This is a genomic window from Enterobacter sp. C3_dUdeg, assembly GCF_057536195.1.
Genome location: NZ_BAAKFX010000003.1, coordinates 285,192 through 342,862, shown reverse-complemented (window position 1 = coordinate 342,862; position 57,671 = coordinate 285,192). Strand labels below are relative to the sequence as shown.

The window sequence follows — 57,671 nt, the reverse complement described above, 5'->3', positions numbered from 1 at the left end:
GATCGTGATGAAGGGGCAGGAGGGGATGACCTTCAGCACCCTGCCGCACGGCACGCCGGACACCGACTGGCTGGCGGAGAAAGACATCGCGTTCCTGCCGGAAGGCGAGCAGGAGAAAACCGTGGTGCTGAGCGAAGGGGATTTTGTGGTGTTCTGGCCGGGCGAAGTGCACAAGCCGCTGTGCGCGGTGGGGACGCCTGCGAAGGTGCGCAAGGTTGTTGTGAAGATGCTGATTAGCTAATCGGGTTTACTCCCTCTCCCTGTGGGAGAGGGCCGGGGTGAGGGCATCAGACCGCAGAAGAGTCCATCACTCCCCAAGCGTCGCCACCATCACCGCCTTAATCGTATGCATCCGGTTTTCCGCCTGGTCGAACACGATGCTCGCCGCCGACTCAAACACCTCGTCCGTCACCTCCATCCCGCCGTGCAGGTCGAACTCTTTCGCCATCTGCTTGCCGAGCGTGGTCTGGTCGTCATGGAACGCCGGCAGACAGTGCAGGAACTTCACGTTCGGGTTGCCGGTCAGCGCCATCATCTGCGCGTTCACCTGATACCCGCGCAGCAGTGCAATCCGCTCCGCCCACTTCTCTTTGGCTTCGCCCATCGACACCCACACGTCGGTATAGATAAAGTCCGCGCCCTTCACGCCCGCCGCCACGTCTTCCGTCAGGGTGATTTTCCCGCCGTGCTTCTCCGCCAGCGCGCTGCATTCCGCCACCAGGCTCTCTTCCGGCCAGCAGGCCTTCGGGGCCACCAGGCGCAGATCCAGCCCGGTCAGCGCCGCCGCTTCCAGCATCGAGTTGCCCATGTTGTTGCGCGCGTCGCCCGCGTAGACCAGCGTCATCTCGTTAAACGCCTTGCCCGGCAGGTGCTCCTGCATGGTCAGCAGGTCCGCCAGCAGCTGGGTCGGGTGGAACTCGTTGGTCAGCCCGTTCCACACCGGCACGCCCGCGTACTGCGCCAGCGTTTCGACCACTTCCTGGCCGTGGCCGCGATACTGAATGCCGTCGTACATCCGCCCGAGAACCCGCGCGGTGTCCTTAATTGACTCTTTATGCCCAATCTGGCTGCCGCTCGGCCCTAAATACGTGACGCGCGCGCCCTGGTCAAATGCGGCAACTTCGAAAGAGCAACGTGTACGGGTCGAGTCTTTTTCGAAGATGAGCGCGATGTTTTTACCGGTAAGCTTTTGTACTTCCTTGCCATTTTTTTTATCGGCTTTGAGCTGTGCGGCAAGGGTCAGCAGAGAAGTGAACTGTGCAGGGGTAAAGTCGAGCAATTTCAGAAAGTGTTTCTTGTATAAATCGGACATTTTATCCTCGCATGGCGAACGCCACTTATTGAATTAAAATTCACTTTATATGTGTAATTATTCATTTGCAACCCCGTTTCACAAATCTTTCTTACAAAGGTGGAGGCAAACCCGTCCGTGTGTGAAAATAGAAGTATCTGCCGCACTTTAAAGAGGATTGAGCCATGGCAAACCCGGAACACCTGGAAGAGCAACGCGAAGAGACGCGTCTGATTATTGAAGAACTGCTGGAAGACGGTAGCGATCCGGACGCGCTGTACACCATCGAGCACCATTTCTCTGCGGATGATTTCGACGCGCTGGAAAAACTGGCCGTGGAAGCCTTCAAGCTGGGTTACGAAGTGACCGAGCCGGAAGAGCTGGAAGTGGAAGAGGGTGATACCGTCATCTGCTGCGACATCCTGAGCGAAGGCGCGCTGAAGGCGGAGCTGATCGACGCGCAGGTAGAACAGCTGATGAACCTGGCCGAGAAGTTTGAAGTGGAATACGACGGCTGGGGAACCTACTTCGAAGATCCGAACGGTGAAGACGGCGAAGAAGGCGACGACGAAGATTACGTCGACGAAGACGACGACGGCGTACGTCACTAAGCGTTTCAGGCGGTGGCGCGCGCCACCGCTTTTTCAAGGCAGAACCATGGATTACCCGCAGATACTCGCCCCCGTACTCAACTTCCTCCAGTGCCCGACCCCGCAAGCATGGATTGATAAAGCCCGCGACCCGGCGAACCTGCCGCTGCTGCTCACCGACCACATGGTGTGCGAGCTCAAGGCCGCCCAGACCGCGCTGCTGCTGGTGCGCAAATACGTCGCCGACGAAAGCGGTGCCGACGCGCTGCTCGACTGGCTCAAACCCTACGAACAGTTCACCTTCCGCGACGGCCCGGAGCCGGACTTCATCGCCCTGCATAAGCAGATTGGCAAAAGCGTGATGCCCAAAACCGACGACCCGTGGGGCCAGGCGCTCATCGACAGCATGGTGCTGCTGATTAAAGAGGAGCTGCACCACTTCTGGCAGGTGCGCGAGGCGATGCTGGCCCGCGACATTCCGTACGTCAAAATCACCGCCAGCCGCTACGCCAGAGGGATGCTGAAGGAAGTGCGCACCCACGAACCGCTGACGCTGATCGACAAGCTCATCTGCGGCGCCTACATCGAAGCCCGCTCCTGCGAACGCTTCGCCGCGCTGGCCCCGTTCCTCGACGACGACCTGCAGAAGTTCTATCTCTCGTTGCTGCGCTCCGAAGCGCGCCACTATCAAGACTACCTGACGCTTGCCCGGCAGGTGAGCGACGACGATATCTCACCGCGCATACAGCTTTTTGGCGAAATTGAAGCCACACTTATCTCGACACCGGACAACGAGTTTCGCTTCCACAGCGGCGTGCCGGTGTAAACCGGCACAACTCAAGGATAAGGATGCGAGATGAATAAAACGTGGACCCGTACCGTGATGGTTGTTGTGGTGGCCGCCGCCGTGGCGTTCTGGGTGTTCTTCGACAGGCAGCGCGCTCCGGAACGGCAGATGGATTCCGCCCTTAACGCGATGCCCGCCTGGCAGGTGATTAAGGAGCAGGAGCCCGCGCTGCATCAGCGCATCCTCGACCAGATGGCCGCCCTGCAAAAAGCGGGCGAGCCGGAGCAGCAGATTATCGACACCATCCAGCCGCAGATCCTGCATCTGCAGATGTCGCGCCTGCAAAACGCCCCGGACGCCAACGTGGTGAACTATATGACCATCAACATGGAGCAGACCGCCGCCATCCAGAAGGTGAGCGACGACGCCTGCTTCCGCTTCCTCTACCCGACGGTGAAGGGCGGCGTGAACCCGATGCGCATGCTGGATAAAGACCTGATGGCGCGGCGCATGCAGGCCGACGCCGACATGATGCGCGCGGCCTACGGCAAAAACCGCCACACCGTGACGCAGGCAGAACGCGAGGCGGCTGTCGAGGACGTGCGGCCGATTATGAAGCAACTTGCCGATAAGTACGGCGAGGACATCCAGCTGCTGCAGATGCCGGAGAAGGCGGCGGGTAAAGAGAAGCTCTCCTGCGATATGGTGCAGGAGATGTGGGCTAAGGTGCTGTCGCTGCCGGAGCAGAAGGCGGCGGGGGTGATTCGTCTGGCGGTGTCCGAGCTGGAGTGACGAAGGACGCTGGTTTTTTGGGCACTTAGCGCGGGTTTAGCGCGTCGTCGCTTGCATGGCGGCGCGCGACAGGTATAATCCACAACGTTTCCGCATCCCCTTCAGTGCCGAAGTGGCGAAATCGGTAGACGCAGTTGATTCAAAATCAACCGTAGAAATACGTGCCGGTTCGAGTCCGGCCTTCGGCACCATCGGAACATCAATAGACGTCAACGGACGTCTTTTTTTGTGCCTGAAATCCAGTATCCGCAAGGCTTTCCTCGCTTTTTCACTCAACCTAAGTCAACCTGATTCAATCTATATCAACTTACTGATGTGGGTACATCTGCGGGTATATCCCGGTTCGATAATGTTTGTACCCGCACAGAACCCTTGAAAGGATACTCATCATGGCTCTGAGTGATGTGAAGGTTCGTTCGGCTAAGCCTGAAGCAAAAGCCTATAAACTTACTGACGGCGACGGTATGGTTTTGCTGGTTCATCCTAACGGCTCCAAATACTGGCGGCTACGTTATCGCTTCGGTGGTAAAGAGAAGATGCTGGCGCTTGGGAAATACCCTGAGGTTTCGCTGGCGGATGCCAGGGCGCGCCGGGACGAAGCCCGTAAGCTGTTAGCTAATGGCGTCGATCCCAGTGAAAACAAGAAAGCCGTTAAAGTAGAGCAGGAGCAAGAGGCGATAACGTTTGAAGTGGTTGCCAGAGACTGGCATGCCAGCAATCAGAAATGGTCTTCAGCGCATAGCGCTCGTGTATTGAAAAGTCTCGAAGATAATCTCTTTGCTGCTATCGGTAAGCGGAATATTGCTGAATTGAAGACGCGGGATCTGCTTGTCCCTATCAAAGCGGTGGAGTCATCCGGGCGTCTTGAAGTCGCCGCCCGTTTACAGCAGCGCACTACAGCAATTATGCGTTTTGCTGTGCAGAGCGGCTTAATCGATTACAACCCAGCACAAGAGATTGCCGGTGCAGTTGCTACGGCAAAAAGACAGCACCGTGCTGCTCTGGAACTTAACCGTATTCCGGAATTACTTCATCGCATTGATCACTATTCTGGTAGACCGTTAACCCGACTGGCGGTTGAACTCACTTTGTTGGTTTTCATCCGTTCAAGCGAGCTGCGTTTTGCCCGCTGGTCAGAAGTCGATTTTGAAACGGCCATGTGGACGATTCCAGGTGAGCGCGAACTGCTGGAAGGAGTTAAACATTCTCAGCGTGGTTCAAAGATGCGGACTCCTCATCTTGTTCCTTTGTCGCGGCAAGCCTTAACTATTCTGGAAAAGATTAAAAGCAGGAATGGAAATCGAGAGCTGATTTTCGTAGGCGATCACGATCCCCGTAAACCCATGAGTGAGAACACGGTGAACAAGGCTTTGCGAGTTATGGGCTATGACACCAAAACGGAAGTCTGTGGGCATGGTTTCAGAACGATGGCGTGTAGTTCGTTGATTGAGTCGGGGCTGTGGTCGAGAGATGCGGTAGAGCGGCAGATGAGTCACCAGGAGCGTAACTCAGTACGTGCAGCTTATATCCATAAGGCCGAGCACTTGGATGAACGCAGACTGATGTTGCAGTGGTGGGCGGATTATCTGGATGCTAATCGGGTGAAGGGGATAAGTCCGTTTGATTTTTCGAAAAAATAATTGAAATGTGCTGAGATACTTTGATGAAAAATCGCAGTGCATTTTCGTATAAGTGTATGATTATTAATCACTATAACATATTTTCTTTCATTTGAAGATGGTCTGCTTATGTAAATGTGATGAAGATTACAGATGTTTACTATCTACTTCTTTAGTCTTAGAGCTATGAATAAAAGCGAATATATCCAAACTTGGGTTTTTTAGGAATAAAGAATTAAATGGAAATAATGAGTTTTGAGGAAGTAATTACTTATTTACATAAGAAATCTCGGCCATACTCTCTACTTATGGGGAATGGTTTCAGTATGGCCTATGATAACGAAATATTCTCATATAACGCCCTTTATAATTTTTTAACGTCGAGAGATGATCAATTAATCAATAAACTTTTTGATGTGATAAAAACTAAAAATTTTGAATTAGTAATGCAGCAATTAGATACAACATTGGCCTTGTTAAAGGCTTTTGGCTCGGATGATAAGTTGCAGAGTGATATTATTTTAGCAAGCAAAAAGTTGAAAGACGGTTTGCTAAGTTCGATACATCAACTTCATCCTGAGCATGTATATAAAATTCCAGAGAAAAAGATAATTGCTTGTGCTGAATTCTTAAATTTGTTTATTAAAAGCGGCGGGCATGTTTTTTCTACGAATTATGACATGTTATTATATTGGACCCTTATGCGCAAGCATGTTGAAAATGCTATCGATGGCTTTGGTCGAGAGATAGAAAATCTTGATGAAGTGCTCCGTGGAGAGACGGCTGAATATTCGGATCTTGTGTGGGGGCCAAATATAGAGAACCAAAATATTCATTATTTACATGGTGCTTTACATATTTTTGACTCAGGGGTTGATATTGAAAAGGAACAATATGATCAAAGTAATTTTTTATTAGAAAAGATTAAAAAAAGACTCGATAGAGGAAGTTATCCAATATTTGTAACAGCTGGAAACGGAGATGAAAAACTTAGCCACATTAGGCATAATAGATATCTATCTCATTGTTTTGATAAATTATCATCAGTCGATGGCTCTTTGATTACTTTTGGTTTTAATTTTGGTGAGTATGATGAGCATATCATTGAAGCGATCAACAAAGCGACGCATGCTCAAAATAAAACCCCTCCAAAACTATGGAGTGTTTATATTGGGGTTTATTCTGATAATGATGCGGAACATATTCGTTCAATACAATCAAAATTCCACGCCAAAGTAAAAATTTTTGATGCAAAAACAGTTAATGTTTGGGGTGTTTAATTTAAATGCTGTAACGATTTTCTTATGGCATGAATTAAGTTGAGGTTTATTAACCTCAACTCTTCTTCAATTCTAATGTTTTCGCTGATCTTAGCAACCAATACAGCATTATCTCTGGGGAAGCTCCAATTTACTCACCGATCATTCGTTGCATGCTTTGTGTCCAGGATGCTTTGAATGCTGAGTCTCCTGCAAACAGCTTATAAAGCTCCAGCTCATCCTTACGTCGTTGCAACATAATCTCTTTGAGCATCTTTTCAAAAGCCAAGTTTCTGTTATGTGGATCAGGATTATTTCTATACTTAGTCTCAAAATCAGGGTGATTACGAATGCTCTCAGCAATGTTTATAAACTTCACTTTCTGCTCTTCAGGCGTAGCACTCCACCCCTGGAACCACCTCTCATTGAAGGTGCGGATTATTTCGTCTAATGGATCTTTTTCCTTTTCACTGCTATGTGCTCCACGTGGGTTTGGGTTTTGTGGATCAAGCTCCGCTTCCTCATCGCTCAACTTGATTGTGTGATTGAGCTTCACACGCTGCAGCCCATAGGAACTCAAATCAACAGAATCTAAAAGCTCATCAATGGCATCTGCATCAGGGTCTTCAACTTTCAGCTTAGGTATGAGGAATTTCAAGAACCAGAACAGTTTCTCCCAAGTCACCATCTCATAAGGCATGATAGAGGCCATTTGCCCATAGATTTTCACGAATTGTTTGGCTTTAATTTTGAAATCAACTTTAGCTTCAGGTTCGAGTTCTAACTCATAGTCAAAACGAGCTGCTGCAACATCGATTATCGGGCTAAGAGTCTGGGCATCCTCATTATTAAAGTAACGAATTACAAACTCTTCAACTTCATGCCACTCATAAACTCCCACATCATCCATTTCATCTTTTAACTCATGCAGCACGTTGATATCAGTGGCTTGCGACAAAGATGTGGCTGTATAAAACGGATCAAATGCTAACTGAATGTCTTCAACAGAATTGAAGAAATCCAGTACAAACAAATCTTCTGTTTTCTTTCCCAACTTGGGTGCACTACGATTGAGTCGCGACAATGCTTGCACACACAAGACGCTCGCTAGCTTTTTATCCACATACATAGCACAAAGCTTTGGCTGGTCAAATCCGGTAAGGTATTTGTTGGCGACAACTAAAAGTCGATATTCATCAGTGTCAAACATGTCTTTAGTATCGGTTTCGGCAAAGCCATTGATATCGGCTTCAGTGTACTCAATGCCATCAACCTCTTTCGTACCAGAGAATGCAATCAGGATTTTAAATGGGTTGCTTTGTTCTTCAAGTATACGTTTGATGGCTTTGTAGTAACGAATGGCAGTCTCAATGTTTTGAGTTACTACCATCCCTTTTCCTTTGCCTTTGAGCTTTTTCGCATTTACCACGTGAGGCACAAAATGCTCCAGCATGATCTCTGCCTTCGTATCAATAGTCTGCTGACTACGTTCAACATAGGCTCTAAGTTTTTTCTGGGCTTTTTTAGTATCGAACTCTGGGTTGTCAGCTATCGATTTTTCAATCTCATAATAGCTTTTGTAAGTCGTATAATTGGCAAGCACGTCCAGAATAAAACCTTCTTCTATCGCTTGTTTCATCGAGTAAAGATGGAAGGGTTTAAACGCACCATCTTCTTGGCGTTCTCCAAATTTTTCTAACGTGCTGTTTTTCGGCGTTGCTGTAAACGCCAGATACGATGCATTACCTCGCATTTTACGCGATTTCATTGCCTGAAGAATTTTATCCTGAGCATCTTCGGCCTCTTCAACTTCAGCCTTTCCCATTGCTCGGTTCATATTGTCATGTGCTGAACCAGACTGAGAGCTGTGAGCCTCATCGATGATCACGGCAAAACGTTTATCACTCAGATCGGCAATACCATCAATGATAAACGGGAATTTTTGAATCGTCGTAATAATGATTTTCTTGCCGTTTTCAAGTGCTTGCTTAAGCTCAGATGATTTGTGCGCAGGGGCAATAATATTTTTTACCTCTGAGAACTCTTTAATATTATCCCGCAATTGCTTATCCAACAGGCGTCTGTCCGTCACAACAATCACAGAGTCGAATAAAGGCTGCTCCAGGCTCTTTCCATCTGCCACGGCTTCGGTAGAAGGGTAGGTCTCAATAAGCTGGTAAGCAGCCCAGGTAATTGAATTCGACTTACCAGAACCAGCTGAATGTTGAATTAAATATGTCTGACCAACGCCATGAGTGGCCGCATGATCTACCAATTTTCTTACAACATCTAACTGGTGGTATCGAGGGAAAAACAAGGTTCGCTTCTGTAATGGCTCTTTGCTTGTGCCATCAAGACGGACAAAATGTTGAATGATGTTGGCTAGGCTTTCTTTGGTGAATATCTCTTGCCATAGATATGCCGTTTTGTGGCCAGCTGGGTTAGGGGGATTACCTTGGCCAAGATTGTGCCCTTTATTGAACGGCAAGAAAAATGTATTTTTTCCCACCAACTTCGTGGTCATATAGACCTCGTCCGTATCCACTGCCATATGCACCAGGCAACGACCGAACGTCAGTAATGGCTGAGTAGCATCGCGATCGTCACGATATTGCTTTTGCCCATGGTAGCGAGCTGTTTGTCCCGTCCAAGCATTTTTTAATTCTAGGGTGATCAATGGCATACCGTTGATGAACAACACCATGTCTATTTCTTGTAAAGGATTCGCTATCGAGTAATGTACCTGTCTGGTGCAGCTAAAAACGTTACCAGCAAAGTTTTGTTTTACCTTCTCGCTACTGCTCGCCAGTGGTGCCGGATAGAGCAAAATAAAATGAGCATCATCTACATTCAATCCTCTCTTAAGTAAGTGCAAAATACCGTGCTTTTTGATGAGCCGATCAAATCTTTCCAATAATTTGCGCTGCCAATCTGCTGGATTATTTTTTTGCAATTTAGTCAGTTCAGCTTGCTGTGTCTTTTCAAGAAATTGCCAGAAAAAACGCTCATCAATAGCATATTGCATATTAAAGTCACTAGAAGCACCAATGACATACCCTGCACCGGAGAACTGGGGGGGGAAGCCCTCTTTTAGCTCTTCAGTACTGATACCTATCAAACATTTTTCAATGGTTGACTCTAATGCTTGTTCATTGGTTTGACTAACCATAGTTGTAATATCTCTCCTTTTAAACAATTTTATCAAGCGACAGAGAACCCAAACGTTCACAGGTACCATCAACACCATAAAATTTATTTTGCAAATCAACAACTCTTACCTTGTGTACCCGGTTATGTACCAACCAATCTTGAAGATGTGTACCTGGTTCGCTGAGCATTTCGGTTTTAACCACATGATATTTTTGTTGGTTTGATGATTGACTATGAAAATTATTGCTGTTTCCTATTGCTAGACCATCTCATCTGTGATTTTTATTTTACCTATAACAGAGTCGTGGATTAGAGTAGATTTATATTCCTTCATCTTTCCTATCTGGGAAAGGAGTATATCAATGGCTTCATCAATTTTTTTCCACTCAAATTTGACATTTCGAACAATAGATAGTTGTTCATCTTTTGGGGGGATTGGAATATAGAAATTATTAAAGTTATCACTTGGAAATCTCCAACGTCCTAAAAGTGATACCCCTTGCCCATATTGGTAGAATATTTTTTGTTGGTATCCGAGTTGAAATATAGCTAGCAAAAATTCATCATCTAGGTCATCATAAGTATTAATAAATACTCGATAATCAGGACTAATTACTCCCTCAAATTTAGAAATATCTACATATCCAGTTAGCAAGTCCATATGGTTCATAGCGAAATCACCAATCTTAACTATCTGATATTTAGAATAGTCCATTGCTAACTGTCCTTCACCGCTTTCAATATCCTTGATTTTTATACCGTTCTGCGTAATTGAGAGCACGTTAGGACCCTCATATCCGATTATACGCTTAACTATTTTTGTCACATACTTAAGACGCTTCAGCTGCCAGTGTCTAGGAACGTTACCAATCCAATCAACACCGGAATCTTTCAGCGACACGTTTGGATCAAGTCCTTGCGTGACTGCCTTTTGAATGATGATTTGTTTACGCTCTTTTAAGAGACTAATTGCCATCTCTTTTTTTGCAATCGCGTCGTCAATTTGTGCTGTTTTTCTGTCGAGAAAATTAGCGATTTGGATTTGTTCCTTTGCAGACGGTATAAGAAAAGGAATTTCTTTCATTCTTTCTTTTGAAAGATCCCACTGTCCAATACGTACCCCATCTGAAGCACTACCGAAAAAAGAAACATACAAGTTGCTCCTAATTGCCCAGTTAAAAAATTCAGGATTTATTGCTTTGATAAAGTTAAAAACAAAGTAAGCAGGGCTCACTATGCCCGTATACTTTGAAACACCGTAAGAACCTTGCCATGCTTTCATTTTATTCATTCCAAACTGGCCTTTTTCTAGCTTTTTATAGCCACTTAGATCGTCTGGTATGAAGTTATGATTAGAGTCCTGATCTTCAACATCCCTTACAATAACTCCTAATTCACGTGTTATTGACAGTAATGGAAGATGAGGGTGGTTTTTTATTGACACGGGTGAAAGACAGGAACCTAATTTGGTAAGTTCCCAATGACTAGGTATTTCGCCAATCCATTCATAACCCGAGTTTATGCACTCTTCATATTTTGGTATTGAAGTAAAAATCATCATCAAACATCCTTCTTCACTTTCGCCACAGTTAGACCCAAAACTTGTGCAATAAGACCTTCTGTTTTTTTCTCCAGATTAATAATATCTTTTGCCACTTCTTCTAGGCTTCGCAGTGGTTTATGTCGATAGAAATATTTGTTAAAACTTATTTCATAGCCAATTTTTACGGAATCTAAGTTAATCCAGGCTTCATCGACATGCGGTTTTACTTCATCAAGAAAATATTGATAAATGCTTTTTTTCAACGGAACAGACTCAGAGTCACGAAGATCGGTATTTGTCTCGTAAGTAATGTATTCACCTTTCTTCCCGCTTGAGTAGTAGCCGAAATCAGGCAAGTCATCCAATTCACATTCATAGCGGTCAAGAAGATCATCTAATTTATCACTGCTCAGCTTAACAATCTTTTTAACTACTTTCTTAGCTGATTTGTCATACCAACTTACGGCATTCAAGATGGCGTTCTTCTCAGATGCAGATAATTTCACATCATTATCTTTGAGTGATTTATCAACAAGTTTTATAAACTGATTAAAGTCATTAAATTCGTCACTACCAATGTCAGACATCAGTTTCTGAGCGGTTTCCATAACACCTTTGAGTGCCAACCAATGCTTGGTATCAAGCAGTTTGGCCCTGGCTTTTGCATTTAAGCTGATTTCGTTCTCTTCACACCAGTCGAAAATTTCTTGCTCAATGGACTTCAGGAAACTCTTTTTCTGATCGCTGCCGAAACCTGTACTTTTATAGACATCATCACCATATTCAGCATACAAATGTGCCATAATATCGCTAAATTGTTTATCAAAGCGCAGTGGTGCAATACCTTCCTGAGTAAAGCGTGCTTTACGCCGGTCTGGGCGTTCAATAATGACTTTATAGTAACCAAAGTCATCATTGCTAAATACCTTGCTGGCAATACCGACAGGGTCATTGTTTGTATCTAATTGTCTTTCAACATCCACGCAGGCAAGGTAAGTATCAGTGATCTCTGCAATATGCTCAGGTGCAAATTCGCAGTTTTTATTGCCTAAGTTTTTACGTAGTTTACGATAGAGTAAACTCGCATCAATCAGTTGTACCTTGCCCTTACGTGAGGAAGGTTTATTATTATTGAGAACCCAAATGTAAGTAGTAATACCTGTATTATAGAACAGGTTATTAGGTAATTGAACGATTGCATCCAGCAAGTCGTTTTCGATAATAAACCGGCGAATATTACTCTCACCACCGCCCGCATCCCCTGTAAACAAGGATGAGCCATTGTGAACAGATGCGATCCGGCTGCCGAGCGGGCTGACGCAGGGATCTTTCATCTTGCTGACCATCTCCATTAAGAACAGTAGCTGGCCATCACTTGAGCGCGGTGTGGCATCGAGTGCCTCAACGCTACCCCAATAGTCTTTCAGGCTTACTTTAAAGCGAGGGTCAATCACATCACTTCCGTCTTTGATGTGCTTTTGCTCCGATGCCCAACTTTTTCCGTAAGGTGGGTTGGACAACATAAAGTCAAACCGCGAGGATGCAAACTCGTCTGTAGATAGTGTAGAGCCTACTTTGATGTTTTCAGGATTATTACCTTTAATCATCATGTCTGATTTACAGATAGCGTAGGTTTCGTCGTTAATTTCTTTGCCGTATAGATAGATATCCCTGCTGTCATTAGGATACTTCTCTTCAATGAAATTCTGAGATTCAGTCAGCATACCGCCGCTTCCACAAGCCGGGTCGTAAACAGTCATAGTAAGTGGAAGTTGGTCCTTGACAGGGTCAAAAACCAAGTGAGTCATCAGCTCGATTACTTCCCTGGGCGTAAAGTGCTCACCAGCTTCTTCGTTGTTTTCTTCATTAAACTTGCGGATTAGCTCTTCGAACACATAGCCCATACCTAAGTTGGTGAGGGCTGGCATCTTGTTGCCATCGGGATCTTCCACGATTTCTGGCGTTAAATTGATGTAAGGAGAGACAAATTTTTCAACCACATCTAGCAGAACTTGCTTCGAAGCCATGTGGCGAATTTGTGATTTTAGGTTAAAGCATTCAATGATTTCTTTAACGTTGTCGCTAAAACCAAGCAAGTACTCTTCAAAGTTCGCCAGGAGTATTTGCTGGTTGTTAGTTGCAGTATTAAACAGTGACTTCAATGTCCATTTTGACGTGTTATAAAACACATATCCACTGACTGACTTTAAGGGTTCATCATCCAGCTCTGTAGCTTGCATCTCTTCTTTTTGGAACTTAACTTCCGCCAACACTGCTTCCTTGGTTGGCTCTAACAAAGTATCCAAACGTCGCAAAACCACCATAGGTAAAATCACATCGCGGTACTTACCTCGAACGTACACATCGCGTAAGCAATCGTCGGCAATGTTCCAAATAAAAGAGATAAGCTTGTTGTGTACACTATGATCCATTTCTTTTCCTAATCACTGCTCATTTTTACATCTGAATGAAGAACTAAACTTGGTCTGCATGACTGTTGGTATGTTCACACAAAGGTACAAGCAGCCAAAGATAGTTTCGAATCGTCCCAGTTTAACCAAGTACGCTCCTTAGTCCAGCCCTAAGCTAGTATGGAAATATGGTCTGACCAACATGACCTGCTCCCCGTTGATTAACACCACTATGTTAGTAATGTCTTCATCAGTAACGTCAGGGCAACACAGCGAAACCTTCAACTGCGACGCGGCCGCCAACCTGCTGTCCCACGGGCAGATGACCGACTAAATAAACACAATTAGGTACCGATATTTGAAGACAAATGCTACCGCTACGACCGTTGCCGAACCTACAGCGATTTGGGTATGACGCCGAGCAGAGGTTGATACAAGTTATTCAAACGCAACTCTACGGACGTCTGCACATCGAGGACCATTACGGCCCACTGGGAGGACCGCATCGAGGGCGTGCAACTGTACAAAAGGACGGATTTTCAGTGGCAGGGCCAGCCCCTGTTGCGGGAGGTTCAGAATGGTACGCCATGCCTTTCAGGACTGCTACTGTCTTAACCGAGGGCCTAATTTCCACACTACTGCTGCAATTGGCGTGTCCATAATCGGCCAATTCCAGCCGCCCATAATCCGTAAATATTGATCATAAATACATCGTGGCAATTATGTTTGCATGTAAATATAATTCATTAATACTTTAATGGTGTTACGGCAGCATTAAGAATTAGTAAATCGTTATGGGGTTTGAGCCGCACTTTCATAAGGAATGAAGGATGACACCAATTTTTCGCCCGCAGTGCCCGGACTTTTTGTTGCCCTTCTACGACCTCATTGGGAACGAGTTCCCTACTGATTCGCTAGATTCAAAACGATCAGTATTCAGACCAGTAGAGCGCCATTTCAAGAGACTCAGGAATATTCTTGTCGATACATTTGAAGCTCGCTGCTGCTACTGCGAAATCTATGCAGACCAATCTTCTTCTGGCGTCATCGAAAGGTTTAGACCTAGAGGCTCCCCCCCAGCAAACGAAACGAAAAGACCTCAAGGCTCCTCGTACTGGCATCTTCAGTTTGATTGGAGAAATCTCTATTGGGCCTGCGCTACTTGCAATCGCTATAAAGCCGACCGGTTTCCTCTTTTCGGTGAACCAGCGCCCCCTGGATTACGGTACGATCAGATCCTCGAACATGAGGAGCCCATCCTTCTTGATCCTTGCCATGACAACCCTGATGAACATCTACGCTTCTTGGAGAATGGATTTGTCGAAGGGCTAACTACCCGTGGCATGGAAACAATCCAACTTCTGGATCTTAATCGGCGACAGCTAATTATTTCTCGAGAAGAGCAAGTAAAACTTTTCGCAATCGCTAGCTCACGAGAAAGAGCAGACAAATCCACAGGACATACAGCTCATTGTGCCGTTTGGCGACAAATGCTCCATCATGGAGTTGCTGTTCGGGGAGAAACCATTCACCCTGCTATGCCAGTGAAGATTGAACAGAAAATTGATACTGAAGCAGGCACGGGCTTCGAAGCTTATCGCTCAAAATCTCAGTACATCAGCCGCATTAAGATAAAGAACTTCGGCCCGATCCATATTCTCGATCTTGACTTGAGCCTATCCGAGTCACCTCAGGCACCATGCTTTGCGCTCTTAGGGGAGAACGGCGTAGGAAAGAGCACCGTTTTACGCGCTCTGGCGCTGGCGTTATCAGGGAAAGCATATTCTAAAAGATTGGGGTTAAGCAGCGCCAAGCTTCTCTCTGATGGTGCTTCGGATGGAGAGGTTAGAGTGTCCATCGTCGGCGGCGAAGATGACATCATCATGAAGCTTCGACGCAACCGTGCTATCGAGTTCAACACCGATACTTCAAGGTCTTTAGTCTTGGCTTACGGCGCAACAAGGTTACTGCCAAAAGGAAGGCACAAAGCCAAAGCAGGTGAAGCTCATGCGAAAATTGATAATTTGTTTGACCCCTTCCTGCCTCTGAGCAACCCCGCTGAGTGGCTTTCCACGTTAGAGGAAGGGCGCTTAGCAGAAGTAAATAATGTGCTCGCTAGTCTGATGCCTCAAGACCATCAAGTTACGGTTATTCTGACTCCTGAAACTGGTGCAGTCTCTTTGCAAGTAGGTAACGTGCCAGGTCGCAAATTTGACCATCTCAGTGATGGTTATCAGTCAATGCTTGGCATGGCGGTAGACATCATGAAGGTACTTTATCGCTCTGGATCAACGATGGAGTCCGCCGAAGGCGTAGTGATCATTGACGAACTGGGCAATCACTTCCATCCGGCATGGCGACTTCAGTGCCTATCTGCCCTGCGCGCAGCCTTTCCGCGCGCGCAATTTATTTATAGCACCCATGACCCACTATGCTTAAGAGGGCTACACGCAGGTGAAGTGACTGTATTGAAGCGAGACAGGCTTGGGCATATTTATGCTCTAGAGGATCTTCCCTCTGTATCTAGGCTCAGAGTCGAACAACTTTTATCTTCCGAACATTTTGGCTTACGGAGTACAGCCGATCCTCAGATGGAAGAGGATATTCATGAGTACGAAGTGCTGCTCGGATCGCCTGACCGTACAGAAGATGAAGATGCAAGACTTGCAGAATTGGTGCAACGTTTGACCGATGACCGTTATCTGGGCGCAACTCGCCGTGAACGTCTTGCACTACAGCTTCTGGATACTTCAGGCTTGGAAGATGTGCCGGTACAGCCAAGCATCAGCGCTCGCGAACTATCCGAAAAAACTGTATCTCGGTTGCGTTTTATCATGAATCAAGTATCACCTCGTACTGATACTCAAGGAAATCAGTAAGATGATTAAAGTTGAACGCCCTATAAATAGTACGCCTATTGGACTGGTCGCCGAAGGCCGGGCAGAACGTCGGGCAAATCGTCTTGCCATCCTTGCAGGTCAAAAGCCAAACTTTACAGCTTATTCAACTCAAGCGGTCAGAGCTCAGCTAGCTGCAATTTTTGGCCGGAAATGCGTATTCTGTGAATCACTTTTGGCTGGAACCCAGTCTGGTGATATAGAGCACTACCGCCCCAAAGGAAGGGTGGTCATAGACGCTGCGCCACCACTCAGAACCAAAATCAGAAAAGACGGTTATTACTGGCTAGCAGCCAGTTGGTCCAATCTTTTAATTGCATGCGCTGACTGTAACCGCCCCAGAACACAGCCTGACTTCGATGGCTCATCCCGCGTTATCGGAAAGTCGAATTATTTTCCGCTAGCTGATGAAGCCACGCGAGCATCCGGCCCTCGTGGGTTAAGGAACGAATACCCATTATTGCTCAACCCCTGTATTGATGACCCAGATGAACACTTGGTTTTCCTCGACGATGGCAGGGTTGAACCGGCACTGATAAATGGGCAGGAAAGCAGAAAAGGAAAAGCGAGTATCCAATATCTTGGCCTGGCGAGAGCTGAGCTGTTGCAGATGCGCGCTCGCCATCGGCGAACCGTGATTGCTGCGATTCGACATACTATTGCGGCCCTGGAGGAGGGACGTGATCCAGGAACAGATCTTGATGACCTGCTGACGTTACTTTCCTCCAAAGAAGCATACGTAGCCTATACCCGTACGTTAGTTCGAACTCATATGAGTGCTTACATTGAAGCCTTGGGTCTATAAGGGGTCAGTGCGACGCGCGTTCTCAATGATTAAAACTTATGGCATGCCGCTGTGCTAATTATGCGTAGGAGGTTAAGCGGCATGCGCTAGCGCCTATTGAAGCTCTGGGTATTACCGTGTGTCAGCCAGGAAACCGGGCTCTTCGGGAAGCGGGAGACCTCGGCCGCATCGGTGGCCGCTGGCATATCCGGCAGATGGTGCAGAGCTCTGCCAGTGCCGGGAGAAACCCTCCCTGCACTGTACTGGTTTATCTGATACTTCCCCCAAATGAGCGTTCTTCTTTTGTGTATGCCTTGGTGTATTCTTTGGCAAAGTATTCCAGATGGCTCCTGAGGTTCAGTATCTGTTGACCATAGCGATCCACCCTAAGGCGCTCCAGATAGTGCGGCGCATTGTTGAAAGCAACCAGCGTCCTGTACTCAGGGAATTCGAGCAGCCCCAGCGCACTAAGCCAAGCCTCGCAGATGTAACTCCCCAGATTATGGTCTTCTTTAGAATAATACCCTAATCCATTAAATGTATCTTTGTTGACGAATATCGCCATGTGGTAATGAGATTTGCCGCTGGTTCCCACCTCACGCACCCAGACATGTCGCAGGTCCGTTGGACACACCTGATGTCCTTCCCTCTTACGTCGTTTCTGATGGGCTGCGAAGGCCAGATTACCGGTAAACAGGTCCCCGAAATCATCCTGCTTAACAGTCACGACGGCTCCAGCTCATATCAGATGCTGCCAGGGTTGTTTAGCTTTGTCTGCCAGAACGGGCTTGTCTTTGGCGAAACCTTTGGGGAGGTGCGCGTGCCGCATAAGGGTAATGTGGTGGAGAAAGTCATTGAAGGCGCTTATGAAGTACTGGGGATATTTGACCGGGTTGAAGAGAAGCGGGATGCGATGCAGTCGCTGTTACTCCCGCCACCGGCACAGCAGGCTTATGCAAAAGCCGCCCTGACGTACCGCTTTGGTGAAGAGCAACAGCCGATGACGGCATCCCAGATACTGACGCCCCGCCGCTATGAAGACCGTCAGGACGACCTGTGGTCAGTTTTCAATCGCTGCCAGGAGAACTTGCTGAAAGGGGAGGGGGGGCGTGACGTACTGCCAGAGGCAAACGCAGCCACACCCGCGCGGTTAAAGGCACAGACGGCGACGTTAAGCTCAACCGGGCGCTCTGGGTAATGGCGGAAGAATTGCAGCAGGCGCTGAGCTGATGCCACTGCTGCCTGATAACACCCGCCAGGCTCCCCCAGATCCGACCGCCCTGGAGAACACTCCCGGCTGCCGCTCCATCTCCGATGACAACCTCTGCGCCTGGTGCTCACACCATCTTTATCGTCCCCGTGAACGCAGCCTGTGCAGCTTAAGCATCCCGGAGAGGCACTGGCCGTCACGCTGTGATGAGGATGGCTATGCGCAGTCCTGCCCGTCACTCCGGCTTAACCAGCTTCCCCAACCCGATAAATAAACAAGGAAAAACTAGCATGACCGATATTATTAACCTTAACGATACCCTCCCGTTACCACCACAACCTGCCAGTTCTTCGCCAGCGCTGACCGCCATCCTCGTACAGGACGAGCAGCGGATCAGCTTTTGGCCGCAGCACTTCGGCCGCATCCCGCAGTGGATAATCATTGAGCCAACTGTCTTCGCCTGGATGGACCGCTTCTGCGCAGACTACCACGGCGGTATCTGGAATTTTTACACCCTCAGCAACGGCGGCGCATTTATGACCCCGGAAGCGGAGAGCGATGAACGCTGGTCGCTGTTCAACACTATGAACGGTAACGGCGGTGAACTCAGCGCCGAAGCTGCTGGAATAATGCGCCTTCCGCTGCGGGCCAAAGCGTTCTAACAGGCTAAGCAACTGCTCGTGGACCTCGGTTCCGTAATCAAACAGGCGCGCATGTCCCTGCTGATAGTTCGCCAGCACGTAAAGAAGCAATAATGGCTTATGCGGTGCACGCTGCTCGCCTTTGCGCCAGATGGTGATGTCGGCAATTGCCTGTTCGAGAGTTTTGCTGGAAGCCATCGCATTACGAAAGAAGGTAAATAATTGCGATGATGCTCGCAAAACCCAGACCAATCAACCCGCAATTAACAAAAACATGACCTTACCGTACATAACACTATTTCCTGAATCCCCCTCGCAAATTCCAAATTTCCCTCACACCAAACCGCTGTATTTATATTCAGCCCTGTATAATGGTCACCAGAAATTACGCCGAACGGCAAAGGAAGTATCAAAGAGAATTTAAAGAAGAATTCGCGATATGAAGGTGCTGCAACACCCCCATACCGCTAACCACAAACAACTTACAAGGAGTTGAAAATGGCTGTGACGAATTTTAAGCCAGAGTTTACTGTTTGCAAAACAGAATCAGACGCTTTCACCGGCATGATTGAAAACCACGAGCTGGTACGCAAAAACAGCGCCCGCCGACTTCACGGCAACCAGCCCAACGCGGCGCCCGTCCATCCCCGCGCGGAGACGCTGCAGGACAGTGCCGCCTGCTGCGAACTCTATTCCCGAATAGATATGAAATACCTTCTTCTGGGCGGCGAGTGGTTAACCCGTGCGGGCTTTATCGACGGCATGCCGGTGAAAATCCGCGCCATGAAAGACTGCATCGTGATTACGCCACAGCATACAAGAGAATTATGGGGTTGCCTGGAAGGTATGAGCGTGGTGAATATCAATAAACAGAAAGTCGCGCAGTGGCTGAAGACGTTTCCGGGGGCGTTAAATGATACAGGCGATATACCGTCTGTTAAGCGTGGAACAGGCCAGGCGATGTCGGAGTAACTTTGCTTCCCACCTTATGTAATCCCTGAAGCAATAAAACGATACGGGCATGTCATCCCATGCCCGTTTTAAGTAAAAATCAATCGTGCTTAACCTGCTCTTTCACCGCGTTAACCAGCGCAGCGTGAAGTTCGCCGACGGTTAAATCACATATAACAGGTTCGGGTATGCCACGTACCCAGCGGATAAATCGACAGATGCCAAAAAAGTCTATGCCTTCACCCGTAAACAGATACTCATTCTCCGCGAGAGAGAACGTTTTCCTGTAGCCATCTTCTTCCGTAGCAAGCTGAACGCCAAACGCTTCTTCGCAGTCTTCCAGTAGGTCTTCCCCGTCGATACCGCAAATATGCAAATCGGCCTCAATCAACGTATTGCTATCGATAGGTTTACGATGCTCACCTGAGGAGTTTCGAACAACCTCAATGACTTGAGAGAGAGTGGGTTCCATAATGATGCTCTCCTTTAAAGCGGTAGAAATCATCGCTAGCGCTTCCCGGCGGTGCTCCGCTTGGTCGGACCGGCAGGCACAACGTTACCTCGGCCCGAGAAATGTTAAAGTCGGTTCAGGCTATCGCCATATGATTCCAGGCATCTCTGTAAACTATATTTCCGTCACAGTGTTTCCAGGTGATTGCCTCATATCTTAGCTCGATCATCTCTGTATGTGTTCCTGTTCCAGAACCCGGGAACAGATTGGGCGTGATACCCGTGATTTTTACATTCTCCAGAATAATGTTGAAATATTCTCTCTCGATTCCTGCATCATCAATTTGATACATTTTGATCGTAGCCGATTTTAGCGTTTGGTTTTCACACAGTGCCTTAATGAGAACCGGTGTTGTTTTATCAAACTCTTTCTGAACGGCAATCGGTGTATGTACACGGGTACCTGTTAGTCGGCCTGTATTTCCACTCACAGGAATGGTGAGGTGATGAGCGACCGCCTTTAATTCAATAGCGCCTAACCTACCGGACACCATGGAACCTCCTGGGACTGGTGAGCCATTAGCATCGGTTAACCAAAGATATGCTGGATTTGACATGATTATTCCTCATCTATTTTTACAAAAGAAGGTAGGTGCAACATCGCCACGACCCATATGAACAAGCCAATAATTTTCAGCGGCCATGGTTCAAGGACAGCTATACAAGCAAATGCACCGATGATCAGTAAGGGGCCCGATAACACATCCAGGATCCCACCCAAAATGGATATCTTTCCTGGCAGTAATTTATTCATTACTAATGAAATAATGTAAGCGCTTAGGGTAATGATGCAAAAAGCGATTGTTTTATCATGCCAGGTTTCGAATTCAACCCAGCAAAGGATATAGGCTAATACTAAATATGAGCAAAGAAGCAGGTTTATAATTGGGATGATAAACTTACTCATACGCGCCTGCCGTAGTGTGTGTAGTTATTTTTTCATTAACTTTCTTCATGATCTGATTAAATACAGGTTTTCCTTCTGAATAACCTACATGGATAGCATCTACGAAAGGCTGGACGGCATCAGCAAACAGAAAATAAAGTAGGTCATAGTCTCTGTGTCTCAGAAGTTCATATACCTCCGGTGCTTCTGCTTTGAGTCTGTCAGATGTCCTAATTGATCGTTCAGCCATTCCCCCAAATAAAAGAAGTGTGCTCAGTGCTGTGATTGGGTTACCTTTCCCTTTAAAAACAACAAACGTGAAGGACGTTCTTTCAATAACATGTTTCGCGATAGTTGATGCAATAATATTTGTTGGTATTCTACCTGCAATTGAAGTTGTTACAGTTCTGTATAATTTATCCTGCTCCGCTTCAGTTAAATATCTATTGAATTCTTTAAATATGATTCTTACAGCGTTGACTATATTCTCATAATTCAAGGTGTCGTTTTTTATGGCAGTGAACATTCGTATTCTTTGAGTTTCACGAGCATATCTTGTATCCGTGTCAAAGATACCATAAACCAGATATCCATAATCTAACGGTACAGATAGCCCTCCATTTATAAGCCCAGTAACTGTATCAGGAGAAGCGATTATGTTGCATAACCTTCGGGCTATATCTTCTACATCAGCCATAGTATCCCTTTAATTGTATTATAAAGGATAATATCAATGTGATATTTATGCGATTAAAGCAATTTATTTTATCTAAACGATAGATTAAGAATTATTAACGGCATTAATATTATCTAAATGAGATAATACGCGGCTTCGTGCCTATCCCACGCACTACACCGCTCAATCTCAATCAACTCACTTCATCAAAACACCGGCACCCCCAGCCCAACCTTCACCTCCCTCAACGTCTCCTGCGTCACCCCCTGCGCTCGTTCCGTTCCGCGCTTCAGCATCGCCATCAGCTCTCCCTTATCCTGCATATACATCGCCCTTCGCTCCCGCATCGGCGCAATCAGCTCCTGTAGGCACGCCTCCAGCTCGTTCTTGCACGCCCGGTCCCCCAGCCCGCCCGCCTGATAGTGCGCCTTCATCACCGCCACTTTTTCCCTGTCCGGATGAAACGCGTCGAGATACGTAAACACCACGTTCCCCTCAATCTGCCCCGGGTCGCTCACCTTCAGGTGGTTCGGGTCGGTGTACATGGCGCTGACCGCACGGTGGATCGTCTCTTCACTGGCCGAAAGGTGCAGCGTGTTGCCGAGCGATTTCGACATCTTGGCGCTGCCGTCGATGCCGGGCAGGCGGCTGGTGTCGCTCAGCATCGCCTTACAGTGGCGCAGCACCGGAGCGGGCAGCAGGCTGTTCATCTTGTGCACAATCTCGTTGGTCTGCTCAATCATGGGCAGCTGGTCGTCGCCGACGGGCACGCACTCGGCCTTAAACGCGGTGATGTCCGCCGCCTGGCTGATGGGGTAGGCCATAAACCCGACCGGCAGCGAGCGGGCAAAGCCCTTCTGCGCAATCTCGTTTTTGACCGTCGGGTTACGCTCCACGCGGGCGACGGTGACGATGTTCATATACAGCATCGTCAGCTCGGCGAGTGCGGGCAGGGCGGACTGCAGGCAGATCGTGGTCAGGTTCGGGTCGATGCCCGCGGCGAGGTAGTCGGCCAGCACTTCGGGAATGTTGTCGCGGATTTTCTGCGGGTTGCTGCCGTTGTCGGTCAGCCCCTGCAGGTCGGCGATCAGTACAAACTGGCTGTGCGTCCGCTGGAGCGCCACGCGCTGGCGCAGCGATCCGACGAAGTGGCCGAGGTGCAGCGGGCCGGTTGGACGGTCGCCGGTGAGGATGGTTTGCGTGTTCATAAAGACTCCTTAACGTTGTAATGCCGAAAGGGGTCTTAAATGTGAGAAAGCCGCCTTTCGGCGGCTATCTGAAAATGGGGAAAACTACTCCGAGCCGCCTTTAAGAAGGCAGCCACCAGCGGTTTACGGTGAGCACGGCGTGGTTTATGTTCATGCTTTTACCGTATCACGTCCGGCGCGAAAAACAAAAGGGCACGTCATGCTGCAATCACTCAACCATCTGACCCTCGCGGTCAGCGACCTGCAAAAAAGCGTCACCTTCTGGCACGAGCTGCTGGGGCTGACCCTGCACGCCCGCTGGAATACCGGGGCCTATCTCACCTGCGGCGATCTGTGGGTCTGCCTGTCGTACGACGAGGCGCGCCAGTACGTGCCGCCGCAGGAGAGCGACTACACCCACTACGCGTTTACCGTGGCGGAAGAGGATTTTGAACCGTTCTCGCAAAGGCTGGAGCAGGCGGGCGTCACCGTCTGGAAGCAGAACAAAAGCGAGGGGGCGTCGTTCTATTTTCTCGACCCGGACGGGCACAAGCTGGAGCTGCACGTGGGCAGCCTCGCCGCGCGGCTGGCGGCGTGTCGCGAGAAGCCCTATGCGGGCATGGTGTTTACCTCAGACGAGGCTTGAGCCGCGCACCTTCAGCCTGCAGGTCCTGTCTCAGCAATCATTGGCTACGTGACGCTGGCGGAGCGAAAGCGCCGGGTGGCGGCTGCGCCTTACCCGGCCTGGAAAAAATTACAGCGACTTCACAAACGCCAGCAGGTCTTCGTTAAGCTGGTCCTGGTGGGTCAGCGCGAAGCCGTGCGGCGCGTTGTCGTACACCTTCAGCGTGGCGTTTTTGATCATCTCCGCCGCCAGCTTGCCGGTGCTTTCAAACGGTACGATCTGGTCGTTGCTGCCGTGGATCACCAGCGTCGGCACGTCGATTTTCGCCATATCCGGGCGGAAGTCGGTTTCGCCGAACGCGGTCACGCAGTCGATGGTGCCCTTCAAAGACGCCAGCAGGGCGATGTTCAGCGTCTGGGTCAGGGCTCCGGCGGAAACGGTCTGCCCGGCGTTGATGCCGTAGAACGGCGTCGCGAAGTCGCTGATGAACTGGGCGCGATCTTTACGCAGTCCGTCGCGAATGCCGTCGAACACGCTCTGATCCACACCCTGCGGGAAGGAGTCGGATTTACCGAAGATCGGCGTCACCGCGCCCAGCAGCGCCAGACCGGCCACGCGCGCGCTGCCGTAGTTGTTGATGTAGCGGGTCACGTCGCCGCCGCCCATGGAGAAGCCCACCAGCGTGACGTCCTGCAGATCCAGTGTGGTGATCAGGTCGTTGATGTCGGACGCAAAAGTGTCGTAGTCGTAGCCGTTCCACGGCTGATCCGAGCGGCCAAAGCCGCGACGGTCAAAGGCGATGGCGCGGAAGCCGCGCTCGGCCAGGTAGTTCAACTGGCTGTCCCACATGTCGCCGTCCAGCGGCCAGCCGTGGCTGAAGAGAACCGGTTTGCCCGCGCCGCCTTCTTTGTAGTAAATCTGCGTGCCGTCTTTTGCCTTAAACGTTGCCATAGTGTGTTCCTGTGCAGGTGATGGTTATGGTTATACCGGCGCGACCAGATAACGAATTGCCGGTGATGTTGTGCCCTGATGAAAAGCCAGAACGCGGCTCTGCAGCAGGAGGTCATTCATGGTGTGGCGCTCCTGCTGGCGCAGATGCTCGATCCACGAGCCCATCAGGAAGGTCTCGATAAACAGACCGGGGCGCTCAATATCCTCGTATACCGCCCAGCTCATCGCCCCGGCGCGGCGGCGCACCCGGCGCAGCTCGTGGACGGCTTCCAGGAAGGCCCTGGTGTTCTGCGGGTCGATGATGTACTCGTGCGACACCAGCACCGGGCCGCGCTCGTTGGGCAGATCGATCTCCACGCCGTCCAGCGGCTGGCCGCTCAGGTCGAGGTTCAGGTCCGGATCTTTCCCCAGCTTCCAGCGGAACACGGTGGCGCTCGCCAGCACCATCCCCAGCGTGGCGACAACCAGCGAGGTTGGGGTGCCGAAGCGGGAAGCGATCTGCCCCCAGATGGCGCTGCCCGCGGTCATCGAGCCGAAGAACACCGTCAGGTAAACCGCCAGCGCGCGGGCCTTCACCCAGCGGGCGGCGCTGCGCTGCGCGCCGAGGTTCAGCGTTGAAAGCACCGCAATCCACGCGAAGCCGGTGAAGAACTCAAACAGGTTGAGCAGCCAGACGTGGCGCACGAACGCCAGCGCCAGCATGGTAAGGGCAAAGGTCAGGCTGGCGGCCACCATCAGGCGGTCGGCGTCGAGCCGCTGGCGCAGGCGCGGCAGCAGAATGGCCCCGGCAATCGCCCCCAGGCCAATGCACGCCAGCATCACGCCGTAGCCCGCCGGGCCTAAGCCCAGCTCGCGGCGCGCCACCAGCGGCAGCAGCGCCCAGCCCGCGCTGCCGAAAACGAAGAAGGCCACGGTGCGCACCAGCACGTTGCGCAGCACCGGCGCGGCGTGCACGTAGCGGATGCCGGAGCGCACCGCGGAGAAGAAGTGCTCCGGCGGCAGGCGCTGTATGGACGGTGCCGGACGCCAGCGCCACAGCACCCACGCCACGCCGACCACGGACAGCGCGTTGAGGGCAAACACCATCCACGGCCCGGCGAGCGACAGCAGAAAACCGCCCAGCGCGGGGCCAATCGCCCGGCTGATGTTCACCCCGAGCGAGTTCAGCGCCACGGCGGCGCCCAGCTCCGGCTTGCTCACCAGATCGGGCACCACGGCCTGAAACGGCGGCGAGCTCATCGCCGCGCCCACGCTCAGCAGAAACGTCGCCACCAGCAGAACGGCGGGGGTGACGTGTCCGGTGAAGGAGAGCACCGTCAGCCCGGCGGCGGCGATGAACACCCAAAGCTGGGAGAAGAGCAGGTATTTACGTCGGTCGACGATGTCCGCCATCACCCCGGACGGCAGGGCGAAGAGGAACATCGGCAGGCTGCTGGCCGCCTGCACCAGCGCGATATCCAGCGGGTCGGTGCTCAGGGTCAGCATGCTCCAGTTGATGCCAACGTCGCTCATCCATGAGCCGACGTTAGAGACCACCGTGGCGATCCACAGCATGCGGAACACCGGCTGGCTCAGCGGCTGCCAGGGCGAAACCGTCGGTGCGGGCGTCGTCTCGACGTGTGCGTCGCGAACGTCGTTAACCTGGGTCATGCGTACCTCTCCGCTGTCTTACGCTGCAGCCGCCACTGGCCCGGCCCGGTGAGGGCGAGGGTGGTGAAGATAATCAGCAGCAGCCAGCCAAACTGCCCTTCGGCAATCGACCAGTTCGGGTGGACCGCCAGCATCGCCACCAGCAGCAAGGCGATAATCGGCAGGCACGCCAGGCGGGTGTACACGCCCGCAATGATAAACAGCGGGCAGATCACCTCGGCGAAAATTGCCGGGATCAGGCTGGCGTAAGGCCCGAAGCCGAACGGATCTTCAATGCGCGTCAGCTCGTCGCTGAAGTGCAGCACCTTCGGCAGGCCGTGCACGTAGAGCAGCAGCAGGCTGCCGGTCAGGCGCAGGAAGAACAGCCCCAGGTCGACCCGGGGCGGGGTAAAGGTGTTTTTCATCAGAATGCAAAGCAGCTGCAGCCCAGCGCCCCCCAGAAAGCGTTATCGTCGGACACCGGCATCTCTGACGTGCGGGCGAAATCATGCTGGTGGCTGTGAACCCCGCACGGCCCGCTGCAGTGGTGGACGGCGTTCATCCCGACGCGGGCGGCCTGCGGCGGCGCGCTGCGGTAGTGGCCCGGCACCTTCACCACCGGGGACCACTCGGGCAGAACCGGAATGGCAGGCGGCGCGAGCGGGCCAAAAGCGCCTGCGGCGTAAACGATATCGCCGTTGACCACCGTCAGAACGGACTCGATGCCCTTGATCTCCTCTTCCGGCACGCGGAAGAAGTCTTTGCTCAGCACCGCCAGATCGGCGAGCTGGCCGACCTTGATCTGCCCCTTCTGGTTCTGCTCGCTGGAGAACCACGCGCTGCCCTGGGTCCAGAGCATAAGGGCGGTATCGCGATCCAGACGGGCGCTATGGTCGTACATCTGCATCCCGCCGACGGTGCGGCCGGAGACCAGCCAGTAGAGCGCGGTCCACGGGTTGTAGCTCGCCACGCGGGTGGCGTCCGTCCCTAAGCCCACCGGCACGCCGGTCTCGAGCATTTTCGCCACCGGCGGCGTGTGGCGGGTAGCTTCGATGCCGTAGCGCTCGGCAAAGTATTCCCCCTGGAAGGCCATGCGGTGCTGGACGGCAATGCCGCCGCCGAGCGCTTTGATGCGGTCGATGTTGGCCTGGGTAACGGTTTCCGCATGGTCGAAGAACCAGTGCAGGCCGCTGAACGGTATGTCGCGGTTCACCTTCTCGAAGACGTCCAGCATGCGGCTGATGGATTCGTTATAGGTGGCGTGCAGGCGGAACGGCCAGCGGTGCTCCACCAGATGGCGCACCACGCGCTCCAGCTCGTCTTCCATGCCCGGCGCGAGGTCCGGGCGCGGTTCGAGGAAGTCTTCAAAATCGGCGGCGGAGAAGACCAGCATCTCGCCCGCGCCGTTGTGGCGGAAGAAGTCGCTGCCCTGGCCCGGCGTGAGCATGTCGGTCCATTTTTCAAAGTCTTCCAGCTCGTGGCCCGGACGCTGGGTAAACAGGTTGTAGGCGATGCGGATGGTCATCTGCTTTTTCTCGTGCAGCTCGGCAATCACCTCGTAATCTTCCGGGTAGTTCTGGAAGCCGCCGCCCGCGTCGATGGCGCTGGTCAGCCCCAGACGGTTGAGCTCGCGCATGAACTGGCGCGTGGAGTTGACCTGCTGCTCCAGCGGCAGCTTCGGCCCTTTGGCGAGCGTGGCGTAGAGGATCATGGCGTTCGGACGGGCAATCAGCATCCCGGTCGGGTTGCCGTTGGCGTCGCGCTGGATCTCCCCGCCCGGCGGGTTTGGCGTGTCTTTGGTGTAGCCGACCACCTTCAGCGCGGCGCGGTTGAGCAGGGCGCGGTCGTACAGGTGCAGGATGAAGACCGGGGTGTCCGGCGCGGCGTCGTTGATCTCGTCCAGGGTCGGCATCCGGCGCTCGGCAAACTGGAACTCGGTCCAGCCGCCCACCACGCGCACCCACTGGGGCGACGGCGTGCGCAGGGCCTGCTCTTTCAGCATCCGCAGGGCGTCGGCCAGCGACGGCACGCCTTCCCAGCGCAGCTCAAGGTTGTAGTTCAGCCCGCCGCGAATGAGGTGCAGGTGCGAGTCGTTCAGGCCGGGGATGGCGGTGTGGCCTTTTAAGTCGACCACTTTGGTGCCTTCGCAGTGGTGCTGCATTACCTCGGCGACGGTACCCACTTCCAGAAATTTTCCGTCGCGCACGGCAACGGCTTCCGCGACGGGGTTCTCGCGATCGACGGTGTGAAACTGGCCGTTAACCAGAATGAGATCGGCTTTACCAAGGGTAACCATAAACTGCTCCTGACTGAGAGGGGAATGGTCAGGATTATGGGAACCGGTTTCGGCAAAGATCCAGTTATACAATAGGATAGGTATACCAAAGTATAACTATACCTAAGGTTAACTATACGAATAGATAATTACGCGCAAAGACGGAAAACCGCAGGATGAGGGTGACTTTATCGTCGCGGCGCTCGCGGCGATTTCACCCTTAACCACTGGAAAATGCTATGACCTCTTCAAAGCTCGAAGTGTTAACCCCTGCGAACTGTCAGGTAATCTTTATCGATCACCAGCCTCAGATGGCGTTTGGCGTGCAGTCTATTGACCGTCAGGTGCTGAAAAACAACACCGTGGCGCTGGCGAAAGCGGCTAAGGTGTTCAACATCCCGACCATCATCACCACCGTTGAGACCGAAAGCTTCTCCGGTAATACCTATCCGGAGCTGCTGGACGTGTTCCCGGGCCAGGACATTCTGGAGCGTACCTCCATGAACTCCTGGGACGACCAGAAGGTGCGTGACGCGCTGCAGGCCAACGGCAAGAAGAAAGTGGTGGTTGCCGGCCTGTGGACCGAAGTGTGCAACAACAGCTTTGCCCTGTGCGCGATGCTGGAAGGCGACTACGAAATTTATATGGTGGCGGACGCGTCCGGCGGCACCTCCAAAGAAGCCCACGACTACGCGATGCAGCGCATGATCCAGGCGGGCGTGATCCCGGTCACCTGGCAGCAGGTGATGCTGGAGTGGCAGCGCGACTGGGCGCGTAAAGAGACCTACACCGCGGTGATGGATATCGTGCGCGAGCACTCCGGCGCGTACGGCATGGGCGTCGATTACGCCTACACCATGGTGCACAAAGCGCCGTCTCGCCAGAAGAGCGAGCACCGCACCTTAGCGCCGGTCCCGGCACGCTAAGTTCCGCTGGCGGGCTGGTCCCTCATCCGGCTCGCCGCTGCCTCTTTCTCTGGAGTTCATAATGAGTACTGGGCTGATATCCCTTGCGGCAGGCGTGTTGATTGGCCTGATGTATGCCGTGCTGAAGGTGCGCTCCCCCGCGCCGCCCGCGCTGGCGCTGATTGGCCTGTTGGGGATGCTGGCGGGTGAACAGGCGACGCGTCATCTTTTATCCCGTGACGGCGCGCCGCCGCCTCCGGTGACCGTTCCGCAGGCCAAATCGCAGACGGGGGCGTCGTCATGAAAGCATGGATAATTTCGCTGGTGTGCGGCGTGGTTGCTGGGGTAATTTACGCCCTGCTCGACGTGCATTCCCCGGCGCCGCCGGTTGTCGCCCTGCTTGGCCTGTTTGGCATGCTGGTGGGCGAACAGCTCATCCCGGTGGGACGGCGTTTACTGAGTCGCGAACCGCTTACCCTCGCCTGGTTTCGTCACGAATGCGTGCCGAAAATCAGCGGCACGGCGCCCCCTGCGCCCGCGAAGGACGATCGCGACGTTTAATGATTTGTGAGAGGAAAGAGAGCATGACGCTGCCGTGGCGCATTGCCATCATTGATGACGAACGATCCGTCCGCAGCGGGCTGAGTAATCTCCTGGAGTCGGAAGGCTATGCCGCCGATACGTTTGATTCGGCAGAGGTGTTTCTGAGCCATCCTTTCGCCCTGTCCGGTGCGGCGCTGGTGATCACCGACATCAAGCTGCGGGGCATGAGCGGCCTGGAGCTGTTTGAAAAGCTGCGGCTGCTGGCCGTACCGCCTCCGCCCGTGCTCTTTATCTCCGGTCATGCTGATGAAAATATGCAGCGGTACGCTCTTAATCTGGGCGCCGCTGCATTTTTGCGTAAGCCTATTAACATCGATATTCTGCTGGATCATATTCAGCGGGAGCTGGCCCGCCGACAATAAGGATCGCGGATGAACGAACACGAGCAGCCTGCATTCTGGCCCGCCCAGGGGAATCTTCACCAGGGGCGGGTTTTTGTCCTTAAAGAGGATGTGATTTTTACCGTGCTGGCGCAGGAGGGCGGAATCGCCTGGATGCACGCGCGACATCCTCACTCCGGCGGCTCGTTCATTATCGCCACCGCGGTCAGCGACGAAGAGGAAGAGCGGGCCACCCGGCTGCTCAAAAACGAGTTTGCGCTGCGCAACGTGCTGCAGGACAGCTGGGCCATACGCGCCGTCGCGTCAACGCAGTACCGGGGGCGCTTCGCGCTGGTGTACGCCCCGTTTTCGTTTGAACTGCTGGCGCGGCGCGCGGGCAGGGCGATCTCGGGCATCACGCGCTTTCTCGAGATGGCGATCCAGATCTGCGTTCCCCTGCGCCAGATGCATCTGCAAAACCTGATCCACGGCGATATCAAGCCCGGCAGTATTTTTGTTCATCACGACGCCACCTGCCGCCTGGGCAGCTTTGGCCTTTCCAGCAGTCTCTCCGATGCCATCACCCAGACCCGGCTTGCCGTTTCAGGCGGTACGCCCGCGTATATGTCGCCGGAGCACACCACCCGCACCCAGCGCCCCGTCGACGGCCGCAGCGATCTCTACAGCCTCGGTATGGTGCTGTACGAACTTCTGACCGGACGCCTGCCGTTTGAGCTGGGGGAGGACGATCGGGCCAACTGGGCGCACTACCATATTGCCTCCGCGCCGCTGGCCCCGGACGCGATCCGCCCGGACGTGCCGGGAATGCTGTCGACCATCATCCTGAAGCTGCTGGAAAAGCACCCCGATAACCGCTACCAGACGGTCGACGGGTTGATTGCCGACCTCCGCCGCTGCCAGGCGACGCTGACCTGCGAGGGCGAGATCGTCGCTTTTACCCCCGGCCAGCAGGACCGCACCCCGGCGATCCATCTGGCGGACTCCCTGTTCGCGACGCATCCGCAGGCGAACGACGTTATTGCGGCGTTTGAGCGGGTGAGTCAGAACCTGGTGCCGGAGCTGGTGACGATCGGCGGGCCGTCGGGGATCGGCAAATCTTCGATCATCGCGACGGCGCTTAAAACGCTGCAGCAGCGCACTGTGCTGCTGGCGGTGGGCAAAGTCGACCAGTTTTCGCCGTCGCTGCCCTACGGCGTATTAAGTTCCGCGTTCCGCACCCTGACGCTGCACCTGCTGGGGCTGCCCGCAGACGAGGTGGCGAAGTGGAAAATCCGCCTGTCTCGCGCCCTGGAGGGGCACGAGGCGCTGGCCGTCAGCCTCGTGCCCGAGCTGGGCCTGCTGCTGGAGAGCAAGCCGCGCTTCTCGGCCGATACGTTTTCCATAGATGCCCGGGCGCGCTTCAGCCATATGGTGCTGGCGCTGGTAAAAACCTTTGCCTCGCAGGGCTGCCCGCTGGTGCTGGTGCTCGACGATCTCCAGTGGAGCGACGCCGCCAGCCTGCACACGCTCAAATATCTGCTGATGAACTGCGGCGCTGTTCCTCTGCTGGTGGTCGCGGCCCACCGGGATATCAGCGCCGTGCCCGACGCCGCCCTGCAGGCGCTGCTGGCAGGCCTGCCGGAGGCGGCGCAAAACGCGAGCGAGATTGTCCCGCAGGCGCTTTCCGTGAAAGCAGTGGCGCGCTGGCTGGCGACGGTATTTCGCACCCGCAGCGCGGCGACGACCGACCTCGCCACGCTGATCCACGAGAAAACGGGTGGCAACCCGCTCTTTGTGCACGAGTTTTTCCGCCGCATCGTGGATGACGGCCTGGTGGTGCACAACAAATATCAGGACAAGTGGCACTACGATCTGCAGGCGATCCGCGCCAGGCATTACACCGAAAACCTCGTCACCCTGGTGCTGGAGCAGCTTGAAGAGCTGCCCGACGAGACGCGCCGCCTGCTGGGCAGCATCGCCTGCCTCGGCGGCACGGGCGAGATGGAGATGATCTGCCGCGTGGTCGGCATGTCGATGGCGGAAATGCGCTATGCGCTGCACCCGGCGGTGATGGCCCAGCTCATCGTGCTGGCGGAAAAAAAGTACGCCTTCACCCACGACCGGGTGCAGGAGGCCGCCTTTGCGCTGCTGGATCGGCATGAGAGAAGCCATATTCACCTGACCACCGCCAGCCTGCTGGCCGACGCCGCGCGTCAGGCGGCGGGGAACGAGCTGCTGTTCCGCGCCGTTCACCACGTCACGGCCGCGCTGGACAGCATCCAGCCCGCCCCGCAGCGCGAGATGTTCCGCGAGCTGAGCCTGCTGGCCGCGCGACGCGCGAAGCGCTCCGGGGATTATCCTTCGGCGCTCGGCTATATCCAGACCGCCAGAGCGCTGGGCAACGCCGGGACGGTGTCGGACTTTATGCTCGATATCGAAGAGGCGGGCTGCGAGTTTGCGCTGGGGCACCTGGAGCGGACCCGCGAGCTGTGTGACGCCATTCTCGGCTGCCCCGGCGGGCTGACCGAAAAGGCGCTGGCGGCCAACCTGCTGGTGGAGGTGTACATTCGCCAGTCGGACAGCCGTCTGGCGCTTGAGGCGGCGCTCTGCTGGCTGGGGATTTTCGGTATTCAGATTAGCCGCTATCCGGAAGATGCCGACTGCGACGAGGCCTGGGCGCTGTTTTGCAACCGCACGGCCGACGCGCCGAAAAACCTGTTTGCCCAACTGTCGCGGATGGATAACCCGGAAACCGAAGCGGTGATGAACCTGCTCTACAGCGCCAGCATTTGCGCCAGCTTCATCTGCCCGCGCCTGCACTTTTTGCTGCTCTGCCGCATGATGCACCTGACTCTCGACCACGGCATTACCGGCGCCTCCACCACGGCGATGGCCTGGTTTGGCGTGCTGATTGGCCACCGCTACGCCGAGTATCGCCTTGGGTTCCAGTACGGCACGCTGGCCCGCGAGCTGGTCAATCGCCACGGCTACGACGCGTTCGAAGCCAAAACCCTGCTGCCGCTCGACCAGCTCAGCGTCTGGACCCAGCCTTTATCGTTTACCATCGAGTGCGCGAAGGCCTGCTTCACCTCGGCGGTGACCCACGGAGATATGACGATGGCCTGCTTTGCGGCCTGCCACCAGGTGATTAACTTCCTCTCGCGGGGCGATCACCTGGACGGGGTGCTGACCAGCATCGATCGCGGCCTGGCGTTCGTGCGTAAAACCCACTTCCAGGACGTGGAAACCATTTTGATGGTCCAGCGCGGCTACGTTGAGTTTCTGCGAACGCCGGTCATCGGCACCTGGACCGCGTCGCAGGTGCTGCCGGAGGCGCTGCTTCCCGCGTCGCCGGAGCAGGCGCCGGAGAAAAACTCCACCATGCTCTTCTGGTACTGGCTGTATCGCGGCATGGCGCACTTTACCTGCGGCGAATATGCCGACGCGCAGGCGGATCTCGAGATGGCGGGCTGGTACGCGTGGTCTGCGCCGGGCCACATCCATCTGCTGGATTACCATCTCTACAGCGCCCTGGCGCTCTCCCGTCAGCTGACGCCGGAGACCTTCTCGGCGAACCACCGCCGCAGCATTCACGCCCACTACGACAAAATCGCCCTCTGGGCGCGCGTTAATCCCGGCACGTTCGCGGATAAAGAGGCGCTGATTTACGCCGAAATCGTGCGTCTGGACGGAATGAACAGCATTGCGCTCGAGCAGTATGAGAAGGCGGTCCGGCTCTCGCGCGAGGGCGGCTTTAACCCGATCAACGCCCTGGCCCACGAGCTGGCGGGGCGCTTTTCGCTGGCCTGCGGTTACCCGACCGCCTCGGACGCGCACTTCCGCGGCTCGATTGCCGCCTGGGGCCGCGCGGGGGCGCAGGCCAAGGTGCGCCAGCTGGAGCAGGATTTCCCGCACCTGCTGGCCTCCGGGCAGGCCAGCGCCTACGACACGGTGGCGTTCGCCCAGAATGAGACGATCCGCGATCTGCAAAGCGTCATCAAAGCCTCCCGCGCGCTGTCGGAAGAGATTAACCTTGAGCGCTTAATCGAAAACCTGATGACCATCCTGCTCGAACGCGCCGGGGCGCAGCGGGGCCTGCTGCTGCGCGTGAGCGAGAGCCTCATCCCGGAGATTGAGGCCAGCGCCTGGACCAGCACCGAGGGCGTGCGGGTGCGGATCCTGAAAGACGTGCCGACGGCGACCGACCTGCCGCTGTCGGTGCTGGCGGCGGTGATCCGCACCGGACAGGAGATCCGCACCGGCAGGCCGGAGGAGTTCCATCCCTTCAGTCAGGACCCTTATCTGGTGACCTCGGGGGCGGCGGTCATGTGCGTCCCGATGTTCAAACAGGCGCGGCTGGTAGGCGTGCTCTACCTCGAAAACCGCCTGATGCCGGAGGTCTTCACCGCCGAGCACTCGCGCGTGGTGAGCCTGCTGGGCGCCCAGGCCGCGGTATCCCTGGAGACGGCGCGGCTGTACGCCGAGCTGCTGGCGGAGAACATCCAGCGCCGACGGGTGGAGAAAGAGCTGCGATCCAGCCAGACCTCGCTGATGCTCGGCGAGCAGATCAGCCACACCGGCAGCTGGCGCTGGGAGCTGGAGCAGGATCTGATGTTTGTCTCGGAAGAGTACGCCCGCATTCTCGGCCTGCCCGGGCAGCAAAAGACGATCTCCATGGCGGAGTTTCTGACCTTCGTCCATGAGGACGATTACGCCCGCATCAGCGCCATCGTCACCCAAAGCGTGCGCGACGGGCTCTCCATGCGCGCGGAGTTTCGCGTTAAGCGTACCGACGGCTCAACGCGCTACATCCTCGGGATTGGCGATCCGGTGGGCGTGGGCAGCGAGGTGAACGAGTATTATGGCATCATCACCGATATCACCGGCCAGCGCGCGGCGGAGGATGCCATGCGGGTCGCGCAGGCGGATCTGGCACGGGTGTCCCGGGCCACCACCGTCGGACAGCTGACCTCATCCATTGCCCACGAGATCAACCAGCCGCTGATGTCGATCGTCTCGAACGCCGGGGCGAGCCTGCGCTGGCTCAACCGCGAGCCCGCCCGTCTGGATAAAGTGCGTGAGGGGCTGGAGGAGATCGCCGCGGAAGGCGCGCGGGCGGGGGAGATCATTCGCAGCATCCAGTCCCTGACGCGCAAGCAGGATCCCACCTTCTCGCGCATCGACATGCACTACCTGATCCACCATATCATCACGCTCTCCCGCAGCGAGCTGGAGCAGAGACACATTAGCGTTGATTATCTGTTACAGGCGCAGAACAGCTTTATCACCGGCGATAGCGTGCAGATCCAGCAGGTGCTGCTCAATCTGGTGATGAATGCGGTAGAGGCGATGGCCGAGGTGAAGGATCGCGCCAGCACCATTACCCTCAGCACCGCCAACGCGGACGGGAAGGTGATCGTCGAGATCGCCGATACCGGAAGCGGCATTGAGCCCGAGCGGCTGGAGCAGATTTTTGACTCGTTCTACTCCACCAAGGCGCAGGGGATGGGGATGGGGCTGACCATCAGCGCCAGCATCATCGAGCGCCACTGCGGGAAGCTGAGTGCGCGCCGCCGGGAGCCGTACGGCACGGTGTTCGCGTTTGCGCTGCCGCTGGCGGCGCAGGAAGGGTAAAGGTTACTCCGCAGGCTGGCTATTGGTCAGGCGCTCAACGGCCCTGACCAGCTCCGCGACGGAGCGCACCTGCATTTTCTCCATCACGCGGCGGCGGTGCACCTTCACCGTGATCTCGCTGACGCCCAGCTCGGCGGCAATCTGCTTGTTCAACATGCCGCTTATCGCCAGCGTCAGCACCTCGTGCTCGCGCGGGGTGAGGGACATGTGGCGCTGCTTCAGGGCGTAGTGCTCTTTATTGCGCGCGGCATTGTGTTCCGCCAGCTGAAGCGCGGACTCAATGGCGTCGATAAGCGCGGTGGATTCGACGGGCTTGGTGAGAAATTCGTACGCGCCGCCTTTAATGGCGCGCACCGACATCGGGATAGTGCCGTGGCCGGTAAGAAAAATAATCGGGATCTCGCGCCCGCTGTCCTTTAGGGCGTCAGCCACCTCAAAGCCCGAGATGGCGGGCATTTGCATATCGAGGACCACGCACGACGGGAGCTCTTCAAAGCGGTGTTGAAGAAACGCTTCTGCCGATGAAAAGCCGACGGCGTTCAGGTCCGCCGAATCCAGCAGCCCGATCACGGACTGCCTGACCGCGTCATCGTCATCAACCACATACACAATGTGTTCCATTCACCGCCCCGGTGCTGATTTACATGTCGAGGATGCAAACAATCCCGCCGGTTACGTAAGGGACTGTTTATGCTGACTTTCATCTTAACACATTAACTATCATTATCATTTAACAATATGATAACCGTATGAAGATGAAGTATAGCGATCCGTGACCGGGGCGGCTAAGCAACGAAACGCTGATTTTATGCACCCACAAGCTCGATGCGGTTGCCGTCCGGATCCGCAATTACCGCTTCATAGAAGCCGTCCCCGGTCATGCGAGGGGCGCTGAGCAGCGTGCCGTTGGCCTGTGCCCGCCCGGCCATGCTGTCGACCTGCGCTTTGCTGCCGACGTTGATGGCGATATGCGCCCAGCCGATAAACTCCGGGTGTGCAGGGGCGTCGGGCAGATTCGGCAGCGTCATCAGCTCGATGGTCGGCCCGTCATCCAGCGTAATAAAGTGTGATTCGAAACCGGGACGATTTTTACTGACGTAGCGTTCGTTACTGCGGCCACCAAACACCGTTTCCCAGAACTGAACCTGGGCGTTCAGGCTGCGGGTCCAGAGTGCGACATGGGCAATATTCATAAGCTCCCTCGTTATTTGTCTGTGAGGACTTTCACCGGTAAAACAGGCTACACTCTGGTTTTGAGCGCGACAAGCTGAGGAAATAACAATGCACTACACACTGAAAGATAGCGACAAGGAAAAAGCGGAAGGGTCAAACGGCGCGGGCGCTCTGCAGCAAAAACTGCTGGAGTCTCGTTCGATTGTGATCTCCGGTGAGATCAACCAGGAGCTGGCGCAGAAGGTCATCACCCAGATGATCCTGCTGCAAAGCGTCAGCAACGATCCGATCAAGCTGTACATCAACAGCCAGGGCGGCCACGTGGAAGCGGGCGATACCATCCACGACTTCATCAAATTCATCCGCCCGGAAGTGCACGTCATCGGCACCGGCTGGGTGGCGAGCGCCGGGATTACCATCTTCCTGGCGGCGAAAAAAGAGCACCGCTACTCGCTGCCAAATACCCGCTTTATGATCCACCAGCCGCTGGGCGGCGTGCGCGGTCAGGCAACGGATATTGAGATCGAAGCGCGCGAGATCATCCGCATGCTGGATCGCGTGAACAAGCTGATCGCCGACGCCACCGGCCAGCCGCTGGAAAAAGTGAAAAAAGACACCGATCGCAACTTCTGGATGTCTCCGGCAGAAGCGCTGGACTACGGCATCGTGGGTAAACTGATTACCCATTATGACGAGCTGAAGCTGGATTAAGTTTTCGCGGCGTGTTTGAGTCGGGTGGCGGCTTCGCCTAACCCGACCTACGCCGGACCTAGCGTACCTCGAACACCACCGCCATCCAGTTCGTTCGCGTGCCTGGCGGAAACGCCGGGTAAGGATCGAGCCGTGTGCATGCCCCCGCCCAGATGTATGTATCCTCATCAATGCGATACCAGTGCGCGTTGCCTTCCACAGCATCCCCCATCACCGCAGCCTGCACCGTCAGCTGGCTTCCCGCAGGGAGTTCACGCGCCACGGGCGAGAATACCGAGGGGTTCTGTTTACGCGTGTAGACCGCTGTTGTGGTCTTAACAAAGCCAGTGACCGGCAGTTCAGTGAAATCGCTCATTTCAGGCCTCATGACAGCTCTCTCTTAACGTAACGATATAAGCCGCTGTAAATATGGCGATCACGATAAAGCGTGAAACTGTCAGAATGTGTCATGCGGAAGTCTGAAAGGCACCCGTTGAGCGGGTGCCTGGAGGATTACTTAATTCTGGGCTGCGATGCTGATAAGTTCGTAGATTTTTTTTGCCCCGGCATTTGATTGAGTCAGTTCAATATTATGTTTCTGGCCATTCTTCATATGCAGGACAATTTTTTTATTAAAGGATCCTTTTATGACTACGCTACTGACTTCGCTGAAGCGGGCGTAGAAAGTTTCATACAATTTTCCCAACACGCAAAAAACACCGTCATCGGTTAATACCACACCATGATCCCCTTGGCCGAAAACCGTTTCGTCGTAGTAGAACAGGATCGCATCTTCCGTGAGAGGAGGCAGTGATTGACGATGACTGGCCGCCTGGACGAAATTGCTTATTTTTTTCGCGTTGAGATTGTCGTAGCGGTAAAAATTGTGGTCTTTGTTCGTCGCATACTGTGTCAATTCACCCCCGGCTGGTTTGTGTTCCAGCGCTGGCAAGGTTTGCTGTGGCTGTTGTGGTGTTGTTATCTTTGCCTCCGATACGGAACCAACCATAGAGGCCCCAACAGCTCCCATCCCCGGAAGCGTCTGGGAGGTCACGCTATGTTGAATGGTGGTCACAGTTCGGGTGTAAGCGTTGACATGGCTCCCGCCTCGCATATGCGCTGATACGTTTTGCGGGGTTTTGACCACGGTCTGCACCGGGGTCAGCACGGTTCTGAATGCCGCGCGTAAGGATGCCACAATCGAGACGATCAGAAGTGCGATAAGTGGGACCGAAAGCCACATAATTGAAAAATAGAAAATACTTTGCTTAGTGTTGGTTGCCAGCTGCGTTAACCTGGAACAATAAAGCCCTGCAGTTATCACGTACACGACACCACAAGCGATAGTGGCAGCCATGTTGCTCTCCTCGTCCATTGCCATTTCCTGGATAACGGGAAAGAGCAAACATCCATAGAGAACAGCGCTAAAGAGCGCATCGGGAAGTAATGTTTTTATCGTCTCAAAGGCTTTCGCAATATTGTAGAAGATCCATAGAAGTAACAATATCCAGCCAATGACAGGAATAGCTGCGGCGATAGCCATAAGTATCATGCTGACGATCATACTGCCAAGAATATTGCCTAAATGCCCTTCCGAAATAAGATACCAGATAAAATACAGGAAGGAACCGGCGAGAACGGCCGGGAAGGCGACCACAACGCTTGCAGGTATAAAGAAAACGAACCCGCCAAAGATAAGTAATAACAAAAAGCAAAGGCCAGGTCCATTATTGTCAGGTGTTGAGTTTGCTTCAGCGTCTATAGACATATTAGTGATCTGCCTGTGGGTTAATGATAGGGAATGGAATAAATGCCCTTGGTGTAAGCAAACTGAGAGGTAAAGGCTGTTTGGTCTTTCCGTTAACTAATGCCAGTGACGTCAGGCGCAGCGTGAGATTGCTTTCGCAATAATGTTCGCCTTCGGCGAAAGCCGTTTGGTATCGCGTGGCATCAGAATCGCCGAATGGGTCTACCTGCAAAGTATCATGAGCTACAAGGTTATTTTTTGCATCAACGAGGTCAAAGCCTATCTCTAACGAACCAACGCTTTCCATGCCACTGTCCAGCGTGAAAGTGGCGCTGCACATCCCTTGATTTGCCCAGACGGTGTTTGAGTGCCAGATCTCAATCGCATGAGTTGGAGCAGCGAATAAAAGACATGCGAATACTGTGCTACAGTGTAAGTAACGGCTCATCATATTTTACCATCCTGAAAATGATGTATTAATCAACATAACCGTATGTTGCATCATCACCGGTGTCCGCTTCTTTTACGAGGCCTTGACCGCGATATTCATTAGGTAAAAACCCCCCATTAGTGCACTCTTTTTTCATGATGAGCTTTTGGTTTTTATATACTTTCAGGCCGGTATAATCCCATCCTTTTCCCGTACCGCTATAAACAACATAGCTGTAGTTGCCATTGATGAAACGATAATAATAAGCGCCTCCACCTGAGAACGTCATTTCACCCAGGCGAACCTGCGTTTTGTCTCCCTCATTTTGGGGGAGAGTCATTTCTACTTTTTCAAGTGAGCCGTAATAATAAGTAGGAACATCGTGATCCAGACGGACGATAACGTATTTTCCGTTCGTGAGTTCGCAGTTGAAAATAAGTTCAGGCTCAGGCGGTGCAGCATGAACGCTTGGAGTTGTCGCCAGAAGTGTCAATAATCCAGCAGAGAGTAATTGAGATTTCAACGTTATTTTTCCTTAGCAGGTAAAGCAGCCGGTAATCCGGCTGCTATTTTATTATTGTGAAGCCAGTGTTTCTTGTAATTCATTCAGCTGTCCCTGCAGCTTCTGCAGTTCCATCTGTTTTTGCAATTCGGAAGCGCTTGGTTTGTTTTGCGCCTCCTTCATACTTTTTTCCAGGTCTGCAACTTGCTTTTGAGCATCAGCCCGGCCAGCTGTTTTTTTCTTCAACTGGGCGACCAGATTGTTCATCGACTTTTGCAGTTCTTGCTGCGATTTTTGTTTACTGGCTACGTTGGCATTGCTCAGTGCTTTCTCTTTTTCAATCGCATCATTCACCGCTTTGAACTCTTTATTCAGTTCCTGATCGTGTTGCAGCGTTTTTTGTTTATCTTCAACGCGCTTATCCCAGGTGCCGGAGTAGTTGCAGTTAAATTTGGTAATAATGCTGACATCACCGGTTGTCGGGTCACAATCTCGCGCGTTAGTGGCACAGCCGGCTAATATGAGTGCGCTGAGTGCAAGAAAAATATAACGCATTGCTATTCCCCTCAACCGACTTTCAGCGCGGTGCGCTGGGTATAGAGGCTATCGAGCTCGCCCTGCAGAGAGCCAATTTTGTCGCGCATCAACGCAATCTCGCTATCCAGATTTTGGGTATCACTGCCGGATTTGCTCATGTCTGCAGAAACGTCCTGCCACTGCTTCTCATGTTTTTTCATGTCGGTGATGGTGCCGCGAAGGTAAGCAATGTTGGCATCCACTCCTTTAATTTGCTTCTGTACGGCGTCTTTTTTCACCGTGTTTGCAGCCATATCTTTTTCTATTTGAGCGAGGGTCTTTTTATCAGAGTCGATAACCGATTTTGCAACGCTGGTTGCGTTCTGAATGCGTTTGTTTTCGGCTTCAACATCCTTAATCGTTGCGTTTAACTGCAGCTCTTGGGAGGCGTATTTTTTGCGCTGATTATCCAGATAGGCGTTAGCCCCCATACCCACACCGCAACCGGCGATAGCGGCGGCGGCCATACATACCGCTTTGTTGCTGGAGTTACTGACAGCGCAAGCCAGTGCGCCGATTACCGCGCCGCCAGCACAGGCCTGCCAGCCTGATTTATTGAAAAACTCAACGTCCTGATTATTGGCAAGGCGCGGGTCGACGCCGCCACTACTTCCCGTACTGCCATTCTGGCACCCCGCCAGAAATACCATCATTCCTGCTATCACTGCTGTGCGAATAACCTTTAACATTCCAATCTCCTGAACTATTTAATTATTTTTTTTACATGAACTAAGCCACGCCTCGCGCGCAACTTTTCCATCTTTCCAGTACCCCTGAAGGTTCTTCCAGTAGGTATTGAGATAACCGTTAAGGTTGGTTTTTCCGCGTGCAGCCATCTGTTGCAATACGACAGCGACCTGCGGTTCGATGAGGGGTTTGTCATAGGTTGTGCCCATGTCTACCAAGGTGTCAGCGTAATAACTGGTAATAAAATCAAGGGCTTTTTGATGTTGACCAAGCTGTTCCTGACGGCGGGAGCAATTAGCATCAAGCTGGCTGCCTGCGGCACAGGTTTTGGTGAAGAGCTGGTTGAGACGATCGTAAAACTCGCCGTCATCTTTCATTTTTGTGCACAAAAAGGCGCCCAACTGTAACGATGTGCGTATTGCCTGATCCCGTTGTTCATCCCGAAGCTGGCTATTTGCGCGCAGCTCACCGCGCAGTTGCTCAAGTTGTTTCTTCAGTGCGTCATCCTGGACTTTTGCCGAGATAGCATTCAGGTTTTTTAGCGAATCATCAGCTTTGCCTGCAGGTGTCTCCTTTTTACCCGTGCCTAATGATTGCCACTCTTTTTCAATCTCTTTCACCCGCTCGCGTGATGTCAGGGTTGTGGAAACTAAAACCAGACGAACACCGGTGCTTTTGGTTGTATTCTCGCCCGCATTGGCATAGTACGGCTCCTCTCCACGCAGTGAACTGCGGATATCCGCCTGAGGAGTCATATAACTGCCCCCCCGAACGACATAGCCCCCAGCCTTACCATGCAGGCGATCGAGCTTGTTCAGGCGGAACGGGTCAAACATCATCTCTGCTGCGTTGCCCAGTATGTCGTGCAATCCGAGCGGGTTAGGTTTCAGCAGGCCGGTAAGCTGAAGTTTTCCATTTGCAGACTGTGCCCCCGCAAACCAGACATAACCGTTCAATCCTTCAGGCATGGGGAAGTGGCGATCGCGGAACTCTGCGGGGGAAACCGCGAGCCCGCCGCGTGCGGCAAACTCCCACTCGGTTTCTGTCGGAAGCCGTAAAAATCCCGCCTGACCATCATCTTCAGGCAGTGCAGAAAGTTTTTCTTTTCGTAACCACAGGTTGTATTGATTTGCGAATACCATGGCATCCATCCAGCCAATACTCACCTTCGGTAAACGTCCTTTCATATCCGTCGTCGGGCATTCCCCAGAAAGCGCGCGATACTGCAGGTCGCTCAGTTCATATTTGGCCATCAGGTAATAACGGCCCTTATCACCCTTCTCCGGGAAACTGCCTGCAATGTGTTCCTGGCGAGATTGTTCAACGTATCCCCAGTCGTCGCCTTCTTGCCCCAGCGTGATGTTGTAATCTTCCAGCGGTTTATTCAGCGGGATAGCGACTTTGCGAAATGCCATGGCACCGTCGCACGGCATAGGCAATATCACGTCATCGGCCAGAGGTTTTGGGTTCCAGAACTTTTCATCCCAGGTGGCATTCGCCGCGCAGGCGTACCCGAGTCCAATGATAGCCAGGCTCATCGCCAGTTTAGATTTCACGTAAACTCTCCGCAGGTTCGATTTTCAGTGCGCGCAGTGCTCCGATAGCGGCCACGCCTAACGCCACGGCAAGGACACAGAGCAATGCGGCGATAAAATGAAGAGGGACAAGGTGACAGACGAATGCCTGGTCCGGTAAAGAACTGCCCAACACATGGTTGAACAATGCGCTGCCCAGCAGGTAGATGATCACACCCAGTCCGTATGAGACGCCGGTCAAACACAGCGCCTGAATAATAATAAAAAGCGTCACAGCGCGACGGCGAAAACCCAGAAGGCGCAGCACGGCCATATCTTTGCGCTTACGATCAATGTTGGCGATGAAGGCACCGACTAACGAGGCGATGCACCCTGATGCAGAGATCCAGGCAATCACGCCAAAGATAATCCCCAGCACACGATCGATGGCACGCACAGACTCAATTTGAGCTGACTGAGTGATAGCCTCAATGTTCTGCGTCTCCAGCCACCGCGCGAGGAGTGAAACGTCATCTATCGAACTGGCATAGATACGTGCTCTTGAATAGCGGGTTCTCTCTCTGGGCGGCTTGCCATCGCTGACCCCCAGCAAGGGAACCTGAAAGCCATCGCGGTAGTCTTCCAGAGCAACAAGCAAAGGCAATGTAATAAAGGCACCTTGACGTGAAAATTTTGCGTCATCCAGCACGCCGGTAACGGTTAAAGCGAACGTGGCGCGTTGGTTTTTCCCTTCGCTTTTTCGGCTCACCATCAGGCGCAGGATATCTCCTGGCTGCACGCCAAGGCGCCGTGCCGCACTGGCGCTGAGTACGGTATCGCTGTCTTTGACCGGTGCTCTGACATCCTGCAAAAGAGGATCGCCTTTGGCCGTCGGGATCACTTCAGCACCCGGGACAAAGTGTTGCCCGTCCCGGACCAGATCGGCCTGAGTGTTCAGCGAACGGGTTAACGGAATCGAAAATCCGACTTCTGAACGGCGGGCGAGCTTATCAAGCCAGGCAAAATCATAATTACCATTACCCGTTATACGTACTTCCCGGGTGCGAGGGTCGTCGAGAAGCTGATGGCGAAGCTGGCTGACAATGCCATTCTTCAATCCGAACAGCAGCAATAACGGTGCGATAACGGCAATCAAAGAGAAGATGATGCACAGCGCGACCTTGCGATCGTGAATGAGATCGCGCAGAGCCATACGGCATAGCAGGGTGCCTGACGCTGGCATATCAGCTGGATAAGAAGACACTTTTTCCCTCTCCGGTCACGGCCTGATATCGGTCAATCCCAAAATGCGTCACGCGCTGCCAGTCGTGGCTCACAACAATGGCTGCCATATCCAGTGAGCGCACCATGCCGATCATCAGGTCAAACAGCCGGTCTGCATTATCAGGATCCAGCGCCGCAGTCGGTTCATCGGCAAGGAGTAAGCGTGGCTGGTGGGCAATCGCACGGATGAAGGCAACGCGCTGGCGCTCGCCGATAGAAAGCCGGGAAGGCATTCTTGTCAGCAGCGGCCGCACGCCCAGGCTGTCGATGGCCTTATCGAGCCAGGCTGACTGTAGGCTAAGTCCTGCCAGCCTGCGAACCAGAGTGATGTTTTCTATCACGGGTAACCAGGGCAACAAGCCGCCGTGCTGTAGCATAAACCCAAGCTCGCGTGCGCGAAGCGCGGCCAGGACAGGCTCGTTTTCAGCCATGAGCGGTATTGAAATATCGCGACCGGCGAGCCGGTATTCGGCAAGATGCGCTGGGCGGAGGATCGCCCCTATCATCTCCAGAAGCGTGCTTTTACCGCACCCGCTAGGCCCGGTTAGAGCGACCACCTCTCCCTTTTTCAACGAGAGGTGCGGGAGGGCGACGCTATAGCCATGCGTTCCGCCCCGGCTGATCTCCATATCGCGGATCCTCAACATCAGGGCAGGTTCTCCAGAGGTACCGGATAAACGTTATCGCGTGGGTCGCTATCGGGCGCTAATGCCACCCAACGGTCTACATCCTGGTTGTAGCGTTGATAGTAATTAAGCTTGGTATTCAGCCTGCGGATGAAACGCTCCTGCTCAAGGCCATCCCAGCTTTTCCAGGTTTCTTCGTCCAGGCTCAATACTTCACTGAGGTAAGGTAAGCTCTCGATATATTCACCGAGCAGTCCCATCTCTCCGAGTCGGGTCGCATTTTTCCCTTTCGCCTGGTTTGGATCGTTGCCCATGGTTGCCGCCAGAGAACGCAGGCTGGCAAACATGTCATCCGGAGAGATCATCCCCTCATTGGCGGCATTGACGATCTTCTTCATGACATCGCTCAGATCGCTGAGCTCGCTTTTCGTGAGCAGTACGCGCACCTCGGTCGCCGGGATGTTTTGGTCAATCAGATCGCGGTCGCTTATCCATGACTTGAATACCGGTGGTGCCGTGGTGCCTTGCTTTTCACCCAGATAGGCAAGACGCATTGCCTTACTTAACTTGTCGGCATCACTGAGCAGGGGATCTTCTTTCTTACCGGCATATTTAGGGCTTGCCCCCAGCGCGCTCCCCGCCGTTTCTTCGCCGCTCCAGGCTGTTTTAATCTGGCCGGTAATGGCATTCGCCAGGTTATCGACCATACTACCGAAGCTATTTACATCACCTGAATCAATAGGATAGTAGAGCGGTTTGTGCAGGAATGGATTTAACGTCAGCTCCTGATACTGGGCTTCAGCAGAACTGTGATTTTTCTTACCATCAGAGGTTTTCAGATGTAACGCATACAGCGCAACGCCACGATAGGCGGCTTCCTGACGCACCTGGGCGGCATCCAGATGGGTTGACGAGAGCTTATCTGTGCCATCAAGCGCGCCTGCGTCAGTAATCAGTACAACGTAGCGGGCGCCAAACTGCGTCCAGTCCACTTTGTCCAGCGCTGTCATGACCCCGCCGTAAGCATCTTCATCAACCTTGCTGCTGGAAACGGTAGCCTGCTTCAGGTCATGTACTTTAGCGAGGAAGTCTTTACCATCTTTAACGGTATTGGGGTCGACATACATCTTGCTGTCGTATTCAAGACCCGGAACCGCTTTCACGCTGGAGCGGAAAGCTACCAGGCCAAACTTGACCTGATCCTGTAAGTGTTCCTTCTCGATCCTCTTGTAGATCTTATCGATCGCCTCTTTAGTGCGATCGATATACGGCCCCATCGAGATGGTGGAGTCGATCACAAAAACAACCGAGGCGGAGAACCCTTTCATCATGTTCTTTTCATCAGCAGCGGACGCGGCCTTTTTTGCGGGCGACTTTTCGCTGACGGAGGCAACGTTGAGTACACGTACCTGGAAGCCGGTATCGGTAAACACATCATCTGAGCCAAGAACAGGTAAGAGATAAAAGTTTTTTAACTGATCCACCATGTAATCAGGCTCGCGTGCCAGAACCTGCGGGACCGGTTTATGGCTGCTCAAACTGTTGAGCATTGGTTGCAATGTTGCCGCAGGGTTTTTGCTGTTCAGAAGAGACTCAACGTCGGATTTCTCTTTAAAGAACAGCATCGGTTGACGGCCAGCAGGATTGGTAAACGCCAGCGTCAGCTGCATTTTCCAGTCAACGGTGCAGGAGGATTTCATCCAGCCAGCGGTATGACCAAAGCTGTCCGGCCCAACCTGCAGCCACGTGTCCTGACCCAGCGTTGTCCTTTGGTAAACATAGAATCGACTAAAGGCCGGCTGCTCTTTACCTGCTTCACCTGCTTTGGCGGACAGCTGGCAGCCTGGGTAAGTCAGTACCCGCTGGAATAACGCATGTTTACCTTCCTGCAAAAGCGGCTGTTTACCCGCGGCACAGGCGGGGGATGCCAGCGTTGCGGCACACACCAGGCTACTGAACCAATGCATGTATTTCATTGTTTATCCTATTTCTTCAGCTCAGCTAAACGGGCTTTGGCCTCGTTATTCTGCGGGTCCTGATTTACAACCGATTCATACCAATACGCCGCTGTCTCTGCGTCAGGATTGAAGCATCCCCCTGGTTTTGCGGTTTTCGGGTCATATTCTTGTGCATAACGAACAGCTATCTGCGTATCGCCGGACTGGGCTTTATAGGCGTAAAGGCGCTGAGCGATATCGCAATGTTTTGCCGCTTTCGCTTTTGCGATGACGTCCAGCAGTTGTGCACTACTTGGCTGGCTACGCAGGCACCCTTTAACGAACGCCATTTCATTGCCGCTCGCCATTTGTTCATCACCACACGGCCCGGTAATTTTCGCGACGGGCGCGGGAGGTGCCGCTGGAATTGCAGGCTCTGGCTTACGGGTAAACCACCACCCAGCAGCGGCCAGCAGGAGCAATAGAATGGCTAATCCCGCAAATAACGGCAGCTTACTTTTCGGCTTCTGCGGCTGTTGAGATACAGGCTTTTCTGCGACAGGTTCTAAAACGACAGGTTCCGGTTCTTGAACGGACATCGGCTGCACGATGGGGGTATCATTCAGCGTCTGTATATTTTCCGGGAGTGGGTTTTCACCACCGGCCTGGGAGCTGAGTAGCCCTTCAGCGATGGTCAGAATCCCCATATCCTTATTACTTCCATCTTTGATGGTGATGCGATAGGCCGCCTGGCGGTTGGCGAGTAGTGGATCGATCAGAGAAGGGCCGACCTGAACGCAGGGCGTCTCCTCATTTTGTATCAGTGGAGGAAGGGCGAGGAAAATCTCGCCACTGACCCAATCACCGTGGCTATCCAGATACAGGCGATCCTGATTACGTACTACCGAGATTGTGACGCCCTCGGCATCGCCTTTCCAGCCTTTCAACAAGAGCAATGCGAATCCTGGTTGTATAGGGGTCAGCGTCTTAAGTTCAGGTTTGATCACGTCCAGTTACTCCTTTGCCAATTTAATCTGGCGGAGAATGACGCCCAGATTTTCGTTCTGCGCGACGCTAATCTCGCGTCCGGCAGAATGACCTGCGTTTTCGGTAATGAGTGCTTCCAGGCCAACCAGCCAGTCGATGATAAAGAAGGCACTGTAGTTCAGCTGTTGCGGCGTCAGGCGTGCCAGGCGTTCATCACCTTTCCAGACCACGCTGTCGCACGTTGGTGGACGGGTAAAGATCGGCTGTTCGGGCTGGTTGAGACGGGCCGGGCGTTTCGATTCCGGCATATTTTGATAGCCCAGCCAGGTGATGAAATCGCTCATCACGTGAAGCACGCGTGAAACCTGACGCTCGACCATACGTTCGCGACGAACGCCAGCCTGCTCGGTATTTTTCATTGCATTGACCAGCGCGTCCTCGACACGTGAACGCAATAACCCCGTGATCAATTCGTCTACCAGCGCTTCGGCAATCGGGCGCGGAAGACTGATGTAGTTGAGCATGGCGGCGGTTTCAGGCAGGCCGCGCAGATGGTTAATCCAGAGCTGAACGCTCTGGTGCGCGAAAGCGATCTCATGGCTGTGCGTCGTCACCGCAGTTGCGCTGCTTTCGAAAGCATCTTCCACACCGATATCAAAGAATCCTGCATCTTCTTCTTCTGCTTCAGGCGCAGACAGGGTCGTTTGCTGCATGTAAAGTGCATGGAGATCGCGGCGTGCCGGAACCAACCGCGCCAGCAGTTCGCCGTGCATGCCGCTGCGTTTTTTCAGGGTGGCAAGGATCTCTTGCGCAATTCGGGATTTTCTGGACAGCTCTTCTTCGCCGTCCGGCTGGTACCAGTTCCCCAGTCCCCCTTCGACCAGTTCGTGGCGGATCTCGTCGAGCTGTTCTGCGATCCGCTCCAGTTTCAGTTCAGGGCGGGCGACGCGGGCCAGATAATCGGCCATTCGGCGCATACCACCGTCGTTGAGGGTGAGCATCGCATCCCAGGCTTCAGCAGGGTTCGCGATGTAGCGAGCGACAGCTTCATCTTCAAGGAAGGTTTTCCGCATCAGTGCGAGCTGCCCGCCATTGTCGTCGTTGAAAGCCGCTTCACTACCTGCGTTCATGCGGATAAAGGGCGTTTGCTGGCGCGGTTTGCGTACCAGGAACGTGTTATTGAACGCTTGACCCTGGCTCCATTCCTGCATCCATTTGTACTGGCCAAAACGCTCGGTCATCGCCATTTTGATCATCCCGCCAAGCCCCCAGGACTGGCGAAGAAGTGCTTCGTCATGGGAAAGGTTTTGGCTAATGCGCAGATCAAACATGGTTAATGCCCAGACTAGGCCAGGTAAGCGACGACCACGCGCGTCGGCATCGGCGCCCTGGGTGTAACGGATCCACTCGTCCAGAACACCGCCCACTTCTTTGACATCAGACTGTTTTGTTGAGGCCGTACACACCACCAGGACATTCATCTCCTGGTTTTCGGTGTAACGTTCAAAAAGATAGGCCACTTTTCCGCGCAAAATTAACTGCGCTAGCGGGTTGCTCTCTGCATTTTTAACCTCGCGAGTGACATCACTCATGGACTCCACCGCCAGACGGCCGCGATAACCCGGGAAATCAAGCAAGTCGACGGCTTCGAAGATTGTTTCGCGAGGCGGAGCCATTAGCGGGATATGCAATTCAACGGTAAGCGCAGTGAGCTCTGCCAGCGATAGCGAAATAGACGCACCCGTTTGCCCATTTACCACAGGACAGACTTCAATAGTCTGATCCGACGGGGTATTCAGCCGCTCCAGCATATCGACGTTCATGATGCTATCCCGCTGGATAAGCAGGCCGTTTTCGTTACGAACCAGCGTGCTCAGCGGGGCACGCAGCTCCTGCACTCCACCGAGACGCTGTAGCGTGTTGGCAAAACGGATATAGGCATTGGTTAGTTCTGGTACTTCGCCCCATAAAACGGAGAAAAGCTGGCCGCGATCTTCAACAGAAAGCCATGGTGCGAGGCTTACTGCCTGTGGCCAGTAGGTCAGGGCAAAACGGCTTTGCGTTTTCTCAGCATGGCGGATGAGGTAATCCCAAAAAGAAACTACGTCATCTTCGGTCACGCCAGGGCTGCGGGAGGTCAGGCGTCGTTTCGACAGGGACGTTAACAGATCGCTGATGCGTTTTTCATCGAACTGCCAGTCAAATTTTTCCTGGTTGAAGTCATGGATGAATGCGTTGGCGAGGATCTTCCCCATTTCCACTTCGTTGAAGAGCTGTAACGTGACAGGCCAGCGGTCGTCTGAGCTCTGAGCACTGCGGCTAAACCGGGTAACAAGACCCGTCGCCTCTTTGCCGCCGCCAGGCGGGTTGATGTGGGTCAAAAAATCGAGCTGATTGCCGCCGAGGCGTGTTTCCAGCTTTCCGTTTTCACCCGCAGCCAGCGCGGAAATGAGATACGATTTGCCTGCCTGCGACAAGCCAAAGAAGCCGATTGTCATCGGTTTCGCTGCGGCCTGCGCCAATCTGCGTGCTTTGTTACGGCTGCGGCGCAAGTTCATGGTCAGGCGATCGGCTTCAGTGTTCAGGCGCGGCGCGTCCTGACGAACGCTTGCGATCCAGTCAATGGCCCGGCCTGCACCTTGTTCGACGCCATTCCAGCCCTGGATAATGGTGTTGGGATGAATAGTGCTCATTAGCTTTTAATACTCCCGCTATCCAGCCAGTAATGGGTTTCACTCAGCCCATTACCGACCATTGTGTTCAACTGGAATGCAACATCTCTACGACCATAACCGCGCTGTGCGTTTTTCATTTCCATCGAGCCAATCTGGAAGCGCTCCGGACTGACCGGTTCTTCGCTACTACGTCCACGTCCCTGTTCTGCGGTTAAACCGATGCTTATTACAGCATCACCCGACAGCTCGCTTGCCAGGTTCGCACTGGTAATTTTTAGGGTGTAAAGTGCGGTCGATGGCCAGCGTTCGTTATCAAGCTGGCGGAAACCGATACGCACTTCCCCCCGTGCTTCAAAGCCTTTCCCTTCCGGTAACTGGAAATCAGCGGAGTCCAAATCAACGTCGCGATAGGCGACATTGCTGTCTTTAATCACATTGTTTCCATCAAGCATCCCGACATAGCGGATGGTTGAATAAGGCTTAAAGTTCGCAGTGCGGAAGAAGAAGTTGTTGAGCCTGGATTTCTCCGCTAACAGGCACAGCATCGCCCCCACAACGGCTGTCGATTTCGGATCGTCAATGCATCCTTTCTTGTTAAACGGATACCAGCCACCGGTTTCATAACCGTGGAGTGGCAGCACGCGAGAAGGGGGAACAGGTTGAAGCTGGCGAATGAGCGCTTGAATTCCCGGCAGGCGGGATGGACGACCGGTTAAAAGTAATACATCGCAGTTGTAGTGCCAAAGCACTTCGCACAACGCGCGCAGGCTGTGGCAAATGTTCATTCGCCCGCTGCGAGGGTCGATAAATTCATTGTGCAGACGCGCAAGATCCAACTCCAGCGGTACATCCAGAATGGAGAACGGTACTTCGCTCGCAAGCTGTCCGGAACGGGCAACGTCGTTGACGTAATCCTGTACTTTCTCGGTTGGAAGATTATCGGCAAGTAGCTCACGGAAAGTGTAATTCAGTATCTCCCGACCATTTTCCGGGGAGTACTCTTCATAGCGATGCAAAATAGATAACGCCAGAGGCGCGAAGATCTGCAATGTAAGCTGCTGACGTAATACCTGTTTTCCGGCTTCGATCGATTCACTACCGAACAGTTGTGACATCATTGATTCGGCTGCAAGATCGCTGTGGCCGACTTTGGTCATGGCCGCTTTTACTGCTGGCTGGAGGAAAAGCCGTATAACATCCAGCAGTATGTCGTCGCCTGCTACCTTAAACCCTTCACGGAAAAGCTGTTTCGGGGTAATCCGGACGTTAATGCCCTGGCCTTCATCCAGCGTGTAGCGAGAAATGACGAGATCGGTCGTTCCTCCGCCAATGTCAATCGACGCGATTTTTAATGAGCGTGTATCGCTGGTGTCCTTTTGAGTATCGGGACGGCGAGTAGCTGCAAAAAATTCGTCCGTGCGACCGCCAAAGTAGTTCTGCGTTTCGTTATAGAGATATACCAACTGCCCACAGGTGGCTTCGTCCCACTTCACGTGTACGCCTGGATGGGCGTATTTCAAGCACTGCGGGTCATCGCCTTCATAATCCATCTCTTCCCAGCCGAGCGCTTTCCAGACCATGCGGATAGCGTCATGCATGCTCTCCTCAAAGATAGCGCGCTCAGGCTTTGGCATCGCCGGAGGGACAGTCATAATGACATTTCGTAAACGACGCGGTGTGCTGGCGTGGTTCATCTTCAGCCGCTGTGAAGGGCTGTTGATTTGCATGAGAGCCTGGCTTAATACCTCTGACAACATCATCGTCATCAGCGAGCTACGACTGTATACCGGCGTGAAGACGGGCATACGGTCTTCTTCATTTTTCAGGCGAATGAGCAATTTCCCCTGATCGTTGATCATATACAGCAGCGGTGCTGCAGTGGCTAACGGCTCTCTGTCACTTTTCACGAAGGCCTGGCTAAAGCGCCATCCCGGTGAATAGGGTTGATCGTCCCAGAGGTAGCGTTTAGGGCTGGAGATCCCTGTTGAGCCCTCGGTACCCAGGCGTTGAGCCGCCATTCTGAAGGCTTCTCCGCCGACGCGTCCAATGGTTGGCCATGTGAAGGCATCGCTGCGCCCGCTTTTTAGCGAGAAATCCTGCTTGCCGAATTCGGCCTGGGCAAACTCGAGACGGCTGTCAAAAGGCTCGTTATAAACAAATTGCGGTTGGCTCAAATCTCGGAGCTGAAGCTGATAAAGTTGAGAAAGCCCTTTATTGTCGTCACGATGTTCTTCGATCAGGATGCCGCAGCTACGTGAGTTACCAATGTCCAGCACGAGATCTACAGGTATCGCTGAGTCCCGGATTTTTACGTCGTTGACCTGTACTTCAGGAACGACAATCGTCGTCGCCAGGACATGCAGCAGGTTAAGATAATGCGCCTGATGTTCCTTCTGCAGTAGTTGTTCATCAATGTCATCAATATGTTGGCGTAATACTTCGCGAGCCTGAGTACTGAAAATTTCCCGTAGCCATTCATTCACCCATGGCAGTGAGAGAAACTCCCCCATCTCGTGAGGATGGCGTGCCAGAGCAAATCCCGCCCCTGAACGGATATCATCCTCGCCCGGTGCGAGATACTGCGTATTCTCGCGATCCGGGAAAATTTTGGTATCAAAAATCAGAGTAGCGCGCCAGGTATTGCCCTTTTCATCCGGCTCAGGCAGCTCATGGAACTGGACGCGTGACCAGTTATACGGCCCGTGAGCAAAGGCTCGTGGCGGGTTGAAGCGGAAAAATGGCAGCGGTAACCAGAGGCCGCGATAGAGGCGTAGCGACTCTTCGGTCGTCAATGTGTAGTCGGAGTCTGCGTAGCGAGGAGGTTCGCTGTCAGGCTGAGGGATCTGCAGCTTATCTTCCCTCTCATTATAGATAAGCCGCATAATAGCCTCGTCGCCCTGTTGACGAAGAAATTCCCCATATTCTTTACGCGTTGGCAGGGTAAAGGCGAAATCAAGGAACTGGATCCCGCTGTCGCGAATAAGTTTGACCTGTTTTTTAAAATCAGTGAGTTCAGCGAGCATTTACTGACTTGCCTCCTGCTTCATCGAAATAGGGAAAAGTGTTTTGGCGTCGTAACGGCCTTTGCAATCCGCAATGTTTTGCGCGCCGGGAGCACACAGAATTTCTGGCATTTGGTAGCGTGAGCCATCGGAGCACTGTGCTTCTCCCTGATTGTTAATGGCGAGATGACCTGACTGAATGGCCGCGTTGACCGCGCCACGACAGGTCACACCGTCGCCACGGATCATCTGTACTTCGCCCTTACCGTCATTGATTTGGTAACTCAGACTAAGGGGCTTTCCTGTGCGTTGATCCTGAATACCAGCCCCTGCGTGCCAGTTCCCGTTCAGAAAACGGGTGTTTCCTTGGGCCAGTGAAGATGCGGGCAGGGTCAACGGGACTTTAGCGCCAGTTGAGGTATTGGCCGATGGCGCTTCGAGAGCAGGTGCTGTTCCGCCGGGATGAGGGCTATTCGTGGCTGACGCAGGATCCACAGCAGATGCCGTTGCTGCTGCGCTTTGTGACGGCGTTTGTAATGCTGATTGCTCTTGTGACGTTGTGAGTGAAGTGCCCGTGGTGCTTAAAATCTCACTGCCCGTTGTCGAATGCAGGTTCGCCTTAGACGTTGTTGTGCTGATGATGGCCCTTGACGACGGCGCAAGAGATTCGGCTGTTGGAAGGTGGGGCGCGGGCAAAGCGGGTACGGAAGATGAAATACCAGGGATCGTTATGCCTGGCATGCAACCCCGTAAGAACAGTAACGCTAAAAGGAGTAACAGAAGTAGCGGCAGTAGCCAACGCAACCATGCGGGTAAGAGCAACCACCAGCGTCTTTTGGCGTGCCTTTGATGCGTGAAAGTGCGTTCTGGTATCACCGGTTCAATACTGGCTGATTGCGGAGGCAAGGCTGTAGATATGGGACGCAAACAGTCTAACGGCTCGATGCGGGCCTGGTTAGTGGCGTTCACAAATCCCCAAAAACTGATGACCGGCTTTCCACCTACCAGCCACACGTGCTGCTGATCGGGGAATTGCATCGCTTTTTCAAGTAATTTCCCAAAGAGCCGGCGTTCCGGCTGCTGGCTTTGGGCAAATTCATTACTTATCTGGCGAAACGCTGCATGGGTGGTTTCGAGTTGCGCGAGCGCGGCCTGGCGCTCAGCTTCCGTTGCGGCCGTCCATGGAATAACGTCACCGGCCAGCGGGGCATACCAGTCGATTCGATCGCCATGCTCGCTGATTTGCGGGATGGCTAAAGTGTCAGCAACCGCCGTTTGTTTTCTAAGTCGTAGGGTTTCACGCAGCTGTAATGCGGAAATATATACTGCCTGTCCATTCTCACCCATCGACTGATATTTATCGAGCTTGTCACTGCATAGAAAAATTTCTTTCACGCTGCATGCCTTTGCTGGTAAACGAACAAGTGAAAGCAAGTTCCACTGTGGAAAAGGACGCCGCAAATACGCCGGGTAATCTGCGTCAATTGTTTATGGCAACAAAATATTGAGTATTATCGGCAAATGGCCGAAAACGTTTAGACCTAAACTAAACTTATTATTGGGACGTGCGCATATCCGATTGCCGCAAAAAAGTTTCGCTGTGAAACTATATTTCTGGCAATGTATTCATTTTCTCTAATGTGTTAATCACAACCCTGCGGTATATATTCCTTCACGGCGTTGTTCATCATCTTATTAAACTCCTGCGTATTATTGACAGCAAATACCTTTCCACCTGTATTGCTGGCAATACAGTTTCCGGCGCCGGTATTCATGATATCGACAACATTGACCTGTAATCGGGGCTTACGTTTTTTTAGCTCAAGCGCGACATCGCAAGGCGAGCCTCCGCATGTCTCTTCCCCGTCCGTCACCAGTAGAATTATGGCATCACGGTCAACGCCATTAACTCGTTTCCCCGCCTCTTCTAACGCCTCTGCCAGAGCGGTTTTACCCACCGGCTGGATTTTATCAATTAACTTTTTTAGCTCAGCGCGTTGTTCCGGCAGGAAAGCCGGAGTTGCGTTCACCTGGTGGCAATTAGCTGCGGCAATAAGGCTAATGTCCATGTCATTTGGCACGTCATCGATAATGTGTTTAGCGGATTGATGTGCGAGCGTAATGCGACGAGGTTCACGATCGATACCGGGTACAGGTTTATCCTGCATCCACCGCATTATCTCTTCTGGTGTGGCATCCATGCTCATGGCCATAGAGCCAGAAGCATCAAAAATAATAACCATTTCAGGTGCCTGCTGTTTTGTCCGCTGTGCCGGGCAGAGCATTTTGACCTGATGCTCAGGGGCTGGCTGGACGGGAGAAACGGCAGGAGTGGCTACTTTGACAGTCGGCCAGCAGCCGCGCAGGAGAACAAGAGCCAGAAGCAGAGCCAGTGCTAAAAGCCCCAGCCATAACCACCCACGCTTTTTAGCCAGCGGTTCTGCCGGCAACTTAGTTTCAGGCATGATGTCCCAGCCTGTAATCACAGGCTGACCGTCAACGATCCATATTCTTTCTGGTGTGGGCTGTCTGGCTATTTTTGCCAGTAACTGCAGTGTTTCGGGAGAAGTCTGCGCGCTAGTCGAGAGTGTTTGATGAAGTTGAGTGAGTGCCGCCAGCTTTTGTGAGAGGAGTATGGCGATTTTGTCTCGCTCAACGACGTTTAAAGCGTTAAAGCGTTGGGGTTTACCATTTATTTCGCTATACCATTCAACCGCACCATCTTCAGCCTGCTGAGGGCGGGCAAAAAGATTGAGATAAGTTTTAGAAAGGTGTCGGTCAATAAGATTATTTAAGGCAGAAAACGTTGAAATATATTCTTGTAAGCAATGTTCGCTTTCAACAGTCCTTGTGATTCTAATCATTGCCTTTAATGAGCCAGGTATGCAAAAGAAAATAGCTTAGAGCTAAATATAAAGAATGACAATCTCTAATGCTAATCTTGTTCTTAAAATTAAAAAACTACCAGTTTTAAGAGGTAAGATGCCTTGAGTAAAAGTAAACGTCGGACGGGGGAAAAGGTTCAGGAAAAATTATCATTTAAGTTTTACTTTAATACCACTTCACCTAATGACCAGGTTTAATCATTGCCAACACGCGCGTGGCAGGCAAATCATCTGCGCTTGACCCACGACAAAGCAGCCCTCCACGCTCTCCACCATAATCGCGCCTGTTTCCCCTCTCACTGGTGCTACCCATGGCGTATCAACTGAACCTGAACTGGCCGGAATTTCTTGAGAAATACTGGCAAAAACAACCCGTAGTGCTGAAAAATGCCTTACCGAATTTTGTCGACCCGATTACTCCGGACGAGCTGGCCGGGCTGGCGATGGAGCCGGAAGTCGATAGCCGTCTGGTGAGCCATTTCAACGGCAAATGGCAGGCCAGCAATGGTCCGTTTGAGCACTTTGACGATCTGGGTGAAACCGGCTGGTCGCTGCTGGCGCAGACGGTGAACCACTGGCATATGCCCGCCGCGGAGCTGGTGCGTCCGTTCCGCGTCCTGCCGGACTGGCGTCTGGATGACCTGATGATCTCCTTCTCCGTACCTGGCGGCGGCGTGGGTCCGCATATCGATCAGTACGACGTGTTCATCATTCAGGGGATGGGCAGCCGCCGCTGGCGCGTGGGCGACAAGCTGCCGATGCGTCAGTTCTGCCCGCATCCTGCGCTGCTGCATGTCGATCCGTTCGAGCCGATCATCGACGAAGATCTG

50 protein-coding genes, 1 tRNA gene and 3 pseudogenes (2 of these 54 cut by a window edge) are annotated in these 57,671 nt (G+C 53.0%); 21 read left to right on the top strand and 33 right to left on the bottom strand.

Annotated features, from left to right (window positions below; translation table 11 throughout):
• On the top strand, positions 1-241 hold the 3' portion of the coding sequence (locus tag AC27FC_RS11645; RefSeq protein ID WP_196354832.1) for a YhcH/YjgK/YiaL family protein. The gene continues 212 nt to the left of window position 1, outside the view; only the last 241 of its 453 coding nucleotides appear in the window; its start codon lies off the left edge, out of view; its stop codon occupies positions 239-241.
• A 66-nt stretch (positions 242-307) separates the two neighbouring features.
• Here AC27FC_RS11645 and argF read toward each other — a convergent pair whose 3' ends face one another.
• Positions 308-1,312: an ornithine carbamoyltransferase gene (gene argF, locus AC27FC_RS11640; RefSeq protein WP_023299201.1), complete on the bottom strand. Its 1,005-nt coding sequence runs from the start codon at positions 1,310-1,312 to the stop codon at positions 308-310.
• The gene (gene argL / locus AC27FC_RS11635; RefSeq protein ID WP_213328991.1) at positions 1,282-1,377 is read right to left on the bottom strand and encodes a putative translational regulatory protein ArgL; all 96 of its coding nucleotides are present in this window, start codon (positions 1,375-1,377) and stop codon (positions 1,282-1,284) included. The genes argF and argL overlap by 31 nt, the downstream gene beginning before the upstream one ends.
• Before the next feature lie 99 nt (positions 1,378-1,476).
• On the opposite strand from argL, the gene rraB reads away from it, so the two are divergent.
• From rraB to AC27FC_RS11605, 6 genes are all read left to right on the top strand, one after another.
• The gene (rraB, locus tag AC27FC_RS11630) at positions 1,477-1,902 is read left to right on the top strand and encodes a ribonuclease E inhibitor RraB (RefSeq protein WP_029739283.1); all 426 of its coding nucleotides are present in this window, start codon (positions 1,477-1,479) and stop codon (positions 1,900-1,902) included.
• Between the two features lie 46 nt (positions 1,903-1,948).
• Complete coding sequence (gene miaE, locus AC27FC_RS11625; RefSeq protein ID WP_048980677.1) at positions 1,949-2,707, top strand: tRNA isopentenyl-2-thiomethyl-A-37 hydroxylase MiaE; 759 nt, start codon at positions 1,949-1,951, stop codon at positions 2,705-2,707.
• Positions 2,708-2,737: 30 nt separating this feature from the next.
• Complete coding sequence (locus AC27FC_RS11620; protein WP_196354833.1) at positions 2,738-3,460, top strand: topoisomerase II; 723 nt, start codon at positions 2,738-2,740, stop codon at positions 3,458-3,460.
• A gap of 106 nt (positions 3,461-3,566) precedes the next feature.
• A tRNA-Leu gene (locus AC27FC_RS11615) sits at positions 3,567-3,651 on the top strand.
• A gap of 198 nt (positions 3,652-3,849) precedes the next feature.
• Positions 3,850-5,100 (top strand): tyrosine-type recombinase/integrase, encoded by a 1,251-nt coding sequence (locus AC27FC_RS11610; protein WP_487160186.1) that lies wholly within the window; start codon positions 3,850-3,852, stop codon positions 5,098-5,100.
• Between the two features lie 227 nt (positions 5,101-5,327).
• Positions 5,328-6,359: a DUF4917 family protein gene (locus tag AC27FC_RS11605; protein ID WP_233438058.1), complete on the top strand. Its 1,032-nt coding sequence runs from the start codon at positions 5,328-5,330 to the stop codon at positions 6,357-6,359.
• A 130-nt stretch (positions 6,360-6,489) separates the two neighbouring features.
• Here the strand turns inward: AC27FC_RS11605 and AC27FC_RS11600 are convergent, their stop codons facing one another.
• From AC27FC_RS11600 to AC27FC_RS11590, 3 genes are all read right to left on the bottom strand, one after another.
• Positions 6,490-9,507 (bottom strand): type I restriction endonuclease subunit R, encoded by a 3,018-nt coding sequence (locus AC27FC_RS11600; protein ID WP_487160184.1) that lies wholly within the window; start codon positions 9,505-9,507, stop codon positions 6,490-6,492.
• Positions 9,508-9,747: 240 nt separating this feature from the next.
• Positions 9,748-11,049, bottom strand: coding sequence for a restriction endonuclease subunit S (locus AC27FC_RS11595; RefSeq protein ID WP_487160182.1), 1,302 nt, complete (start codon positions 11,047-11,049; stop codon positions 9,748-9,750).
• On the bottom strand, positions 11,049-13,463 hold the full coding sequence (locus tag AC27FC_RS11590; RefSeq protein WP_487160181.1) for a type I restriction-modification system subunit M: 2,415 nt from the start codon (positions 13,461-13,463) through the stop codon (positions 11,049-11,051). Before AC27FC_RS11590 ends, AC27FC_RS11595 begins: the two co-directional genes overlap by 1 nt.
• A gap of 809 nt (positions 13,464-14,272) precedes the next feature.
• On the opposite strand from AC27FC_RS11590, the gene AC27FC_RS11585 reads away from it, so the two are divergent.
• Complete coding sequence (locus AC27FC_RS11585) at positions 14,273-16,321, top strand: AAA family ATPase (protein WP_487160179.1); 2,049 nt, start codon at positions 14,273-14,275, stop codon at positions 16,319-16,321.
• A gap of 1 nt (position 16,322) precedes the next feature.
• The gene (locus AC27FC_RS11580) at positions 16,323-17,144 is read left to right on the top strand and encodes an HNH endonuclease family protein (protein WP_113656636.1); all 822 of its coding nucleotides are present in this window, start codon (positions 16,323-16,325) and stop codon (positions 17,142-17,144) included.
• A gap of 247 nt (positions 17,145-17,391) precedes the next feature.
• On the opposite strand, the gene AC27FC_RS11575 is transcribed toward AC27FC_RS11580, so the two are convergent.
• On the bottom strand, positions 17,392-17,757 hold the full coding sequence (locus AC27FC_RS11575; protein ID WP_487160178.1) for a YagK/YfjJ domain-containing protein: 366 nt from the start codon (positions 17,755-17,757) through the stop codon (positions 17,392-17,394).
• Between the two features lie 39 nt (positions 17,758-17,796).
• On the opposite strand from AC27FC_RS11575, the pseudogene AC27FC_RS11570 reads away from it, so the two are divergent.
• From AC27FC_RS11570 to AC27FC_RS11560, 3 genes and pseudogenes are all read left to right on the top strand, one after another.
• Positions 17,797-18,353: pseudogene (locus AC27FC_RS11570) on the top strand (DUF932 domain-containing protein); the annotation flags it as partial.
• Positions 18,353-18,607: a hypothetical protein gene (locus AC27FC_RS11565; RefSeq protein ID WP_259389503.1), complete on the top strand. Its 255-nt coding sequence runs from the start codon at positions 18,353-18,355 to the stop codon at positions 18,605-18,607. The pseudogene AC27FC_RS11570 and the gene AC27FC_RS11565, both read left to right, overlap by 1 nt.
• A gap of 16 nt (positions 18,608-18,623) precedes the next feature.
• Positions 18,624-18,962 (top strand): annotated as a pseudogene (locus AC27FC_RS11560) (antirestriction protein); the annotation flags it as partial.
• Between the two features lie 9 nt (positions 18,963-18,971).
• Here AC27FC_RS11560 and AC27FC_RS11555 read toward each other — a convergent pair.
• Positions 18,972-19,172, bottom strand: a pseudogene (locus AC27FC_RS11555) (phosphorothioated DNA-binding restriction endonuclease family protein); the annotation flags it as partial.
• Between the two features lie 300 nt (positions 19,173-19,472).
• On the opposite strand from AC27FC_RS11555, the gene AC27FC_RS11550 reads away from it, so the two are divergent.
• Positions 19,473-19,946, top strand: coding sequence for a SymE family type I addiction module toxin (locus AC27FC_RS11550; protein ID WP_196354835.1), 474 nt, complete (start codon positions 19,473-19,475; stop codon positions 19,944-19,946).
• A gap of 79 nt (positions 19,947-20,025) precedes the next feature.
• On the opposite strand, the gene AC27FC_RS11545 is transcribed toward AC27FC_RS11550, so the two are convergent.
• From AC27FC_RS11545 to trpS, 5 genes are all read right to left on the bottom strand, one after another.
• Positions 20,026-20,397 carry a hypothetical protein gene (locus AC27FC_RS11545; protein WP_096149874.1) on the bottom strand — a complete coding sequence of 124 codons (372 nt, stop codon included), beginning with the start codon at positions 20,395-20,397 and terminating at the stop codon, positions 20,026-20,028.
• A gap of 115 nt (positions 20,398-20,512) precedes the next feature.
• Positions 20,513-20,992 (bottom strand): Hcp family type VI secretion system effector, encoded by a 480-nt coding sequence (locus tag AC27FC_RS11540; RefSeq protein WP_196354836.1) that lies wholly within the window; start codon positions 20,990-20,992, stop codon positions 20,513-20,515.
• Between the two features lie 2 nt (positions 20,993-20,994).
• Entirely contained in the window at positions 20,995-21,342 is a 348-nt protein-coding gene (locus AC27FC_RS11535; RefSeq protein WP_196354837.1) for a hypothetical protein, read from the bottom strand.
• Complete coding sequence (locus AC27FC_RS11530) at positions 21,335-22,018, bottom strand: hypothetical protein (protein WP_487160175.1); 684 nt, start codon at positions 22,016-22,018, stop codon at positions 21,335-21,337. The genes AC27FC_RS11535 and AC27FC_RS11530 overlap by 8 nt, the downstream gene beginning before the upstream one ends.
• Before the next feature lie 185 nt (positions 22,019-22,203).
• Positions 22,204-23,205, bottom strand: coding sequence for a tryptophan--tRNA ligase (trpS, locus tag AC27FC_RS11525; protein WP_196354839.1), 1,002 nt, complete (start codon positions 23,203-23,205; stop codon positions 22,204-22,206).
• 199 nt (positions 23,206-23,404) lie between these two features.
• On the opposite strand from trpS, the gene fosA reads away from it, so the two are divergent.
• The gene (gene fosA, locus AC27FC_RS11520; protein WP_047718350.1) at positions 23,405-23,830 is read left to right on the top strand and encodes a FosA/FosA2 family fosfomycin resistance glutathione transferase; all 426 of its coding nucleotides are present in this window, start codon (positions 23,405-23,407) and stop codon (positions 23,828-23,830) included.
• A gap of 108 nt (positions 23,831-23,938) precedes the next feature.
• Here the strand turns inward: fosA and AC27FC_RS11515 are convergent, their stop codons facing one another.
• From AC27FC_RS11515 to AC27FC_RS11500, 4 genes are read right to left on the bottom strand one after another with little or no spacing between them, the layout of a single operon-like run.
• Positions 23,939-24,760 carry an alpha/beta fold hydrolase gene (locus AC27FC_RS11515; protein ID WP_063617485.1) on the bottom strand — a complete coding sequence of 274 codons (822 nt, stop codon included), beginning with the start codon at positions 24,758-24,760 and terminating at the stop codon, positions 23,939-23,941.
• A 30-nt stretch (positions 24,761-24,790) separates the two neighbouring features.
• A complete protein-coding gene (locus AC27FC_RS11510) occupies positions 24,791-26,410 on the bottom strand; it encodes an MFS transporter (protein WP_143347589.1) in 1,620 nt (539 codons plus the stop codon).
• Positions 26,407-26,814: a DoxX family protein gene (locus AC27FC_RS11505; protein ID WP_196354840.1), complete on the bottom strand. Its 408-nt coding sequence runs from the start codon at positions 26,812-26,814 to the stop codon at positions 26,407-26,409. The genes AC27FC_RS11510 and AC27FC_RS11505 overlap by 4 nt, the downstream gene beginning before the upstream one ends.
• Positions 26,814-28,685: an amidohydrolase gene (locus AC27FC_RS11500; protein ID WP_196354841.1), complete on the bottom strand. Its 1,872-nt coding sequence runs from the start codon at positions 28,683-28,685 to the stop codon at positions 26,814-26,816. Before AC27FC_RS11500 ends, AC27FC_RS11505 begins: the two co-directional genes overlap by 1 nt.
• Positions 28,686-28,903: 218 nt before the next feature.
• Between AC27FC_RS11500 and AC27FC_RS11495 the strand changes: the two genes are divergently transcribed.
• The 5 genes from AC27FC_RS11495 (at position 28,904) to AC27FC_RS11475 (ending at position 36,126) form a co-directional block, all read left to right on the top strand.
• Complete coding sequence (locus AC27FC_RS11495; RefSeq protein WP_023334356.1) at positions 28,904-29,590, top strand: hydrolase; 687 nt, start codon at positions 28,904-28,906, stop codon at positions 29,588-29,590.
• A gap of 61 nt (positions 29,591-29,651) precedes the next feature.
• Complete coding sequence (locus tag AC27FC_RS11490) at positions 29,652-29,873, top strand: DUF1427 family protein (RefSeq protein ID WP_029739325.1); 222 nt, start codon at positions 29,652-29,654, stop codon at positions 29,871-29,873.
• Positions 29,870-30,130 carry a XapX domain-containing protein gene (locus AC27FC_RS11485; protein WP_010427264.1) on the top strand — a complete coding sequence of 87 codons (261 nt, stop codon included), beginning with the start codon at positions 29,870-29,872 and terminating at the stop codon, positions 30,128-30,130. The genes AC27FC_RS11490 and AC27FC_RS11485 overlap by 4 nt, the downstream gene beginning before the upstream one ends.
• 23 nt (positions 30,131-30,153) lie before the next feature.
• Positions 30,154-30,534 (top strand): response regulator transcription factor, encoded by a 381-nt coding sequence (locus AC27FC_RS11480; protein ID WP_196354842.1) that lies wholly within the window; start codon positions 30,154-30,156, stop codon positions 30,532-30,534.
• Positions 30,535-30,543: 9 nt separating this feature from the next.
• The gene (locus tag AC27FC_RS11475; protein ID WP_196354843.1) at positions 30,544-36,126 is read left to right on the top strand and encodes an ATP-binding protein; all 5,583 of its coding nucleotides are present in this window, start codon (positions 30,544-30,546) and stop codon (positions 36,124-36,126) included.
• 3 nt (positions 36,127-36,129) lie between these two features.
• Here AC27FC_RS11475 and AC27FC_RS11470 read toward each other — a convergent pair whose 3' ends face one another.
• Both AC27FC_RS11470 and AC27FC_RS11465 read right to left on the bottom strand, forming a co-directional pair.
• Positions 36,130-36,747 (bottom strand): response regulator transcription factor, encoded by a 618-nt coding sequence (locus AC27FC_RS11470; RefSeq protein ID WP_032660951.1) that lies wholly within the window; start codon positions 36,745-36,747, stop codon positions 36,130-36,132.
• Positions 36,748-36,932: 185 nt separating this feature from the next.
• A complete protein-coding gene (locus AC27FC_RS11465) occupies positions 36,933-37,319 on the bottom strand; it encodes a VOC family protein (RefSeq protein ID WP_196354844.1) in 387 nt (128 codons plus the stop codon).
• Between the two features lie 88 nt (positions 37,320-37,407).
• Between AC27FC_RS11465 and AC27FC_RS11460 the strand changes: the two genes are divergently transcribed.
• Positions 37,408-38,010, top strand: a complete 603-nt coding sequence (locus tag AC27FC_RS11460) for an ATP-dependent Clp protease proteolytic subunit (RefSeq protein ID WP_023310243.1) — start codon at positions 37,408-37,410, stop codon at positions 38,008-38,010.
• 58 nt (positions 38,011-38,068) lie between these two features.
• On the opposite strand, the gene AC27FC_RS11455 is transcribed toward AC27FC_RS11460, so the two are convergent.
• The 15 genes from AC27FC_RS11455 to AC27FC_RS11385 form a co-directional block, all read right to left on the bottom strand.
• Positions 38,069-38,365 (bottom strand): hypothetical protein, encoded by a 297-nt coding sequence (locus AC27FC_RS11455; protein ID WP_033144527.1) that lies wholly within the window; start codon positions 38,363-38,365, stop codon positions 38,069-38,071.
• A 141-nt stretch (positions 38,366-38,506) separates the two neighbouring features.
• The gene (locus tag AC27FC_RS11450; RefSeq protein ID WP_487160170.1) at positions 38,507-39,757 is read right to left on the bottom strand and encodes a hypothetical protein; all 1,251 of its coding nucleotides are present in this window, start codon (positions 39,755-39,757) and stop codon (positions 38,507-38,509) included.
• A 1-nt stretch (position 39,758) separates the two neighbouring features.
• Positions 39,759-40,187 carry an IrmA family protein gene (locus tag AC27FC_RS11445; protein ID WP_048980632.1) on the bottom strand — a complete coding sequence of 143 codons (429 nt, stop codon included), beginning with the start codon at positions 40,185-40,187 and terminating at the stop codon, positions 39,759-39,761.
• Positions 40,188-40,212: 25 nt separating this feature from the next.
• Positions 40,213-40,689 carry a hypothetical protein gene (locus AC27FC_RS11440; protein WP_058840477.1) on the bottom strand — a complete coding sequence of 159 codons (477 nt, stop codon included), beginning with the start codon at positions 40,687-40,689 and terminating at the stop codon, positions 40,213-40,215.
• A 51-nt stretch (positions 40,690-40,740) separates the two neighbouring features.
• Complete coding sequence (locus AC27FC_RS11435; RefSeq protein WP_033144529.1) at positions 40,741-41,223, bottom strand: coiled-coil domain-containing protein; 483 nt, start codon at positions 41,221-41,223, stop codon at positions 40,741-40,743.
• An 11-nt stretch (positions 41,224-41,234) separates the two neighbouring features.
• Positions 41,235-41,933 carry a hypothetical protein gene (locus tag AC27FC_RS11430; protein WP_033144530.1) on the bottom strand — a complete coding sequence of 233 codons (699 nt, stop codon included), beginning with the start codon at positions 41,931-41,933 and terminating at the stop codon, positions 41,235-41,237.
• A gap of 18 nt (positions 41,934-41,951) precedes the next feature.
• Entirely contained in the window at positions 41,952-43,487 is a 1,536-nt protein-coding gene (locus tag AC27FC_RS11425; protein WP_196354846.1) for an SUMF1/EgtB/PvdO family nonheme iron enzyme, read from the bottom strand.
• Positions 43,477-44,658 carry an ABC transporter permease gene (locus AC27FC_RS11420; protein ID WP_233095359.1) on the bottom strand — a complete coding sequence of 394 codons (1,182 nt, stop codon included), beginning with the start codon at positions 44,656-44,658 and terminating at the stop codon, positions 43,477-43,479. The genes AC27FC_RS11425 and AC27FC_RS11420 overlap by 11 nt, the downstream gene beginning before the upstream one ends.
• 31 nt (positions 44,659-44,689) lie before the next feature.
• Positions 44,690-45,376 (bottom strand): ABC transporter ATP-binding protein, encoded by a 687-nt coding sequence (locus tag AC27FC_RS11415; RefSeq protein WP_094935523.1) that lies wholly within the window; start codon positions 45,374-45,376, stop codon positions 44,690-44,692.
• A complete protein-coding gene (locus AC27FC_RS11410; protein ID WP_033144532.1) occupies positions 45,376-47,331 on the bottom strand; it encodes a vWA domain-containing protein in 1,956 nt (651 codons plus the stop codon). Before AC27FC_RS11410 ends, AC27FC_RS11415 begins: the two co-directional genes overlap by 1 nt.
• An 8-nt stretch (positions 47,332-47,339) precedes the next feature.
• Positions 47,340-48,299 (bottom strand): hypothetical protein, encoded by a 960-nt coding sequence (locus AC27FC_RS11405; protein WP_094935521.1) that lies wholly within the window; start codon positions 48,297-48,299, stop codon positions 47,340-47,342.
• 6 nt (positions 48,300-48,305) lie between these two features.
• Positions 48,306-50,972: a putative virulence factor gene (locus AC27FC_RS11400; protein WP_033144534.1), complete on the bottom strand. Its 2,667-nt coding sequence runs from the start codon at positions 50,970-50,972 to the stop codon at positions 48,306-48,308.
• A complete protein-coding gene (locus tag AC27FC_RS11395; RefSeq protein WP_033144535.1) occupies positions 50,972-53,977 on the bottom strand; it encodes a virulence factor SrfB in 3,006 nt (1,001 codons plus the stop codon). The genes AC27FC_RS11400 and AC27FC_RS11395 overlap by 1 nt, the downstream gene beginning before the upstream one ends.
• Entirely contained in the window at positions 53,978-55,351 is a 1,374-nt protein-coding gene (locus tag AC27FC_RS11390) for an SrfA family protein (protein WP_224435043.1), read from the bottom strand. It lies immediately after the preceding gene.
• 248 nt (positions 55,352-55,599) lie between these two features.
• Positions 55,600-56,820, bottom strand: a complete 1,221-nt coding sequence (locus AC27FC_RS11385) for a VWA domain-containing protein (RefSeq protein ID WP_196354847.1) — start codon at positions 56,818-56,820, stop codon at positions 55,600-55,602.
• 332 nt (positions 56,821-57,152) lie between these two features.
• On the opposite strand from AC27FC_RS11385, the gene AC27FC_RS11380 reads away from it, so the two are divergent.
• Positions 57,153-57,671 carry the beginning of a ribosomal protein uL16 3-hydroxylase gene (locus AC27FC_RS11380; RefSeq protein WP_487160167.1) on the top strand. Its footprint extends 603 nt past the window's final position, so 519 of the gene's 1,122 nt are visible here — the first part of the coding sequence; it begins with the start codon at positions 57,153-57,155; its stop codon lies beyond the right edge, outside the window.

Excerpts from the sequence above, each read along its gene's own strand:
- argF (WP_023299201.1), bottom strand. The coding sequence starts at position 1,312 with ATGTCCGATTTATACAAGAAACACTTTCTGAAATTGCTCGACTTTACC.
- argL (WP_213328991.1), bottom strand. The coding sequence starts at position 1,377 with ATGAATAATTACACATATAAAGTGAATTTTAATTCAATAAGTGGCGTT.
- rraB (WP_029739283.1), top strand. The coding sequence starts at position 1,477 with ATGGCAAACCCGGAACACCTGGAAGAGCAACGCGAAGAGACGCGTCTG.
- miaE (WP_048980677.1), top strand. The coding sequence starts at position 1,949 with ATGGATTACCCGCAGATACTCGCCCCCGTACTCAACTTCCTCCAGTGC.
- AC27FC_RS11620 (WP_196354833.1), top strand. The coding sequence starts at position 2,738 with ATGAATAAAACGTGGACCCGTACCGTGATGGTTGTTGTGGTGGCCGCC.
- AC27FC_RS11610 (WP_487160186.1), top strand. The coding sequence starts at position 3,850 with ATGGCTCTGAGTGATGTGAAGGTTCGTTCGGCTAAGCCTGAAGCAAAA.
- AC27FC_RS11605 (WP_233438058.1), top strand. The coding sequence starts at position 5,328 with ATGAGTTTTGAGGAAGTAATTACTTATTTACATAAGAAATCTCGGCCA.
- AC27FC_RS11600 (WP_487160184.1), bottom strand. The coding sequence starts at position 9,507 with ATGGTTAGTCAAACCAATGAACAAGCATTAGAGTCAACCATTGAAAAA.
- AC27FC_RS11595 (WP_487160182.1), bottom strand. The coding sequence starts at position 11,049 with ATGATGATTTTTACTTCAATACCAAAATATGAAGAGTGCATAAACTCG.
- AC27FC_RS11590 (WP_487160181.1), bottom strand. The coding sequence starts at position 13,463 with ATGGATCATAGTGTACACAACAAGCTTATCTCTTTTATTTGGAACATT.
- AC27FC_RS11585 (WP_487160179.1), top strand. The coding sequence starts at position 14,273 with ATGACACCAATTTTTCGCCCGCAGTGCCCGGACTTTTTGTTGCCCTTC.
- AC27FC_RS11580 (WP_113656636.1), top strand. The coding sequence starts at position 16,323 with ATGATTAAAGTTGAACGCCCTATAAATAGTACGCCTATTGGACTGGTC.
- AC27FC_RS11565 (WP_259389503.1), top strand. The coding sequence starts at position 18,353 with ATGCCACTGCTGCCTGATAACACCCGCCAGGCTCCCCCAGATCCGACC.
- AC27FC_RS11550 (WP_196354835.1), top strand. The coding sequence starts at position 19,473 with ATGGCTGTGACGAATTTTAAGCCAGAGTTTACTGTTTGCAAAACAGAA.
- AC27FC_RS11545 (WP_096149874.1), bottom strand. The coding sequence starts at position 20,397 with ATGGAACCCACTCTCTCTCAAGTCATTGAGGTTGTTCGAAACTCCTCA.
- AC27FC_RS11540 (WP_196354836.1), bottom strand. The coding sequence starts at position 20,992 with ATGTCAAATCCAGCATATCTTTGGTTAACCGATGCTAATGGCTCACCA.
- AC27FC_RS11535 (WP_196354837.1), bottom strand. The coding sequence starts at position 21,342 with ATGAGTAAGTTTATCATCCCAATTATAAACCTGCTTCTTTGCTCATAT.
- AC27FC_RS11530 (WP_487160175.1), bottom strand. The coding sequence starts at position 22,018 with ATGGCTGATGTAGAAGATATAGCCCGAAGGTTATGCAACATAATCGCT.
- trpS (WP_196354839.1), bottom strand. The coding sequence starts at position 23,205 with ATGAACACGCAAACCATCCTCACCGGCGACCGTCCAACCGGCCCGCTG.
- fosA (WP_047718350.1), top strand. The coding sequence starts at position 23,405 with ATGCTGCAATCACTCAACCATCTGACCCTCGCGGTCAGCGACCTGCAA.
- AC27FC_RS11515 (WP_063617485.1), bottom strand. The coding sequence starts at position 24,760 with ATGGCAACGTTTAAGGCAAAAGACGGCACGCAGATTTACTACAAAGAA.
- AC27FC_RS11510 (WP_143347589.1), bottom strand. The coding sequence starts at position 26,410 with ATGACCCAGGTTAACGACGTTCGCGACGCACACGTCGAGACGACGCCC.
- AC27FC_RS11505 (WP_196354840.1), bottom strand. The coding sequence starts at position 26,814 with ATGAAAAACACCTTTACCCCGCCCCGGGTCGACCTGGGGCTGTTCTTC.
- AC27FC_RS11500 (WP_196354841.1), bottom strand. The coding sequence starts at position 28,685 with ATGGTTACCCTTGGTAAAGCCGATCTCATTCTGGTTAACGGCCAGTTT.
- AC27FC_RS11495 (WP_023334356.1), top strand. The coding sequence starts at position 28,904 with ATGACCTCTTCAAAGCTCGAAGTGTTAACCCCTGCGAACTGTCAGGTA.
- AC27FC_RS11490 (WP_029739325.1), top strand. The coding sequence starts at position 29,652 with ATGAGTACTGGGCTGATATCCCTTGCGGCAGGCGTGTTGATTGGCCTG.
- AC27FC_RS11485 (WP_010427264.1), top strand. The coding sequence starts at position 29,870 with ATGAAAGCATGGATAATTTCGCTGGTGTGCGGCGTGGTTGCTGGGGTA.
- AC27FC_RS11480 (WP_196354842.1), top strand. The coding sequence starts at position 30,154 with ATGACGCTGCCGTGGCGCATTGCCATCATTGATGACGAACGATCCGTC.
- AC27FC_RS11475 (WP_196354843.1), top strand. The coding sequence starts at position 30,544 with ATGAACGAACACGAGCAGCCTGCATTCTGGCCCGCCCAGGGGAATCTT.
- AC27FC_RS11470 (WP_032660951.1), bottom strand. The coding sequence starts at position 36,747 with ATGGAACACATTGTGTATGTGGTTGATGACGATGACGCGGTCAGGCAG.
- AC27FC_RS11465 (WP_196354844.1), bottom strand. The coding sequence starts at position 37,319 with ATGAATATTGCCCATGTCGCACTCTGGACCCGCAGCCTGAACGCCCAG.
- AC27FC_RS11460 (WP_023310243.1), top strand. The coding sequence starts at position 37,408 with ATGCACTACACACTGAAAGATAGCGACAAGGAAAAAGCGGAAGGGTCA.
- AC27FC_RS11455 (WP_033144527.1), bottom strand. The coding sequence starts at position 38,365 with ATGAGCGATTTCACTGAACTGCCGGTCACTGGCTTTGTTAAGACCACA.
- AC27FC_RS11450 (WP_487160170.1), bottom strand. The coding sequence starts at position 39,757 with ATGTCTATAGACGCTGAAGCAAACTCAACACCTGACAATAATGGACCT.
- AC27FC_RS11445 (WP_048980632.1), bottom strand. The coding sequence starts at position 40,187 with ATGATGAGCCGTTACTTACACTGTAGCACAGTATTCGCATGTCTTTTA.
- AC27FC_RS11435 (WP_033144529.1), bottom strand. The coding sequence starts at position 41,223 with ATGCGTTATATTTTTCTTGCACTCAGCGCACTCATATTAGCCGGCTGT.
- AC27FC_RS11430 (WP_033144530.1), bottom strand. The coding sequence starts at position 41,933 with ATGTTAAAGGTTATTCGCACAGCAGTGATAGCAGGAATGATGGTATTT.
- AC27FC_RS11420 (WP_233095359.1), bottom strand. The coding sequence starts at position 44,658 with ATGGCTCTGCGCGATCTCATTCACGATCGCAAGGTCGCGCTGTGCATC.
- AC27FC_RS11415 (WP_094935523.1), bottom strand. The coding sequence starts at position 45,376 with ATGTTGAGGATCCGCGATATGGAGATCAGCCGGGGCGGAACGCATGGC.
- AC27FC_RS11410 (WP_033144532.1), bottom strand. The coding sequence starts at position 47,331 with ATGAAATACATGCATTGGTTCAGTAGCCTGGTGTGTGCCGCAACGCTG.
- AC27FC_RS11400 (WP_033144534.1), bottom strand. The coding sequence starts at position 50,972 with ATGAGCACTATTCATCCCAACACCATTATCCAGGGCTGGAATGGCGTC.
- AC27FC_RS11395 (WP_033144535.1), bottom strand. The coding sequence starts at position 53,977 with ATGCTCGCTGAACTCACTGATTTTAAAAAACAGGTCAAACTTATTCGC.
- AC27FC_RS11385 (WP_196354847.1), bottom strand. The coding sequence starts at position 56,820 with ATGATTAGAATCACAAGGACTGTTGAAAGCGAACATTGCTTACAAGAA.